The 55556-nt window shown below is 62.9% G+C and carries 58 protein-coding genes, 1 tRNA gene and 1 riboswitch (2 of these 60 running past the window's edge); of the genes, 23 read left to right on the top strand and 36 right to left on the bottom strand.

The annotated features are described in order from the left end of the window. The 4 genes from hypF to NLX68_RS18655 form a co-directional block, all read right to left on the bottom strand. Positions 1-386: the 5' end (the start) of a carbamoyltransferase HypF gene (gene hypF / locus NLX68_RS18640; protein ID WP_254285174.1), read on the bottom strand. 1915 nt of this gene lie to the left of the window's left edge; 386 of the gene's 2301 nt are visible here — the first part of the coding sequence; the start codon lies at positions 384-386; its stop codon lies beyond the left edge, outside the window. 54 nt (positions 387-440) lie between these two features. Beyond that, complete coding sequence (gene hypE / locus NLX68_RS18645; protein WP_254285175.1) at positions 441-1493, bottom strand: hydrogenase expression/formation protein HypE; 1053 nt, start codon at positions 1491-1493, stop codon at positions 441-443. A gap of 34 nt (positions 1494-1527) precedes the next feature. Beyond that, on the bottom strand, positions 1528-2118 hold the full coding sequence (locus NLX68_RS18650; protein ID WP_254285176.1) for a cysteine hydrolase family protein: 591 nt from the start codon (positions 2116-2118) through the stop codon (positions 1528-1530). A gap of 272 nt (positions 2119-2390) precedes the next feature. After that, the gene (locus tag NLX68_RS18655; protein ID WP_254285177.1) at positions 2391-3122 is read right to left on the bottom strand and encodes an autoinducer binding domain-containing protein; all 732 of its coding nucleotides are present in this window, start codon (positions 3120-3122) and stop codon (positions 2391-2393) included. Positions 3123-3583: 461 nt separating this feature from the next. On the opposite strand from NLX68_RS18655, the gene NLX68_RS18660 reads away from it, so the two are divergent. Then, on the top strand, positions 3584-4198 hold the full coding sequence (locus tag NLX68_RS18660; RefSeq protein ID WP_254285178.1) for a glutathione S-transferase family protein: 615 nt from the start codon (positions 3584-3586) through the stop codon (positions 4196-4198). On the opposite strand, the gene NLX68_RS18665 is transcribed toward NLX68_RS18660, so the two are convergent. After that, entirely contained in the window at positions 4179-5066 is an 888-nt protein-coding gene (locus tag NLX68_RS18665) for a LysR family transcriptional regulator (protein ID WP_254285179.1), read from the bottom strand. The two genes, NLX68_RS18660 and NLX68_RS18665, sit on opposite strands and share 20 nt — an antisense overlap. A gap of 97 nt (positions 5067-5163) precedes the next feature. Between NLX68_RS18665 and NLX68_RS18670 the strand changes: the two genes are divergently transcribed. After that, positions 5164-6066: a DMT family transporter gene (locus NLX68_RS18670; RefSeq protein ID WP_254285180.1), complete on the top strand. Its 903-nt coding sequence runs from the start codon at positions 5164-5166 to the stop codon at positions 6064-6066. Here the strand turns inward: NLX68_RS18670 and NLX68_RS18675 are convergent. The 5 genes from NLX68_RS18675 to NLX68_RS18695 are packed head-to-tail and all read right to left on the bottom strand — an operon-like array spanning position 6025 to position 10715. Next, positions 6025-6333 (bottom strand): hypothetical protein, encoded by a 309-nt coding sequence (locus NLX68_RS18675; RefSeq protein ID WP_254285181.1) that lies wholly within the window; start codon positions 6331-6333, stop codon positions 6025-6027. The two genes, NLX68_RS18670 and NLX68_RS18675, sit on opposite strands and share 42 nt — an antisense overlap. 58 nt (positions 6334-6391) lie before the next feature. Then, positions 6392-7423 carry a DUF6708 domain-containing protein gene (locus NLX68_RS18680; protein ID WP_254285182.1) on the bottom strand — a complete coding sequence of 344 codons (1032 nt, stop codon included), beginning with the start codon at positions 7421-7423 and terminating at the stop codon, positions 6392-6394. A gap of 49 nt (positions 7424-7472) precedes the next feature. Continuing rightward, positions 7473-8270, bottom strand: a complete 798-nt coding sequence (locus tag NLX68_RS18685; RefSeq protein ID WP_254285183.1) for a nucleotidyltransferase domain-containing protein — start codon at positions 8268-8270, stop codon at positions 7473-7475. Between the two features lie 39 nt (positions 8271-8309). Next, positions 8310-9515, bottom strand: a complete 1206-nt coding sequence (locus tag NLX68_RS18690) for an RtcB family protein (protein WP_254285184.1) — start codon at positions 9513-9515, stop codon at positions 8310-8312. A 54-nt stretch (positions 9516-9569) separates the two neighbouring features. Next, on the bottom strand, positions 9570-10715 hold the full coding sequence (locus NLX68_RS18695) for a slipin family protein (protein WP_254285185.1): 1146 nt from the start codon (positions 10713-10715) through the stop codon (positions 9570-9572). 336 nt (positions 10716-11051) lie between these two features. Between NLX68_RS18695 and NLX68_RS18700 the strand changes: the two genes are divergently transcribed. The 4 genes from NLX68_RS18700 (at position 11052) to ribB (ending at position 15006) form a co-directional block, all read left to right on the top strand. Further along, entirely contained in the window at positions 11052-11282 is a 231-nt protein-coding gene (locus NLX68_RS18700; protein ID WP_254285186.1) for a hypothetical protein, read from the top strand. A gap of 31 nt (positions 11283-11313) precedes the next feature. Beyond that, positions 11314-12906 carry an RNA repair transcriptional activator RtcR gene (gene rtcR, locus NLX68_RS18705; RefSeq protein WP_254285187.1) on the top strand — a complete coding sequence of 531 codons (1593 nt, stop codon included), beginning with the start codon at positions 11314-11316 and terminating at the stop codon, positions 12904-12906. A gap of 70 nt (positions 12907-12976) precedes the next feature. After that, positions 12977-14065 carry an alpha/beta hydrolase gene (locus NLX68_RS18710; RefSeq protein ID WP_254285188.1) on the top strand — a complete coding sequence of 363 codons (1089 nt, stop codon included), beginning with the start codon at positions 12977-12979 and terminating at the stop codon, positions 14063-14065. Positions 14066-14132: 67 nt separating this feature from the next. Next, a riboswitch (FMN riboswitch) is annotated at positions 14133-14276 on the top strand. Positions 14277-14355: 79 nt separating this feature from the next. Further along, positions 14356-15006, top strand: a complete 651-nt coding sequence (ribB, locus tag NLX68_RS18715; RefSeq protein WP_026001301.1) for a 3,4-dihydroxy-2-butanone-4-phosphate synthase — start codon at positions 14356-14358, stop codon at positions 15004-15006. 211 nt (positions 15007-15217) lie between these two features. Here ribB and NLX68_RS18720 read toward each other — a convergent pair whose 3' ends face one another. The 3 genes from NLX68_RS18720 to NLX68_RS18730 are packed head-to-tail and all read right to left on the bottom strand — an operon-like array spanning position 15218 to position 18946. Then, a complete protein-coding gene (locus NLX68_RS18720) occupies positions 15218-16423 on the bottom strand; it encodes an SGNH/GDSL hydrolase family protein (RefSeq protein ID WP_254285189.1) in 1206 nt (401 codons plus the stop codon). Beyond that, positions 16423-17556 carry an SGNH family hydrolase gene (locus NLX68_RS18725; protein WP_254285190.1) on the bottom strand — a complete coding sequence of 378 codons (1134 nt, stop codon included), beginning with the start codon at positions 17554-17556 and terminating at the stop codon, positions 16423-16425. Before NLX68_RS18725 ends, NLX68_RS18720 begins: the two co-directional genes overlap by 1 nt. After that, positions 17543-18946, bottom strand: coding sequence for an MBOAT family O-acyltransferase (locus tag NLX68_RS18730; RefSeq protein ID WP_254285191.1), 1404 nt, complete (start codon positions 18944-18946; stop codon positions 17543-17545). The genes NLX68_RS18725 and NLX68_RS18730 overlap by 14 nt, the downstream gene beginning before the upstream one ends. A 243-nt stretch (positions 18947-19189) precedes the next feature. Between NLX68_RS18730 and NLX68_RS18735 the strand changes: the two genes are divergently transcribed. From NLX68_RS18735 to NLX68_RS18750, 4 genes are all read left to right on the top strand, one after another. Further along, the gene (locus tag NLX68_RS18735) at positions 19190-19432 is read left to right on the top strand and encodes an exodeoxyribonuclease VII small subunit (protein WP_254285192.1); all 243 of its coding nucleotides are present in this window, start codon (positions 19190-19192) and stop codon (positions 19430-19432) included. Continuing rightward, complete coding sequence (gene ispA / locus NLX68_RS18740) at positions 19429-20316, top strand: (2E,6E)-farnesyl diphosphate synthase (protein ID WP_254285193.1); 888 nt, start codon at positions 19429-19431, stop codon at positions 20314-20316. The genes NLX68_RS18735 and ispA overlap by 4 nt, the downstream gene beginning before the upstream one ends. 140 nt (positions 20317-20456) lie before the next feature. Beyond that, a complete protein-coding gene (gene dxs / locus NLX68_RS18745; protein ID WP_254285194.1) occupies positions 20457-22355 on the top strand; it encodes a 1-deoxy-D-xylulose-5-phosphate synthase in 1899 nt (632 codons plus the stop codon). A gap of 77 nt (positions 22356-22432) precedes the next feature. Continuing rightward, positions 22433-24283, top strand: a complete 1851-nt coding sequence (locus NLX68_RS18750; RefSeq protein WP_254285195.1) for a TonB-dependent receptor — start codon at positions 22433-22435, stop codon at positions 24281-24283. Here NLX68_RS18750 and NLX68_RS18755 read toward each other — a convergent pair. The 12 genes from NLX68_RS18755 to nrdR form a co-directional block, all read right to left on the bottom strand. Then, complete coding sequence (locus NLX68_RS18755) at positions 24261-25070, bottom strand: cobalamin-binding protein (protein ID WP_254285196.1); 810 nt, start codon at positions 25068-25070, stop codon at positions 24261-24263. The two genes, NLX68_RS18750 and NLX68_RS18755, sit on opposite strands and share 23 nt — an antisense overlap. Beyond that, positions 25070-25489, bottom strand: a complete 420-nt coding sequence (locus NLX68_RS18760) for an MFS transporter (protein WP_254285197.1) — start codon at positions 25487-25489, stop codon at positions 25070-25072. The genes NLX68_RS18755 and NLX68_RS18760 overlap by 1 nt, the downstream gene beginning before the upstream one ends. Then, the gene (ribA, locus tag NLX68_RS18765; RefSeq protein ID WP_010222848.1) at positions 25486-26103 is read right to left on the bottom strand and encodes a GTP cyclohydrolase II; all 618 of its coding nucleotides are present in this window, start codon (positions 26101-26103) and stop codon (positions 25486-25488) included. The genes NLX68_RS18760 and ribA overlap by 4 nt, the downstream gene beginning before the upstream one ends. A 113-nt stretch (positions 26104-26216) precedes the next feature. Next, the gene (locus NLX68_RS18770) at positions 26217-26969 is read right to left on the bottom strand and encodes an ABC transporter substrate-binding protein (RefSeq protein ID WP_254285198.1); all 753 of its coding nucleotides are present in this window, start codon (positions 26967-26969) and stop codon (positions 26217-26219) included. Between the two features lie 13 nt (positions 26970-26982). Further along, on the bottom strand, positions 26983-27486 hold the full coding sequence (locus NLX68_RS18775) for a phosphatidylglycerophosphatase A (protein WP_036996998.1): 504 nt from the start codon (positions 27484-27486) through the stop codon (positions 26983-26985). Further along, positions 27483-28448, bottom strand: a complete 966-nt coding sequence (gene thiL, locus NLX68_RS18780; protein ID WP_254285199.1) for a thiamine-phosphate kinase — start codon at positions 28446-28448, stop codon at positions 27483-27485. Before thiL ends, NLX68_RS18775 begins: the two co-directional genes overlap by 4 nt. An 18-nt stretch (positions 28449-28466) precedes the next feature. Then, complete coding sequence (nusB, locus tag NLX68_RS18785) at positions 28467-28967, bottom strand: transcription antitermination factor NusB (protein WP_010222843.1); 501 nt, start codon at positions 28965-28967, stop codon at positions 28467-28469. Then, positions 28964-29440, bottom strand: coding sequence for a 6,7-dimethyl-8-ribityllumazine synthase (gene ribE, locus NLX68_RS18790; protein ID WP_010222842.1), 477 nt, complete (start codon positions 29438-29440; stop codon positions 28964-28966). Before ribE ends, nusB begins: the two co-directional genes overlap by 4 nt. Positions 29441-29529: 89 nt before the next feature. After that, positions 29530-30624, bottom strand: coding sequence for a bifunctional 3,4-dihydroxy-2-butanone-4-phosphate synthase/GTP cyclohydrolase II (ribBA, locus tag NLX68_RS18795; protein ID WP_254285200.1), 1095 nt, complete (start codon positions 30622-30624; stop codon positions 29530-29532). 18 nt (positions 30625-30642) lie between these two features. Then, positions 30643-31308, bottom strand: coding sequence for a riboflavin synthase (locus NLX68_RS18800; RefSeq protein WP_010222840.1), 666 nt, complete (start codon positions 31306-31308; stop codon positions 30643-30645). Positions 31309-31353: 45 nt separating this feature from the next. Further along, positions 31354-32484, bottom strand: a complete 1131-nt coding sequence (ribD, locus tag NLX68_RS18805) for a bifunctional diaminohydroxyphosphoribosylaminopyrimidine deaminase/5-amino-6-(5-phosphoribosylamino)uracil reductase RibD (RefSeq protein WP_254285201.1) — start codon at positions 32482-32484, stop codon at positions 31354-31356. A 2-nt stretch (positions 32485-32486) separates the two neighbouring features. Beyond that, a complete protein-coding gene (gene nrdR / locus NLX68_RS18810) occupies positions 32487-32951 on the bottom strand; it encodes a transcriptional regulator NrdR (protein WP_010222838.1) in 465 nt (154 codons plus the stop codon). A gap of 107 nt (positions 32952-33058) precedes the next feature. Between nrdR and NLX68_RS18815 the strand changes: the two genes are divergently transcribed. Genes NLX68_RS18815 through trxA form a run of 3 tightly spaced genes read left to right on the top strand, consistent with a single transcriptional unit; the run spans position 33059 to position 35068 of the window. Next, a complete protein-coding gene (locus tag NLX68_RS18815; RefSeq protein ID WP_254285202.1) occupies positions 33059-33505 on the top strand; it encodes a hypothetical protein in 447 nt (148 codons plus the stop codon). Continuing rightward, entirely contained in the window at positions 33505-34164 is a 660-nt protein-coding gene (locus NLX68_RS18820; protein ID WP_254285203.1) for a methyltransferase, read from the top strand. Before NLX68_RS18815 ends, NLX68_RS18820 begins: the two co-directional genes overlap by 1 nt. Before the next feature lie 31 nt (positions 34165-34195). Continuing rightward, positions 34196-35068, top strand: a complete 873-nt coding sequence (gene trxA, locus NLX68_RS18825; RefSeq protein WP_254285204.1) for a thioredoxin — start codon at positions 34196-34198, stop codon at positions 35066-35068. Between the two features lie 66 nt (positions 35069-35134). On the opposite strand, the gene NLX68_RS18830 is transcribed toward trxA, so the two are convergent. Next, positions 35135-35479 (bottom strand): hypothetical protein, encoded by a 345-nt coding sequence (locus NLX68_RS18830; RefSeq protein WP_010222834.1) that lies wholly within the window; start codon positions 35477-35479, stop codon positions 35135-35137. Positions 35480-35611: 132 nt separating this feature from the next. Between NLX68_RS18830 and NLX68_RS18835 the strand changes: the two genes are divergently transcribed. The 5 genes from NLX68_RS18835 to NLX68_RS18855 all read left to right on the top strand — a co-directional run bounded on the left by NLX68_RS18835 (position 35612) and on the right by NLX68_RS18855 (position 39539). Continuing rightward, positions 35612-36190 carry a DUF2796 domain-containing protein gene (locus NLX68_RS18835; protein WP_100782792.1) on the top strand — a complete coding sequence of 193 codons (579 nt, stop codon included), beginning with the start codon at positions 35612-35614 and terminating at the stop codon, positions 36188-36190. A 46-nt stretch (positions 36191-36236) separates the two neighbouring features. Next, complete coding sequence (locus tag NLX68_RS18840; RefSeq protein WP_254285205.1) at positions 36237-36956, top strand: ABC transporter ATP-binding protein; 720 nt, start codon at positions 36237-36239, stop codon at positions 36954-36956. Then, a complete protein-coding gene (locus NLX68_RS18845; protein ID WP_254285206.1) occupies positions 36956-38221 on the top strand; it encodes an ABC transporter permease in 1266 nt (421 codons plus the stop codon). The genes NLX68_RS18840 and NLX68_RS18845 overlap by 1 nt, the downstream gene beginning before the upstream one ends. Positions 38222-38229: 8 nt before the next feature. Further along, positions 38230-38745 carry a DUF3299 domain-containing protein gene (locus NLX68_RS18850; protein ID WP_036997008.1) on the top strand — a complete coding sequence of 172 codons (516 nt, stop codon included), beginning with the start codon at positions 38230-38232 and terminating at the stop codon, positions 38743-38745. A 110-nt stretch (positions 38746-38855) separates the two neighbouring features. Continuing rightward, on the top strand, positions 38856-39539 hold the full coding sequence (locus NLX68_RS18855) for an OmpW family protein (RefSeq protein ID WP_038998518.1): 684 nt from the start codon (positions 38856-38858) through the stop codon (positions 39537-39539). 78 nt (positions 39540-39617) lie between these two features. Here NLX68_RS18855 and NLX68_RS18860 read toward each other — a convergent pair whose 3' ends face one another. Both NLX68_RS18860 and NLX68_RS18865 read right to left on the bottom strand, forming a co-directional pair. Next, on the bottom strand, positions 39618-40547 hold the full coding sequence (locus tag NLX68_RS18860; RefSeq protein ID WP_254285207.1) for an NAD-dependent epimerase/dehydratase family protein: 930 nt from the start codon (positions 40545-40547) through the stop codon (positions 39618-39620). Further along, positions 40540-41424 carry a sugar nucleotide-binding protein gene (locus tag NLX68_RS18865; protein ID WP_010222827.1) on the bottom strand — a complete coding sequence of 295 codons (885 nt, stop codon included), beginning with the start codon at positions 41422-41424 and terminating at the stop codon, positions 40540-40542. The genes NLX68_RS18860 and NLX68_RS18865 overlap by 8 nt, the downstream gene beginning before the upstream one ends. A gap of 295 nt (positions 41425-41719) precedes the next feature. On the opposite strand from NLX68_RS18865, the gene NLX68_RS18870 reads away from it, so the two are divergent. The 3 genes from NLX68_RS18870 to NLX68_RS18880 are packed head-to-tail and all read left to right on the top strand — an operon-like array spanning position 41720 to position 44424. Then, the gene (locus NLX68_RS18870) at positions 41720-42763 is read left to right on the top strand and encodes a TauD/TfdA family dioxygenase (RefSeq protein WP_254285208.1); all 1044 of its coding nucleotides are present in this window, start codon (positions 41720-41722) and stop codon (positions 42761-42763) included. Positions 42764-42780: 17 nt separating this feature from the next. Beyond that, positions 42781-43575, top strand: a complete 795-nt coding sequence (locus tag NLX68_RS18875; RefSeq protein ID WP_254285210.1) for a TSUP family transporter — start codon at positions 42781-42783, stop codon at positions 43573-43575. Positions 43576-43584: 9 nt separating this feature from the next. Next, the gene (locus NLX68_RS18880; RefSeq protein WP_254285212.1) at positions 43585-44424 is read left to right on the top strand and encodes an alpha/beta hydrolase; all 840 of its coding nucleotides are present in this window, start codon (positions 43585-43587) and stop codon (positions 44422-44424) included. A 6-nt stretch (positions 44425-44430) separates the two neighbouring features. Here the strand turns inward: NLX68_RS18880 and NLX68_RS18885 are convergent, their stop codons facing one another. Beyond that, the gene (locus tag NLX68_RS18885; RefSeq protein WP_254285214.1) at positions 44431-45249 is read right to left on the bottom strand and encodes a helix-turn-helix transcriptional regulator; all 819 of its coding nucleotides are present in this window, start codon (positions 45247-45249) and stop codon (positions 44431-44433) included. 175 nt (positions 45250-45424) lie between these two features. On the opposite strand from NLX68_RS18885, the gene NLX68_RS18890 reads away from it, so the two are divergent. Both NLX68_RS18890 and NLX68_RS18895 read left to right on the top strand, forming a co-directional pair. Further along, positions 45425-46867, top strand: a complete 1443-nt coding sequence (locus tag NLX68_RS18890; protein ID WP_254285215.1) for a sodium:alanine symporter family protein — start codon at positions 45425-45427, stop codon at positions 46865-46867. Positions 46868-46948: 81 nt separating this feature from the next. Next, positions 46949-47941 carry an asparaginase gene (locus NLX68_RS18895; RefSeq protein ID WP_254285217.1) on the top strand — a complete coding sequence of 331 codons (993 nt, stop codon included), beginning with the start codon at positions 46949-46951 and terminating at the stop codon, positions 47939-47941. Positions 47942-47945: 4 nt separating this feature from the next. Here NLX68_RS18895 and NLX68_RS18900 read toward each other — a convergent pair. The 7 genes from NLX68_RS18900 to fdnG all read right to left on the bottom strand — a co-directional run. Further along, a tRNA-Sec gene (locus tag NLX68_RS18900) sits at positions 47946-48041 on the bottom strand. 9 nt (positions 48042-48050) lie between these two features. Continuing rightward, a complete protein-coding gene (gene selB / locus NLX68_RS18905) occupies positions 48051-49970 on the bottom strand; it encodes a selenocysteine-specific translation elongation factor (protein WP_254285219.1) in 1920 nt (639 codons plus the stop codon). Beyond that, positions 49967-51397 (bottom strand): L-seryl-tRNA(Sec) selenium transferase, encoded by a 1431-nt coding sequence (gene selA / locus NLX68_RS18910; protein WP_254285220.1) that lies wholly within the window; start codon positions 51395-51397, stop codon positions 49967-49969. The genes selB and selA overlap by 4 nt, the downstream gene beginning before the upstream one ends. 159 nt (positions 51398-51556) lie before the next feature. Further along, positions 51557-52480 carry a formate dehydrogenase accessory protein FdhE gene (gene fdhE, locus NLX68_RS18915; RefSeq protein ID WP_254285222.1) on the bottom strand — a complete coding sequence of 308 codons (924 nt, stop codon included), beginning with the start codon at positions 52478-52480 and terminating at the stop codon, positions 51557-51559. A gap of 4 nt (positions 52481-52484) precedes the next feature. After that, positions 52485-53138, bottom strand: coding sequence for a formate dehydrogenase subunit gamma (locus NLX68_RS18920; RefSeq protein ID WP_254285224.1), 654 nt, complete (start codon positions 53136-53138; stop codon positions 52485-52487). Continuing rightward, positions 53135-54085 carry a formate dehydrogenase subunit beta gene (gene fdxH / locus NLX68_RS18925; RefSeq protein WP_254285226.1) on the bottom strand — a complete coding sequence of 317 codons (951 nt, stop codon included), beginning with the start codon at positions 54083-54085 and terminating at the stop codon, positions 53135-53137. Before fdxH ends, NLX68_RS18920 begins: the two co-directional genes overlap by 4 nt. Further along, positions 54085-55556: the 3' end of a formate dehydrogenase-N subunit alpha gene (fdnG, locus tag NLX68_RS18930; RefSeq protein WP_254285227.1), read on the bottom strand. It continues 1594 nt past the right edge of the window; only the last 1472 of its 3066 coding nucleotides appear in the window; the start codon falls outside the window, past its right edge; the stop codon is at positions 54085-54087. Before fdnG ends, fdxH begins: the two co-directional genes overlap by 1 nt.

A 55556-nucleotide genomic window follows, 5' to 3' on the forward strand; every position in this document is an offset into this window, starting at 1 on the left:
AACGGATAGCGATAACGACGATCACTTGGATCACGCATTTCCTGCAAGCATTCCTCACACACATCATAGTCTGGAGCAACCCAGGAACTGACCTCCGTAGACTTGACGGATGCGGCGATCGTGAAACCTTCGGGTAGCTCTTCAAACGTAGACTCAACGTATGAAACCGAATCAATGACCGCCAAAGGTGGAGCGTTCAACTTCAAGCACACTTTGAAGGCCTGCAACGTAGCCGCAGGACCTACGGCATCGATCACTACACCGGCCTGATCGTTCCAAACAGATCCAAGCACACCTGAACGACTAGCCAGTTTATAAACAAATGGCCGATACCCCACCCCTTGAACAACACCTGTTACCCGGATGAGCCAACGCTGTAGATTCATATTATTATCCCTATCGAATCAAGCACATCCAAATCCATCTGTTGCTTACAGCACTTAGCAAAGCCTTGGCAACTCGGCGCCTATCAACTCTTCTATTTCAACCTGATTACCACTGCTGGTGAGCATCTGGACTTTGCTACCCTTCACATCAGTGACCCGACCAATTACCGACGCATGGCAAGTTTCATTAATACCTTTTAGGACCTCCATCACGGCAGCCGTTTCTTCCGGGCTCACAAAAATGCACAAGCAGCCTTCATTGGCCAGGTTCAGCGGGTTCACACCCAGCATATCAGTGGCCATCAACGTCTCATGCTGTATAGGCAATAAACGCTCTTCAAACACTATTGTCCTGTTCAACACTGCCGCATATTCATGCAGAACGGCTGACAGCCCACCACGGGTAACATCTCGCATGGATCTGACGGCCCCGACCTTCGTTGCCGACATCAAAGAGGCAATAGCATTGTTCAATACGGCACAATCACTGAGCACTCGCGTCTCAAATCCCAAGCCTTCGCGAATTGACAACAGGTGTACTGTATGGTTACCCAAAAAGCCGCTGACAATAATATTATCCCCCGGTTTCACTGCACTCATCTGCAGCGCCCGGCTTTTTACAACCCCGACGCCGGTCGTATTTATAAATATTCCGTCAGCTTCCCCTTTACCCACAACCTTTGTATCACCGGCGACAATCTTGACGCCCGCTTCTAATGCGCAGCGTCGAATGGAACGGAGTATTTTCTTGAGATCGACGATAGGGAATCCGACTTCAAGAATCAGCGCGAGTGTCAAATAGACGGGGGTCGCCCCGACAACAGCAAGATCATTAACTGTTCCGCACACTGCGATTTTACCTATATCTCCATTGCCGAAAATATAAGGGGCCACAACGAAAGAATCTGTCGTGACGGCAATCCGCGTGCAATCCAAATCCAATACCGCACTGTCCTCCATTTTTCCAATATAGACATCACCCAACTCATCCACGATCAGGCCTACTAATTCGCGGCTAAGCTTGGCACCTGTCCCATGGTCCAACTGGATTTCAGTAACGTCTGACACGACGGCAGTATTGATCGAATCGTTAATGATCTTGCTCACAGAGGGCTCCTTGCGCAGTTGTGTTAAAAGCGACTTATGGCGTCACGCTGGACATGCGAGGGAGCGCCTCACCTTTACTCAGCCTCGCGACAATCTCTGGACCGGTAGCAACAGTGGCGCAGTAGCCCGCCATCCAGTCGAGGGAGCGGATCTTGTCTTCCGACCGAGCCGACACCACACAATCCTCAGGCACCCAGACGTTGTAACCCCTGAAGAAGGCGTCTGCGGCAGTGGTCTGAACACAGATCTGCGTCTGCATGCCGGTAATCACCACTGTCTCGATACCGTGCTCTTTCAACAGCCCTTCAAGTGCCGTTTCATAAAAACCGCTGTCTTTGTTTTTCTCGACAATGACGTCACCTTCGGCAACAAACTCTGCCATTACTTCCGCACCTTTCGACCCCTTGGCCGCGAGCATCCGGCCTTGGTGCAACTCGATGTTCGGATCGTCAGGCATATTGATCAACTGCAGATGGAAGATAGGGCAACCCAACTCTCGCATGTCGCCAAGAAACGATTGAAACTTTCCAGTAGCTTCTTTGACCGCAGCAACCCGCTCATTGGTTTTTTCCACCAAATCGTACTGAAGATCATTGGTCAACACTGCAACAGTTTGCTTTTTCATTCGACATTCCTTGGCAAGGATAGAAATTTACTTATACATACCGACCGTGCAGGCAACAGCCGCGCGTAACGCGACACAAGCGACCGCAGCCCTGCATTGTGATCTATACAATTAAATTAATACCTGAGATTTTTTTGTTATGCCGCCTATGCCCTGACCGGGCAGCGGCTATTCACAACAACCTGCTGAGCGCAAGCAGTGCAACAACACTATGGCCAAGAGTAAGTTGTCGCACAACCTACCAAAGCTGGTAGGGGCTGCTGTAAAAATCTCTAGATAAGCCTCAACGCTGCCGCCTGTGCAGCGGCTGAAAGCTTGTTACGGGCGCTAAATTTCTTCTGAATATTTTTTATATGGAAATTCACTGTATTGATAGAAATTTCCAATATTGCGGCAACCTCATCGGTACTTTTCCCATCGGCCGTCCACTTCAAAATCTCTGTTTCCCTGGAGCTCAAGCTTATCGGTGCCCGCCCCCCAGCACTTTCCAGCGCATTGAGCCGGCGAGTCAGTGCATCCAGCACACAACTCATTCGTAGCTCCAGCTCAGCAATTTGTGCATCCTGGATATCTTCTTCTCTACGGGCGAACGATAAAATGCGAAGCGCATTCCCTGCGCCCACGGCAGTCAGCGTTACACCGAATTTCAGTCCCCACTCCGCCGCTTCGCTAAAGAGCGTCGGGTTCTTCTCTTTTACATCCCTGCTCCACACTACAAATTTCGACGCGCTGGACCCCAAGGCAATAGTTGGGTCATCGGCACTGTAGTTTTTGGCATGGTATCGATCTAGCCAGGCAGCAGGAAAGTTTCCTCTAACTTCAGTTTTCGGCTGTGTAAACGGGGTCCCCTGTTTAACAGCAAACGTGTAGAAATCGAAATCCAAGTCTCTGGCTTCACGTGCTACCACGCTCAATACGCATTGCGTGCTAGACGTGGTACTAATCTCTGCGAGTAAATCCCTCCACCACTTCATGAAGCTATACGTTTCCTGCATCTCGCTCATCCTTGCTCACCCTATTAGTTCCTTTGCGAAGGGTCACGCACTCTCACGGTGCCACTCCCTGTTGGCTGACAGGAAGTTATGCTTGCGAACCCGATCATTCCTTATTCTTGGTTCGCGTACACCTGAAACGCCCCCTCTGAAATATTTTATCGCGACCATACTCCAACGCCCCAAAGCAAAGCAAATGAAATTCACGGCGCCTTTTTTGGTTCGTCACCGACTCAATATCGCGCGGGTTTCGACAATCAATATACTTCAACAAGATATGTACATGCTTTATATAAATGTACACCCACTAAGAGTGCTGTAGACACACCAACTAACCTAGCGGCTTCTTGCCTGGCTCCCAGACGATGACCAAGACCGGACGGCTGCGAGCGGCGAAACCTGGTGCCGTGAGTTGCAGGGCCAATCCTCAGCTACTGTCTACCCAGTCTGGAATTTTCTGAAATGGAGACCTCATGAAACTGATCGGCATGCTCGATTCCCCCTACGTCCGCCGCGTCGCGGTATCACTGGAGCTGTACGGCATCACTTTCGAACACCAGCCGTTGTCGGTATTCCGCAATTTCGCCGAGTTCGCCGCGATCAACCCGGTGGTCAAGGCGCCCAGCCTGGTCCTCGACGATGGCACGGTGTTGATGGATTCGACGCTGATTCTGGATTACTTCGAAGCCCTGGCCTCGCCGGCGAAAAAGCTCCTGGCGCAGGAACCTCAGGCCCGCGCCAGCGATTTGCAGGTGATCGGCCTGGCGCTGGCGGCCAGTGAGAAGTCGGTGCAGATCTATTACGAGCACAACCTGCGCCCGCAGGAGAAACTGCATACGCCCTGGCTGGAGCGGGTGACCGGGCAGTTGCTGGCCGCGTATGCGCAGCTCGACGGGCTGCTCGCCGAACAGCCGACCAAGTGCCCCACCCTGCCCTTGAGCCAGGCGGAAATCACCACCGCAGTGGCCTGGTCATTCACCCAGTACGTATGCGCTGAGGTGGTTGCGGCCAGCGACTATCCCCACGTGCAGCGCCTGGCGCAGAAGATTGAAGGGCATCCGGCAATGCTCAAGTACCCGATCGAATAGCGCCTGGCGCCAACCCCTCGCGCAGCATCTGTACGAAGGCATCCCTCGCCGGATGCCGTCCCGCCTGGGCATGCCAGTAAAAAGCGTTGCTGATGGCCTTGAGTTCGGCGAACTCATGGCCGCTCCAGCCGGCGCCTTTGCGGTATTGCTCGAAGATGCCCCTGGGCACCAGCGACACCCCGGCGCCCGCACTCACGCAACTGACGATGGCGCCATAGCTGGCAATGCCGACAATCGGCAGCTTTTGCCCCTGCTCGAGCAGCCAGCGCTCCAGCGCGGCCCGATAAGGGCAACCTTCCGGCCACATGAAAATGGCCTTGCCCTGCAGGTCTTCGGCGCTGCGGATCGGCCCCAGGGATTCGGGGGCGATCAGCACCAGGTCTTCCTGATACATCGGCGTGCGCTTGAGCAATGGCCGCTCGACCTCGACCGCGACAATTGCCCCATCGAGCCGATGGTTGAGCACGTCATCGAGCAGCTGCGACCAGGTGCCCGTGCTCAGCTCCAGTGATACCTGCGGGAAACGCGCATGGTATTCGGCCAGCAATCGCGGGAGCCGGCCACTGGCCGAGGACTCGATGGCGCCGATGCGCAAGCGTCCGCTGGGCACGGCTTGCGGGCTCAAGGCGGCCTTGGAGGCTTCGGCCAGGGCGAGCATCTGGGTGGCGTATTCGAGGAAGGTTTCGCCGGCCGGGCTGATCTTCAAGCCGCGCCCATGACGAAAGAACAGCGCCACGCCCAGCTCCTCTTCCAGTGCCTTGATCCGCGCGGTGATGTTCGACGGTACGTAGTGCAACACCTCGGCGGCACGGGCGATGCTGCCGGTGTCGTAGACCGTCTTGAACATGCGAATCTGCATCAACTCCATACATCACCAAAAGTGAACGATCAGTTCAGTATAAGTCGATTGTGGTGAGTAGAGGCCTTTTTGATACTAAAGCTCCCTGCCTCTGGAGCGACTTTCAATGCCACGCACCCAATCCCTGAAAATCGTCCTGGCGACACTGTTCGTGGTGTTGTGCTGGGCGTACTCACCCGCCGGTATTCATATCGCCCTGCAAGGTTACGACCCAGGTCATCTGGCCCTGGCGCGGTTTATCGTGGCATCGGTATTCATGGCGATTGTCGCAGTGTGGCGCGGGATCAGCCTGCCACGGCTCAAGGACCTGCCGCTGTTAATGCTGCTTGGGCTGTTCGCAGTGTTTTTGCACCATGTGGCGCTCAACTTTGGCCAGCGCGGAATCACTGCCGGGGCGTCCAGTGTGCTGGCGCAGTCCACGCCCTTGTTCAGCCTACTGATTACCTGTTTTGTCCTGCGCCAGAAGGTCAGCGCCTGGCACTGGGGATGCCTGGTGCTGGGTATGCTCGGAGCAGCGATGGTCGTTGCAGGTGATCACGGAGTAGGAGCGCTCGACGCCCATGGCCTGCTGGTGCTGTTGGCCGCGCTGTCGTGGAGTATCTACTTCACCCTGCAGAAGCTTCACGGTCATCGTTACGACGGCCTGACCATGGTGTGTTACACCGTGTGGACCGGCACGGCGTTGTTGCTGGTGTACCTGCCAGGCCTTGGCGCTGCAGTGACTGCGGCGGCGCCCCAGGCAAACCTGGCGGTACTGCTGCTCGGCGTGTTTCCCAGTGCCCTGGCGTACCTCGGTTGGGCTTATGTACTGAGCCATTCGGACGTCAGTCGGGCGTCCATGGCGCTGTACCTGATACCACCCTGCGCCATGCTGATCGCGGCCTTTCTGCTCGGTGAGCAGCCTTCGCTGCTGGTGATAGCCGGAGCTGTGGTGGTGTTGACCAGTGTGCTGGCATTGAACATTCCATCAAGGCTGCGAATTCAACGGCCTGAACAATTGCACCAGTAGCAGGCCGAGCATATAGAGCAGCGGGGCAGCGAACAGCAGACCGAACAGCACGATGTTCATCGCCTCACCAGCAATGACCTGCGGGTCGCAACTGATCGGCCCGCTGTTACCGCGGCCCAGACGAATGCAGCCGGACTTGGGCTTGGCTGTCCACAGTGCCGCCGCGATGCACAAACCGACCATCACTGAAAGCAGCAGCATCACCACCTGATCGCTGCCGCTTATCTGCAACCGTTGCCAACGTTCTCTCAGCCGCAGCTTCAGCATGCTGCCCTCTCAACCACGTCCTTGTTCATGCTCAGCCCCTTTACATAACGCCGCCCAGCTAGGCCGGTTCGGCAAATTTCACCTTGAAGTAGTCCAGCAGGGTTTGCCCACGGCGAAAGGCCTTGCGCACCTCGTCACTTTCTTTGACCAGCGCCTCGCTGGGCACCGCCTGCTGATCCACCGACAATGGCCGGGACCACTCCCGCACCACTTTGGGAAACGTTGCTCTGGGGCGATTGTTGACCCAGTTGGAGAGATGGCACGGCAAGGTCCAGCCACCGAACGCCTGGACGAACAGAAAGCCAAACACATACTGCAGCCACGGAAAGTTGTCGCGATAGCCAATGCGGGCCATATGGAAAAACGCCACCGTGCCCTCTTCAAATTCTTCTGACGGCGGTTCAGGCAAGGCTGCCGGGCCCTCTTCCATGTAAGCGCGAATCGCCTCCCATTCGGCAATTGCACCGCGCAGGCTGCCACAGGCCACGGTCAGCCACAGGACGTTACCGCTTTGGGCGTCACGCAGGCCGATCATCAGTTTGAACTCGGGCATCACCGCGTATTCGGTGACCAATTGCCCGGCCGAGACACAGGCGATGACCTCTTCCCAGGGTACATACTGGGGTGCGGCGCCCTTCTTCGGCACCATCGCCACTTCACGTCGCTGGCGATTGAAGCGGATCGGTGGCTGGACGCTGAGCTGGCGCACGGCCAGGCAAAATATGACGACGTACATCAACGCCAGCAGCCCGATAAAACCCCAGATGGGCGGTGATGCGAGAAAGTCGTAGACCCCCTCCCAGAACGGCTCAAGCCTACGCCGCACCCAGGCTCCGAGAAACGCCGTCATCACCACGCAGCTCACCACCCCCATGACGGCGGCAATACCGCAGCGGGCCATGAACTCGAAGTTGCCCCGACCGATACCAAAGTCCAGGTAGACCTCATTGGCATCACGATGCAAATGCCGGTAGCTATAGGCCTCTACCCCCGTGGGCAAGGGTTTGGGCGACAGGTAGACGATCTGAGTGCCGGAGACTTGCTCGAAGTCTCCGGCATGGGGCAGGCGCTGGTATTTGCTGTCAGGCATGAAAACGTTTCGAGTCCTTTCGACAGGGAAGACACGCCAGGCGCGCTTCCTATGAATAACGCCGCACAGTATCGCGCAAATAGTCATCCAGCAGTTGCGTATCACCGCGCAGCCTCGGCAAGGTCGGCGAGGTTTCGGCACGCCGCAACTCGCTGTCGATGAACGAGTGCAACAGCATCCGCCGCGGCCCATAGTCGGCTTCGACGGCCTGGCGCTTGATGCGCAACAACTCATCGATCTCGGCGAGCATTTGCGGCTCGCTCAGGGTGCCTGCCAGCAGATCGGCAAAAGCTGTCGGCGGCATGCCCAGGCCCAGGTCGATCCAGCGCACTGCCAACAGCGAACGCAGTACGTAGAGGTACTTCTTGAAGCGCACCTGCGCGCCCTGGAGGAAGTCGCGGTGGTTCTTTTTCGCCATCGACAGGTAGTGGTGCCGCGCCGCCCGAGCGCTGTAGAAGTTCAGCGCCAGCGCGCGCAGCGATTCCACCGCACCGGGCTCGGCGCGGTACACCAGCGGCGAGCCGAGCCATTCGAGCAGGGTCGGGTTGGAGTTGCGCAGCAGCTTCAGGGTCTTGCGCAGCTCCCAACCGCAGATGTCCAGCTCGTCGGTCAGCGGCCGCTCGATCACGTCGCGCGGCTCGTCGACGCGCAGGTACCAGTCCTGGTGCGGGACGTAGATGAAGCGCACGTCGAAATCACTGTCGGTTGAAGCAAAACCCCAGGCGCGGCTGCCGGACTCGCAGGCATAGAGCACAGTAACGTCGTGCTCGCGCTCGACCCGGCGCAACTCTTCAAGCACCCACTCGCGCATGGCCCCGGGCAATGGGTGACGGTCTTCCTTGTTCATGTTCGTGTCCTTGCAGTCGGGCGCCTCAAGGCACCCTCTCTAACCTTTGACGCACACCACCTGACGCAGGGTATGCACCACTTCCACCAGCTCGCGCTGGGCTTGCATCACCGCGTCGATGTCCTTGTAGGCCATGGGGATCTCGTCGATCACGTCCTTGTCCTTGCGGCATTCGACATGGGCAGTGGCGCGTTGCTGATCCTCGACAGTGAACGCCTGCTTGGCCCGGGTGCGGCTCATCACCCGCCCGGCGCCGTGGCTGCAGGAGCAGAACGACTCCTCGTTGCCCAGGCCGCGGACGATGAAACTCTTCGCCCCCATGGACCCGGGAATGATCCCCAGCTCGCCCTTCTGCGCCGACACCGCACCCTTGCGGGTGATCAGCACGTCGTGGCCAAAATGCCGCTCGCGCTGCACATAGTTGTGGTGGCAGTTGACCGCTTCGAGGTTGGCCTCGAAGGGCTTGCCGATCACCTTGCGCGTGGCGGCGATCACCGCGTGCATCATCAACGCGCGGTTCTGCCGGGCGAAATCCTGGGCCCACTCCACCGCTTCGACGTAGTCGGCAAAGTGCCGGCTGCCCTCTTCGAAATAGGCCAGGTTGCGGTCCGGCAGGTTGGCGATGTGCTGGCGCATGTCGGCCTGGGCCAGTTCGATGAACAGGTTGCCGATGGCGTTGCCGACCCCGCGCGAACCGCTGTGCAACATCAACCAGACGCAGTTGGCCTCATCCAGGCAGACCTCGATGAAATGGTTGCCGCCGCCGAGGGTGCCCAGGTGCTGGCGGTTGTTGGTCTTCTCCAGCTTCGGGTACTTGTCGGTGATCGCCTTGAAACGCGCCGCCAGGTCGTGCCAGGCGTGGTCGGCGAGCGCCGGCACGCTGTCCCAGGCACCCTGGTCGCGACGGCCAAAGGTCTTGCCATGGGGCACGGCCTTTTCGATCGCCGAACGCAGGCCGTGCAGGTTGTCCGGCAGGTCGCTGGCGGTCAGCGAGGTCCGCGCGGCGATCATGCCGCAGCCGATATCGACGCCGACCGCCGCCGGGATGATCGCGCCCAGGGTCGGGATCACGCTGCCGATGGTCGAGCCCTTGCCCAGGTGCACATCGGGCATCACCGCCAGGTGCTTGAAGATGAACGGCATCTTCGCGGTGTTCAGCAGTTGCTCACGGGCGCCCTCGTCCACCGGGACGCCGTCGGTCCAGAGCTTGATCGGCTTGCCGCCGGCCACTTCGAGAATGTTCATTGTCGTACTTCCACTTTTATCTGTTGCTGCCGGGCCGCTGGGGCCCGGCAAATTTCATCCGGCCTTGATGCTGACCAGTCCATTCAACACCTGATCCAGGCCGCCGAACACCGAAATCCGGTCGATGCGCTCCGCCACCCGCTCCAGGGTTTCCAGCTCCTTCAGGCGCAGGGCCGTCGGGTTGTCTTCCATGACCTTGGCGGTATTGAGCAGCGAACGGGTCGCCGAGGTCTCTTCACGGCGGCGGATGACGTTGGCTTGCGCCGCTTTCTCCGCCTCCACCACCTGCGCCAGCAAGGTTTTCATCTCGCCCGGGAGGATGATGTCGCGTACCCCCAGGCCGCTGACTTCGATGCCGCTGCCAATGAGCTTGTCCTGCAGGTACTGGCTGACCGAATCGTCGATCAACTGCTTGTTTTCCAGCAGTTCGTCGAGGGTACGAGTACCCACCGCCGCCCGCAGGCCGAACTGCACCTCGCGGTACAGATGCTCCAGCGGCTTGCTCAACTGCGCGAACGCACCGAGCACATCGCTGTAGCGCCAGTTGGCCGCAAGATTCAGGCGCAGGCTGACCTTGTCGCGAGTAAGAATCTCCTGCCCGCTGATTTCCATGGCCTGGATACGCATGTCGACCAGCTCGACACTGACCTGGCGGTTGAAGCGCCAGAAGCCGTACTGCCCGGCTCCCAGCAACTCTTCCACCACGCCATCGACCTTGAGCACACCGACGTGGAACGCCGGCACCGCCGACAGCAACACCGCCTCCAGCCCGGCCAGGCTGCGGCCGCGCAATTTGGGCTGGTTAAGCTGGGCCACCAGGCTGGTACCCAGGCGATAGGTCTGGCTCAGGTCGATGCGCTGCAGGGTCTGCGCGCTCTGGCCTTTCCAGTACAGCTGGCGGCTGCCCGGGGCCAGTAACTCGACCAGGGCGCCGTCTTCAAAACGCAGGCCGGCTTCGTTTTCCGCCAGGTCCATGCGTTCGAAATACTGCTCGACCAGAGCCGGCTCGCTTTGACGCAGGTAGCCCGCCAGGCGATGTTCGAACAGCGAAGTATTGAGGCTGAAGGTTTCTACCGTCAGCCGGTTGTGCAGGTCGAAACGCTTGTGCACGCCAGGTTCGAGAATCGACACAAAGTCGCCTTCGCAGAACAGCAGGCCGCGTTCGTTCTTTTTCACGATAAAGCGTTTCAACAGTTTCATCTTGGTCATCCTGTGCAATTAAGTCCTTGGTGCCGGTGTTGCCAAAGAGCCGAGCGTTGCGGGCGTGGCCCGGAGGAGCCAGTTGCCGGGACATCCTGTCCACTGACCGCGTCCTGCGGTCCGGCAACTGCCTTGCTCCGGGCCCGGCCGGCAAGCCGGGCAAATCGGCGGTGGGCGCTGTGCACTCCTTGCGCACCTTGCAGCCTTCCCTGGCTACGCCCCACCGGCGGGTACAACATTCGAGATACCTTGGAGGGTATGAGAGGTTCGAGTCAGGCCTCGAGACCAGCGTCTCCGTGAGGAGCCACGCTATCGACTGCTCGTTGCGGCGGCGGCATGCACGACACCAACACCTGGGGTGGGCTCGTGCACCGGCGGGGACATAAACCCCGTCCCGTTGGCCAGCTTGGCGATGCGGTCGAGGGAGATATTGCGAGGGGCGTGCCAGGTTTTGAATTCGCCACCGAATATATTTTTATCTTATTGATTTATAAGGATTTTATTTTATTTTACGTAAATTCAGATTTTCCCCAAGCTCACAGCAAGCTGAGTTTTTATATATCATGAGATACGTACTTATCTTTTGAGCTAAACAGACATGGGCAAACGCAGCGTCGCCATCGGCTTTCTCGGCACCACCCTTGATCGCAACGGCAAGGGCGCGGCACGCTGGCAGCGCTGGCGGCCGACCATCAGCCTGTGCCAGCAAGCGCACACGCCTATCGATCGCCTGGAACTGATCCACGGCACCAGCGCCCGCGATCTGGGCCTGGCCGAGCGCATACGTGACGACATCCAGAGCATCTCGCCCCACACCGAGGTGCGCCTGCAGCCCATGATCCTGCGCAATCCCTGGGACTTCGAGGAGGTCTATAGCGCGCTGCACGACTTTGCCAGCGCCTACCCTTTCGATACCGAGCACGAGGACTACCTGGTCCACATCACCACCGGCACCCACGTGGCGCAGATCTGCTGGTTCCTGCTTACCGAAGCGCGCTACCTGCCGGCACGGCTGATCCAGACCTCGCCAGCCCGCGGCAAGGAAGACACTGCCGACCCGGCCGGCACCAGCACGCTGATTGACCTCGACCTGTCGCGCTACGATCACATCGCCTCACGTTTTCAACGCGAGCAGGCCGACAGCCTGAACTTTCTCAAGGCCGGTATCGCCACCCGCAACGCCGCCTTCAACCGCTCCATCGAGCAGATCGAACGGGTGGCCCTGCGCTCGCGGGCGCCGATGCTGCTGGTCGGCCCGACCGGGGCCGGCAAATCCTTCCTGGCCCGGCGCATCTATGAACTCAAGCGTGGCCGCCACCAACTGGAGGGCCGCTTTGTTGAAGTAAACTGCGCCACCTTGCGCGGCGACGGCGCCATGTCGGCGTTGTTCGGCCACAGTAAAGGCGCCTTCACCGGCGCCCAGAATGCCCGCGAAGGTTTGCTGCGCGCCGCCGATGGCGGCATGTTGTTCCTCGATGAAATCGGCGAGTTGGGCGCCGACGAGCAGGCCATGCTGCTCAAGGCCATCGAAGAAAAGCGCTTCTTCCCGCTGGGTTCGGACCGCGAAGTGGAAAGCGACTTCCAACTGATCGCCGGGACCCACCGCGACCTGCGTAGCCGGGTGGCCGAAGGGCTGTTTCGTGAAGACCTGTACGCCCGCATCAACCTCTGGACCTTCGAGCTGCCGGGCCTGGCCGGGCGCCGCGAAGACATAGAGCCAAACATCGATTTCGAACTGCAGCGCCATGCCCGCGAGCAGAACCGCCAAGTGCGCTTCAACCTTGAAGCCAAGCGCCGCTACCTGGCCTTTGCCAACTCGCCACAAGCACGCTGGGCCGGCAACTTCCGCGAGCTGTCGGCCTCGATCACACGCATGGCGACCCTGGCCGACAGCGGGCGCATCGACGAAGCGCTGGTGCTGGAGGAGATCGAGCGCCTGCAACGCGCCTGGGGCCTGGAGCAGGGAGCAAACCCGCTCGATGCATTGCTCGGCGACAAGGCGCTGGACCAGTTCGACCGCCTGCAACTGCACGCCGTGCTTAATGTATGCCGCAACGCCCGCACCCTGTCCGAGGCTGGGCGCCAGCTGTTCGATGTGTCGCGCCTGGAGAAAGACAAACCCAACGACGCCGACCGTTTGCGCAAGTACCTGGCGCGCTTTGGCCTGGACTGGAATCAACTCAAGGACTGATCAGGGTGCTAGAATTCGCGCCCTCTTCGGCCGCACCTGGCCGAGCACTACCGAAAAAGGACTCTCGGCCATGTCATTGCTGACAGCTACCCGCCTGCACCTCTGCTCCTTCGGCCTGCTGGCCGGCCTCAGCCTCGCTGCCGCCACCGCCTACGCCGACGAAGCCAGCGACCAGGCCCTGCACAAGGGCCGCTGGCAAGGCATGGCCGCCATGGCCAACCTGTACCTCAACGACGCCACCCCGGCCGAGTTCATGGACGCCGGCGACAAGGAAAAGAGCGAGCACGACAACTATGCCGGCGCCCTGGCCTTCTACCTGACTGCCGCCCGCCTGGACCCGAAGAATGCCTTCGCCGCCTACCAGGCCGCTGCCGCGCTGTCGTCCATGGACAGCCCGGAACTGGCCGCGCAGTACCTCGACGAAGCCCGCGAGCGCGGTTTCTGGCAAGCCGTGATCCTCAAGGAAGACGACGAGCTGGAGCCAATGAAAAATGACCCGGCCTACCAGAAGCTGCTGCAGGCCGCCGAGAAAAACTACCCGACCCAGGCCAAGGACGCCGGCCTCGCTGCGTTCAGCATTCCTGAAGGCAAGGCGCCGGCCGGCGGCTGGCCGGTGGTGGTGTGGCTGGCAGGCTTCGGCACCGAAGGCGTCAATGGCACCAACATGCGTGCTGACCTGGTCGGCGACAAGGCTGTGCTGGTGGCATTGAATGGCACCCTCAAGCGTGATGCGCACCAGTTCATGTGGCAGCAGCATTCGGTTGAGCCGACCGAACAGGCAGTAGCCGCAGCCCTGAAGAAACTGGAAAAAGACACCCGCATCGACCGCTCGAAAGTCGCCCTGATCGGCTTCTCCCAAGGTGCCGAACACGCGGCGCACCTGATCGCCCAGTACCCGCAGAACTACAGCGGCGCAGTACTGTTGTCGCCAGGCGGCTTCAAGATCCCGTTCACCGTGCAGAAGGCCAAGGACAAGCACCTGGTCGTGGTCCACGGTGCCCAGGAGCATGAAAGCAACCTGCAACTGACCGCTACCACCGAGAAAGCCTTCGCCAGCAACAACAAGGTACAGAGCCATGAACACCCTGAAGGCCACACCTTCCAGGATGACTGGCGCAAGGTCTACCCAGGCTACCTGGATTACGCCCTGGGCCTGTGAGGCCCGAATTAGACCTAGGTCGTAAGGCTGGGACTTGCAAACCTGATGGCACTCTGATGTATGCTTGGCCGGTCTTCAGGGCGGGGTGCAAGTCCCCACCGGCGGTAAATCGAAAGATGAGCCCGCGAGCGCCTCGGCCTTTGGCCGAGGGTCAGCAGATCTGGTGAGACTCCAGAGCCGACGGTCATAGTCCGGATGAAAGAAGGCGTCAGGTCAGGGCCAAAATGCGCCCTGGCGCACGCATTTTGTTCGCCCTGAAACGTTCATCGATCACTTACGAGGAGCGTTTCATGTCCCCTTTGCACCGCAAGCAATTCCCTAACGTCGCTGCTGCTGTCGCCGCCTACCAGGCCGGTAAACCCGTGCTGTTGCTGGATGACGACGACCGTGAGGACGAGGCGGATATCATTGCCGCCGCCGAAAACATCAGCCTGGAAACCATGGCCATGATGATCCGCGATTGCAGCGGTATCGTCTGCCTGTGCCTGGATGAGACCACCGTTGACGAGCTCTCGCTGGCACCGATGGTGCCGAACAACCGCGCGCGCCATGGCACCGGTTTCACCGTGACCATCGAAGCGGCTGAAGGTGTGTCCACCGGCGTCTCGGCCCAGGACCGCATCACCACCATCCAGGCCGCATTGGACTCGACCAGCGCAGACATGCGCATTGTCAGCCCTGGCCATGTGTTCCCCCTGCGCTCGCGCGATGGCGGCGTACTCACCCGCCGCGGCCACACCGAAGGCTCGGTAGACCTCGCACGCCTGGCGGGCTTGCGCCCGGCAGCGGTGCTCTGTGAACTGATGAACCCCGACGGCAGCATGGCCCGTGGTGAGCAGGTGGCGGTGTACGCCAAGCAATACTCACTGCCGGTTCTGACCATTGACGAGCTGGCGCGCTACCGCCAGGCAGCCCTGACCCCGGCACTGGAAAGCGCCTGAAAAATTTGTGTTCGAGAAAATTTACAGCCTTGCAGACAGCTACTAAGGTGAATGCAGAGGTGTGAATCGCGGCTGATTCAAGGCAGCCGTATCGTGCTGAGCGGGTGCAGTGACATGCACCCGGATCTGCCTCTATTGAAGAGGCGGGAAGACGACTTCATGGGGCCCCGCAAGCCAACCCGAGGTTGTCCCCGCCTCTATTTTTTCTGCCTTACTTCAAGCCCAGCTGCGTGCGCAAAAAGTCATGCAGGCCTGCAGCGCTTTTCTTGTAGCCGTCCGCAGTCAGGTGCACCAAGTCCCCCCGGGCCAGGCCCGAAGCCTGCCAGCCGGCAATTGAGCACTGCCCCCCCATGTACGCTTGCCAGTCCCAAAACAGGGCATTGGCCTGCTTGGCCGCCTGACGCTGGATACGGATCACCTGGGCCAGTTGCTGCGGTTGGCGCGCGGCGCAGCTGCGTGCCTTGCGCTGCTTGATCGAGTCCGGCGGACCAACCAGCAGCACCACTGCCCGCGGCAGGTCCTGGCGCAGGCGCTTGAGGGTATTGCGCAGTTGCGTCTGGTACAGGGCGAGGTCAAGGGTGTCATCGAAGGCTTCGTTGGTGCCGTAGGCAAGAATCACCAGGTCCGGGCGCAGGGTCTTGAGGTTGTCCTGCCAACCAGCCTGCCACTTGTCCTGCACCTCAAGGCGCGCGCCATTGATGCCCAGCGCCGAATAGATCACCCCAGCATTCTTCTGGCCCTGGATATACCAGCCACCCAGCAGCGTGCCGGGGCGGCTGTTGAGGGTCAGGTCCAGCGGCAGGCCAAGGTTGCCGACCTGCGGGCCGAAACGCCATTGCCCAGCGGTTGCCGCCAGCATGCGCTGGTTGCGCCCGCGGCCGTCGCGCAGCACCAGGGTACTGCTCTCCCGTGCCTGGTACAGGGCCTGGACACGATAGCGCTGCGCAGTGGGTTCACGAGCCTCGATACGCACGCTGGGGTTGGCCGCCATCGGCACCGACAAGTACCCCCCGAGCGGGAACTGGGTGCTCTGCTGATTACGTGCCGACACCAGCTCCCACTGACGCTTGGCGGTTTTCAGAATGACCTGCTCATAGCGGGTGCCCGACACGGGCGTGGCGGCGATCAGGCCGATACCACCGTCGCCATAGCGCGCTTGCAACAAGCGACGCATCTCGCCGCTGAACAGGTCGGCGGCGGTGTGCGAGTCGCCAAACTGGATGATGTTGATCGGCGCGCGATTGGCGTTCTTGAACTTGCCCGCCAGCACCGCCAGGTTGCCATCGACGCGGTGGGTCGGGGCCTTGGCCGCCGAGTTGGCTGGCCTGGCCGTGGTATTGACCGCCGCCACCGGGCTACAGCCCGGCAGCGCGCAGATCAGCAGGGCCAACCCCAGAATGTTGTGCAGTCGACGCATCAGTGTCCCGTTACAGTGAGGCCGGGAAAGGCGATCATCGAGAGAATTCGTTCCGAGATCAGCTTCTGTCCGGTGGTGGTGAAATGAATGCCGTCATCGACCCGGGTCTTGATCCGCTTGCCCTGGCTGTTCTGCAAGGTATAGGAGAAGCTGTCGTCGTTGTAACCGAGCACCGGGTTGGCCGAAACGTAATGCTGTTGATACAAGCCGGTCTGCTGCTCATAGAGCCCGCTCAGGTAAGCCATGGCCGTAGACAGCTTGGGCTTTTGCATGTTCGGCGGACCGACCCAGATCACCTGCACATTGTGCGCGCGGGCCTGGTCGAGGATCGAATCGATACGCTGGCGGTAGGTGACTTCCCACTCCGGCGATTTGAAACGCAAAAACGGCTTGCCCTTGCCCTGGGGCATGTCCCAGGGGTCGTTGGGGCCGAGGAAGATTACCATCAGGCGAATGTTCGGCTCGCTTTCCAGGGTCTTGGCCACGGTCTGCGGCCAGTTGAAGAACCCAGGATAGGCCAGGCCAGTGCTCTGCCGGCTGAGATTGACGCTTTTGATCTGGTAGCGCTTGCGCAGGCTGTTGGCCAGGTGCGGGGCAACGCCCTGCATCAGCGAATCGCCAACCAGGAACACTTCATCACCGGCCGCCAGGGACACCACGGTGCCCGCTTGCAAGGGCGCCTGAGCGACCTGCGCTGCGGGCGCGGGCGCAGGTGCAACAGCAGGTGCCGCGACCTTGACTGCAGCCGGCTTGCTGACGGGGGCGAGGGCGTGGGCGGCAACCGGCAGCTTGTCCAGGTGCACCGCAACCACCTGAACCGGCGCTGGCAGTTCGACTGTGTCGCTGGCCTCAACCTTGGCCACCAGCACCGGCTCGCTACGTTTCTCCAGGCTGTCGATGAAGCTGTCGCGGGCATCGCCCAAGGCGTGGGTGAGGTTGCCACCCAGGCGCCAGGCCGGGCTCTGCCCGAGCACCGGCAATTCGCAGCTCTGGTGGTACTTCTGCTGGCAATACAGGCTGATCGAATCCTGATTCAGCCAAAACAACAACAGGGTGGTGATGACGATGGCGTACAGGGCCTTGGCCGCGCCAGTTTGCGCGGCCAGCAAACGACCGGCATTAGAAGCTTGCATAAATGAACCCCGGTACGCCCGATTGCGAAGCAAAAATGACCAAGGAAATGAACAACCCCAGCGGTATCGGATACAGCTGCCAGGGCAAGCGCGTGGTGGTTGCGAAAAACTGGCGCAGCAGCGCCAGCAACTGCGGGTAGACGGCGACATACAGCACGCTCACCAGCAACAGCAGGCCGGTGCTGGAGAACAGCCCCTGAAGGCTCAGTCCGCCGATACCGGCAAGCATCTCCATGGCTTCATCGAGGCTCGCGCTGCGAAAGAAGATCCAGGCGAAGGCCACATAGTGGAAGGTCAGCAAGCGTGCCGCCAAACCCGCGCCCGGCCAGCGCATCGGCTGCGGCAAGATGTAGGTCGAGGCCTTGTACAGCGCCAGGCCGATACCGTGCAGCGCGCCCCAGATGATGAAATTGATGCTCGCCCCGTGCCACAGGCCGGAAATCAGCATCGCCAGCAACATGTTCAGGTTGCCGCGCCACACGCCCTGGCGGTTACCACCCAGGGGGATGTAGACATAGTCGCGAATGAACAGCGACAGGCTGATGTGCCAGCGGCCCCAGAATTCCTTGAGGTTGTGCGCGGCATAAGGGGCATTGAAGTTGTCAGGCAGGCGAAAGCCCAGCAGCAAGGCGATGCCGGTGACCAGGTTGGTGTAGCCGCTGAAGTTGAAATAGATCAGGAAACTGTAGCCATACACGCTCAGCAGGATCTGCTCGGGCGAATAGCTGCCCGGGGTCTCGAACACCGGGTCGACCCACTCGCTGGCCAGCCAGGCACTGCAAAAGAACAGCTTGACCACCGCCAGGGCGATCAGGCCCAGCGCCCGTTGCGGCTCCAGCACTTCGCGGATACGGCTCGAGCGAATCTGCGCCAGCATGTGGCTGGCGCGGTTGACCGGGCCGGCAATCAGGCTGGGGAAGAACGCCAGGTACAGGGCCAGGTCAAACGCTGAGGCCGAGGGCATCTCGCGGCGGTTGATCGACACCAGGTAGCTGACCGAGTGAAAGGCATAGAACGACAGACCGATCGGCACCAGCACTTCCAGCACCGGCAGCGACACCTCCAGCCCGGCACTGGCCAGGGCGCCCTGCACGCCGCCGACAAAGAATTCCTGGTACTTGAACAGGTAGAAGCAACCCAGCACCAGCAGCAACACCAGCAAATAGCTGAAGCGCCGGCCGGGATAACGCTCACCGAGCAGGCCGAGCAGGTACACCAGGGCACTGTAGCCAAGCAGGATATACAAGGAGGTGAAGCTGAAACTGGCCACCAGGCCATAACTGGCCGCCAGCAGCAGGACGTTCTGCAGGCGAACGCTCCAGCACAGGCTCCAGTAGACGATGAAAAACAGTGTGAAGCAGAGGCCGAACTCGATCGAAAGGAAGCTCACAACGTAGTCCATTACGTGACAACAGAAATAGGAGGCTTCACCGCGAGAAACCCGCGGGGTAAAGCGGGCGCGATTATGGCAGAGAGCCACAACCCCTCACAATGCGAGCCCTGCAGAAAAATCAAGACTTCGCCGGCGGTCTTTGTGCAACAGAATGCGACGAAAGATCGCCCCTATCGATTTGCTCCCCCCGCCCCGCTCTGCTAGTGTCGCGCCGTTTACACTGCCACCGAGACAGCCGCCATGGCCCGAAAAAAAGCCTCCATTGATTTCGAGCAATCCCTCGCCGACCTGCAGGCCCTGGTCGAGCGCCTGGAGAACGGCGAGCTGTCGCTGGAAGACTCGCTGACCGCCTTCGAACAAGGCATCAGCCTGACCCGCGACTGCCAGAGCGCCCTGGCCCAGGCCGAACAGAAGGTTCAGGTATTGCTCGAGCGCGACGGAGCACTGGCCGCCGAGACGTTCGATGCGGACCAGCCAGAATGATCGGCGCATACCAGGCCAGCTGCCAGGCACGGGTCGACGCCGCCCTCGAGCAACTGTTTAGCGCCCCCTCGGTGGAGCTCAGCCGCCTGTATGAGGCCATGCGCTACAGCGTCATGAACGGCGGCAAACGGGTTCGCCCGCTGCTCGCCTATGCCGCGTGCGAAGCCCTCGGGGCCGCCCCGGAACAGGCCAACGGCGCAGCCTGCGCGGTCGAGCTGATTCACGCCTATTCGCTGGTGCACGACGATTTGCCGGCCATGGACGACGACGACCTGCGCCGCGGCCAGCCAACCACCCACAAGGCTTTTGACGAAGCTTGCGCGATTCTCGCCGGTGACGGTCTGCAGAGCCTGGCCTTCAGCGCCCTGCTTGACCCGCAACTGAGCCCGCAGCAGGACAGCATCCGCCTGGCCATGGTCCAGGCCCTGGCGCTGGCGGCCGGCCCTGCCGGCATGGTCGGCGGCCAGGCCATCGACCTGGGTTCGGTGGGCCTCAAGCTCGACCAGACGGCGCTGGAGTTCATGCACCGGCACAAGACCGGCGCGCTGATCGAGGCCAGCGTCAAGCTCGGCGCCCTGGCCAGTGCCCGCGCCGACCAGACCCAGCTCAAGGCCCTGCAAACTTATGCACAGGCCATCGGCCTGGCCTTCCAGGTCCAGGACGATATCCTCGACGTCGAAAGCGACACCCAGACCCTGGGCAAGCGCCAGGGCGCCGACATCGCCCGCGACAAGCCGACCTACCCGGCCCTGCTCGGGCTCGACGCGGCCAAGGCCTACGCCCTGGAACTGCGCGATCAGGCCCTGCATGCCCTGCGTCCGTTTGACGCGGCGGCCGAGCCGCTGCGGGAACTGGCGCGGTACATCGTCGAACGCCGTAACTAAGCAGCGCGGGTATCGCGGGGCAAGCCCGCTCCCACAGCGATCACTGTAGGAGCGGGCTTGCCCCGCGATTAGCTCAAATGGGCAGCCAACACCGCAATAAGGTAAACTGCCGCCACTTCATATCTATAACGATTCGCCTGATGCCCACGACGTTTCAAGAGATCCCCCGCGAACGCCCGGTCACGCCGCTGCTTGACCGTGCCGATACGCCTGCCGGCCTGCGCCGCCTGGCTGAAGCCGACCTGGAGAGCCTGGCCGACGAGTTGCGCCAGGAATTGCTCTACACCGTTGGTCAGACCGGCGGGCATTTCGGTGCCGGCCTGGGCGTCATCGAGCTGACGATCGCCCTGCACTACGTCTTCGATACCCCGGACGATCGTCTGGTGTGGGACGTCGGTCATCAGGCCTATCCGCACAAGATCCTCACCGGTCGCCGCCAGCGCATGCACAGCCTGCGCCAGAAGGACGGCCTGGCCGCCTTCCCACGCCGCGCCGAAAGCGAGTACGACACCTTTGGTGTCGGTCACTCCAGCACCTCGATCAGTGCTGCCCTGGGCATGGCCATCGCCGCCCGCCTGCAGAACGATCCGCGTAAATCCATTGCCGTGATCGGCGACGGCGCACTGACCGCCGGCATGGCCTTCGAGGCGTTGAACCACGCCCAGGAAGTCGACGCCGACATGCTGGTGATCCTCAACGATAACGACATGTCGATTTCGCGCAATGTCGGTGGCCTGTCCAACTACCTGGCCAAGATCCTCTCCAGCCGCACCTACTCGAGCATGCGCGAGGGCAGCAAGAAGGTTCTCTCGCGCCTGCCGGGCGCCTGGGAAATCGCCCGCCGCACCGAAGAATACGCCAAGGGCATGCTGGTACCCGGCACCCTGTTCGAAGAGCTGGGCTGGAACTACATCGGCCCGATCGATGGCCACGACCTGCCGACCCTGATCACCACCCTGCGCAACATGCGCGACCTCAAGGGGCCGCAGTTCCTGCACGTGGTGACCAAGAAGGGCAAGGGTTTCGCCCCGGCCGAAGTCGACCCGATCGGCTACCACGCGATCACCAAGCTCGAGCCTGTGGACAAACCCGCCGCCGCGCCGAAAAAAGCCGGCGGGCCAAAGTACTCCGCCGTATTCGGCCAATGGCTGTGCGACATGGCTGCGGCTGACCAGCGCCTGGTCGGCATCACCCCGGCCATGAAGGAAGGCTCCGACCTGGTGGCCTTCAGCGAGCGCTACCCGGATCGTTACTTCGACGTTGCCATTGCCGAACAGCACGCGGTAACCCTGGCGGCGGGCATGGCGTGCGAAGGTGCCAAGCCGGTGGTGGCGATCTATTCGACCTTCCTGCAGCGTGCCTACGACCAGTTGATCCACGACGTCGCGGTACAGAACCTCGACGTGCTGTTCGCCATCGACCGCGCCGGCCTGGTTGGCGAAGACGGTCCGACCCATGCGGGCAGCTTCGACCTGTCGTTCCTGCGTTGCATCCCCGGCATGCTGGTGATGACCCCGAGCGACGAGAACGAGCTGCGCAAGATGCTCAGCACCGGCCACCTGTACAACGGCCCGGCCGCCGTGCGCTACCCACGCGGCAGCGGCCCGAACGCGCCGATCGAGAACAGCCTCGAGCCGCTGGAAATCGGCAAGGGCATCGTTCGCCGCCAGGGCAGCAAGGTCGCCCTGCTGGTATTCGGTGTGCAGTTGAGCGAAGCCCTGAAGGTTGCCGAGCAGATCGACGCCACCGTGGTCGACATGCGTTTCGTCAAACCGCTGGATGAGGCGCTGGTACGTGAAATCGCCGGCAGCCACGACCTGCTGGTGACCATCGAAGAGAACGCCATCATGGGCGGCGCCGGTGCTGCGGTGAGCGAGTTCCTCGCCCGCGAAGCCGTGCTCAAGCCGGTGCTGCACCTGGGCCTGCCGGATGTGTATGTCGAACATGCCAAGCCTGCACAGATGCTCGCCGAATGCGGCCTGGATGCTGCCGGGATCGAAGCTTCGGTGCGTCAGCGGATGCAGCTGCTCGGTCTTTGAGACCTGATCGCGGGGCAAGCCCGCTCCTACAGATCATTGTAGGAGCGGGCTTGCCCCGCGATCGCAATGGAACTGCCATGAAACCCCTGCGCCTGGCCCCACTCCTGCTATTGCCGACCACCCTGCTGGCCGAGCCCATCGACCGCGAAAGCGCCCTAAAGCTGCCCAACACGCTCATCAGCGCCAACCGCCAGGTCGAAGACCGCAGCCAAACCAGCGCCGCCAACACCGTGTTCACCCGTGACGACATCGATCGCCTGCAGCCTTCCAGCGTCACTGACCTGCTGACCCGGGTACCCGGCGTTCAGGTCTCGCGCACCGGCGGGCGCGGCAGCTTGCCCGGCATTTTCATTCGCGGTACCAAGTCGGCCCAGAGCCTGGTGCTGGTCGATGGTGTGCGCATCGCCAACACCTCGTCCGGCGACAGTGGCCTGCAGTTTCTCAATATCGATCAGATCGAGCGGGTCGAAGTGTTGCGTGGTTCGCGCTCGGCGATCTACGGCAGCGATGCGATTGGCGGGGTGATCCAGATCTTTACCCGCCGAGCCAGCAAACCCGGCCTGCAACCCCGCCTGCACCTGGCCGGTGGCAGCAACAAGACCTGGCAACGTGACGTCGGCCTCTCGGGCGGCGATGAACGCACCCGCTTCAACCTCGCCGCTGGCCTGGACGAAACCGCCGGCATCAACGCCACCCGCGAATCCTTCGCCGCCAACGGCGATCACGATGCCTACCGCAACAAGAGCCTGAGCCTGAACCTCAGCCATGTCGCCAGCGACTCGCTGGAACTGGGCCTGAACTGGCTCGACAGCCGCGGCCGCAGCGAATACGACAACCTGTTCGGCGACCACAGCCAGCCCTATACCGATTTCAACCTCAGCAGCATCGGCACCTATGCCGACGCTCAGCTCAGCGATATCTGGCATTCACGCCTGGAGCTGGGCCACAGCGAGAACCGCGACACCAAGCGCGACGCATTGCAACCAGGCGGTAGCGAGTTCAACACCTACCGTGACTCGGTCAACTGGCAGAACGACCTGAGCCTCGACGAGCACAACAACCTGCTGCTCGGTGGCGATTGGTACCAGGATCGCCTGCACGCCAGCACGCCCCTGGAACAAGACAGCCGCTGGAACCGCGCCGCTTTCGTGCAACATCGCTACAAGGGCGACAGCTTCAGCAGCGAAGTGGGCGTGCGCCGCGACCAGAACCAGCAGTTCGGTAGCCAGAACAGCTGGAGCGCCAGCCTCGGCCTGCCCCTCAACGCCGACAACGACCTGCTGCTGTCCTACAGCGAAGGCTTGCGCGCACCGACCTTCAACGACCTCTACTACCCGGACTTCGGCAACCCCGACCTCAAGCCCGAACGCTCGAAAAGCTACGAGTTGCAATGGCGCAGCCAACTGAGTGAGACCACCCGGCTGGAGACCTCGCTGTACCGCACGGACCTGCGCAATGCGATCTCCCTGGGCCCCAACTTCATTCCGCACAACGTGGGCTCGGCACGCATCAACGGTTTCGAAGCCAGTCTGCATCAGGAGTGGTTCGGCTGGCAGAGCAACCTTGGCGTGGCGCTGATCGACCCGCGTGACCGCGATTCCGGGCACACTCTGGAACGCCGCGCCCGCCGCACCCTGAGCCTGGACCTGGATCGCCAGTTCGATCGCCTGGGCCTCGGCGCCAGCTGGCAGGCGGTCAGCAGCAGTTACGCCGACGCGGACAACACCAGGACGCTGGCTGGCTACGGTTTGCTTGGGTTACGCAGCAGTTGGAGCCTCAGCCGCGAGATCCGCCTGGAGCTCAAGGCCGATAACCTGCTGGATAAAACCTACAGCCGTGCGCAGTACAGCTATGGTGCAGGCTACCGCGACTACCGCGAAGAGGGCCGCACCTGGCTGCTGGGCGTCACCTGGACGCCGGCACTTTAGCCTGCAGCAGCGCACACAGCTTCGCCGTCGCTTCGATCATCTGCCCGCTGGGGCGCTCCAGGCCTTTATCCGGCACCTGCAGCAACAGACCGTCACGCACTGCCGCGACCTGCGGCCAGGCCTTCCAGGCATCGAGCTGGGGCTGATCGGCGGCGAGAATAACCTGGGGATTGCGCGCCAGTACGGTCTCAAGGTTGACCTGTGGTGCCGGCTGGGTGAGATCGGCAAACAGGTTGCGCGCGCCGCAGACGCTCAAGGCATCGGAGATGATCTGGTAACCACCGACGGTATACAGCGGCTTGTCCCAGACCTGATAGAACACCGTCAGTGGCCGCTCGCGACGGTACTGCTGGCGCAGCGCGGCAAGGCGCTGGCGCAGGGCAGCGGACAACTGCGCGCCCTGCGCCTTGCGCCCGATCCGCACGCCAATCTCGCCGACCTGGGAAACCAGGTCATCCAGCTCGTGGACCTCGACGCTGTAGAACGGGATACCAAGACGCTCAAGCTGGTCACGCTGAGCCGCCGGCACGCTGCCCGGCCAGTACAGCACCAGGTCCGGGCGCACGCTGAGCAGGCGCTCCATGTCCAGCTGGCCGTAGCGGCCAACCAACGGCACATCGCTCAATTGCGCAGGACGCTCCCTCCACTCGGCCATACCCACCAGCAGATCGCCGGCCTGCAGGTCGAGGAGGATTTCGCTGATCGAAGGCGCCAGGCTGACCACCCGCGGCGCCGCCGCCAGCGGCATGCCGAGGGCTAGCAGCAACAGCCACAGGTAGCGGCGCATCAGCCGAGCTGGCGAGGGATACGATAGAGGTAGAGCAGGACCACGCTGGAGATCGCCAGGAGAATCTGTGGCACCGCCTCAAGGCCGACGAACACCGACAGCGCGGCGACCCAGGCCGGCAGACAACCGAACAGCATGCCCAGGCGCCGGATGCGCGCCAGCTCGATCCAGGCGCCAGGCTCGTCATCACTGTTCAAGCTTTTCTGGGTGGCAATCAGCGCATGCTTGTAGGCGCCAAAGCGCGGCAGGCTGAGGAACATCGACGCCACGCCGGCGATGAACATCGGCATGGCCAGGATCGGGATCAGCGCCTGCAGGTCAGCAAAGGCCCAGGCAAACACCAGCAATGGCGCCAGCGCCACCGCCAGGTACTGCCACCAGGCCAGTTGCAGACGGCGACGCACCTCGGCGCGGGTCACGCCCGACCGGCCTCGCCCTGGTGCTCGTTGCCCATCATGTGGCCGAGCTTGCCGGCTTTGGTCGCCAGGTAGTGTTTGTTATGCGGGTTGTGGCCGGTGTGCAGCGGCACGCGCTCGGCAACCGGGATACCCATGCCGGTGAGGGCCTTGACCTTGCGCGGGTTGTTGGTCATCAGCCGCAGCGACTTGACCCCCAGGTGCTCGAGCATCGGCTGGCACATGCCATAGTCACGCTGGTCGGCGGCAAAGCCCAGGCGCTCGTTGGCTTCGACGGTATCGGCGCCGCCATCTTGCAGCTCGTAGGCGCGGATCTTGTTCAGAAGGCCAATACCACGGCCCTCCTGGCGCAGGTACAGCAGCACGCCGCGGCCTTCGCGGGCGATTGCCTGCAGGGCCGCCTCGAGTTGCGAACCGCAGTCACAGCGCTGGCTGAACAAGGCATCGCCGGTCAGGCATTCGGAATGCAGGCGCCCCAGCACCGGCTGCCCGTCGGCCACATCACCCAGGCTGAGCACGACGTGCTCGCGGCCGGTGGCTTCATCGAGAAAACCATGCATGGTGAAGGTCGCAAACGGGGTAGGCAGCTTGGAAGCGGCAACAAAAACGACGGGCACGTTGTGCTCCTGATCAGTAACTTGAAAATTGACGTGGGCCGATTGTATCAGCAGCGTGGCGCGGCTGCTTAGGCTGAATTACTGGGCAAACAGATCGAGAAGTTCGATAACGCCTAGTGGCGCTTGCCCGCCTCGTCGAATGGATATGGCTGTTGCCAGTGCGCGAAAATCGCTCGTAATTCACCACTGGCCACCAGTTTGTCCATACGCTGATCGAACAAGGCGCGCAATGCCTTGCCCTCGGCGGTGCGGCCAAAGGCCAGGTACAGCGGCAGCTCGGCCAGGTGGCTGCGGCGGAACAATTCAGGCTTGGCAGCCTGACCGAGTACATTGTCGACTTCGGTCAGGGCATCGATATAGAAGTCGACACGATCATGCTCAAGCATCGGCAGGATCCCTTCCCGGCGCTGGATCTCACGGAAATGGTCGACATTGGGCAGATAGTTCTTGTAGTCATAGCCGCGCACCCAGGCCAGGCGGTATTGGCCGAGGTTCTGCTGGCTGGGGACAGGACGGCTGGCCAGGCCCAGGGCATAGATATGATCCATATCGAAATGCCAGCGCGGGTAGAGGTTGTCGGCGTTTTCTTCGTGATAGGAGCCGACCCAGGCATCCGCTTCACCGCGTTTGACCAGGCCTACCGCGCGGCTATACGGCGCACCTTGGGTGCGGACCTTGACCCCGGCGGGTTCGAACACCTTGCGCAGCACGTCCCAGGCCAGGCCACTGCCATCGGCGTTGGTGTAGTCGAGCCACTCCTCACTGACCAGACGGACCTGGCCAGGCATCGCCAAGGGTGCCTCTGCCGCCTTGACCACACCCGCCGTCACAACCAGCAGCAACAGCAACAGCCGCCATCCCGTCATCGCCCCCGCTCCCTCAGGTGAAACTCCATACCAGGACCTGCATGCCCAGCCAGGCAAACACGCCTGCCAGCACATCGTCGAGCATGATCCCGACCCCGCCATGGACATGACGGTCAACCCAGCGAATCGGCCAGGGCTTGAGGATGTCGAAGAAACGGAACATCAAAAAGCCCGCCAGCAGCCAGAGCCAACCTTCTGGCACCAACCACAGGGTAATCCACATGCCGACCATTTCGTCCCAGACGATCCCTTCATGGTCGTGCACTTTCAGGTCATCGGCGACCTTGCCACACAACCAGACGCCGAACAGCATGGTCAGGCCGAGCATCAGCCAGTAGCCCCAGTCGGGCAGCATCTGCCACAACGGGATAAAAGGCAGAGCCACCAGCGAGCCCCAGGTTCCCGGCGCCTTGGGCAAGGTCCCGGAACCGAAGCCGAAGGCCAGGAAATGCCAGGGGTTGCGCCAGACCGACGGCGGAACGAACTCCGCAGGCACCTGTTTGGGGTGATCGGTCACGGTGTCTCCTTAAAATGTTGATAGCCCCGGATCTGCGGGGTGATGTCTTGGCCGTTATCGTCGAGCAGGCGCACGCCGCTGCCGGCACTGGCGCGCCCGACCACATGGATTGGCCAGCCGGCCGCCAGCAGGGGCGCCAGTTCGGCTTCGGGCAGGGTGAAGGCCAGGACGTAATCATCGCCCCCGGCCAGTGCCGCCTGTTGCGCGCCTTCGCGGCCGAGCAAAGCCTGCAGGGCAGCCGACAACGGCAGCCGCTCCCGCTCGACCTGCAATGCCAGGTGCGATGCCTTGGCGATATGCCCGCAATCGGCGAGCAGGCCGTCAGAAATATCCAGTGCCGCCGTAGCCTTGCCGCGCAACGCCTGGCCCAACGCCAGTTGCGGTTGCGGTGACCAGTAATGGCCAAGCAAGGGCTCGGCCTGGGCAGCATCGGCCAAGCGCTCACCCAGCACCAGCGTCAAGGCGCCAGCGGCATTGCCCAGATCGCCGCCGACGCAAAGCAGATCACCTGCCCGCGCACCGCTGCGGGTCAAGGCCTGGCCGGCCGGCACACGGCCAAACACGGTCATGGTCAGGCTCAACGGGCCACGGGTGGTGTCGCCGCCAATCAGGCTCAGCTGGCAGTTTTCAGCCATCTGGTTCAAACCACGGGCAAAGGCTTGCAGCCAGTCGGCACGAACCTCTGGCAGGGTCAGGGCAAGGGTAAAACCGATGGGCGTGGCGCCCATGGCCGCCAGGTCACTGGCCGCGACGGCCAGCGAACGCTGACCGAGCAGAAAAGGATCGCAGACAGCCGGGAAATGCACCCCGGCCACCAGCGTGTCGGTGGAGATCGCCAGCTGTTCGCCCGGCGGCACGCTGAGCAAGGCGCAATCATCGCCAATGCCCAGCGCCACGCCTTCACCGCCTTGCGCACAGGACGCGGCGGCGAAGTAATGACGGATCAGCTCGAACTCACCCATTGGCACAGAGCGCCGGAATCAGCGCTTGAACGCCTTGACTTCGGCTTCACGCAGGCGTGGTGCCAGCTTGTCGAGCACGCCGTTGACGAACTTGTGGCCGTCGGTGGCGCCAAACACTTTGGCCAGCTCCACACCTTCGTTGATCACGACGCGGTACGGGACATCAACGCGCATCATGAACTCCCAGGTGGACAGGCGCAGCACCGCCAGTTCAACCGGATCGAGCTCTTCAAGGGCCAGGTCCAGGCACGGCTTCAGTGCTTCGTCGATTTCGACTTTCTTCGCAGGAACCCCGTGGAGGATTTCGCGGAAGTAAGCGCCGTCGACATCGGTGAAATCGTTATCGACCCGGAACTGCGCTTCGATCTCATTCAGCGACTGCTTGGCCATGTGCCATTGGTACAGGGCCTGAGTCGCGAGCTGACGGGCTTCGCGACGCTTGGCGCTTTTCGATGGCTTGCCGGCATCCGCAGGTTTTGGATCGCGCGGGTTGAAACGATCGCTTTCGTCGCTAATCACTTGGCCTCCAACTGCGCCAGCAGGCTGACCATTTCCAGAGCGGACAGGGCAGCTTCGGCGCCCTTGTTGCCGGCCTTGGTGCCGGAACGCTCAATGGCCTGTTCGATCGAGTCGACGGTCAGGACACCGAAGGAGACCGGCACGCCGAACTCCATGGACACCTGGGCCAAGCCCTTGGTGCATTCGCCCGCAACATATTCAAAGTGCGGGGTACCGCCACGGATCACTGCGCCCAGGGCGATGATCGCGGCATATTCGCTTTGCTGGGCGACTTTCTGTGCCACCAGCGGGATTTCGAAGGCACCCGGGGCACGGATGATGGTGATGTCGCTTTCGTTCACACCGTGGCGAACCAGGGCGTCAACGGCACCGCTCACCAGGCTTTCGACGACGAAGCTGTTGAAGCGGCCAACCACCAAAGCATAGCGACCTTTGGGGGCGATGAAGGTACCTTCGATGGTCTTCAGGGTCATTCCGGAGTTCTCATCTTAAAGAGCCAGGCCGCAAACGGGCGGCCTGTGGGGGTTTGGGACACGAATGGCAGCGCGACAAACCGCATGCTTTATTCGGAGGGCACGTATTCTACAACTTCCAGATCGAATCCGGATATCGCATTGAACTTCATTGGCGAACTCATCAGGCGCATTTTGCGCACGCCGAGGTCACGCAGGATCTGCGAACCGGCACCAACGGTGCTGTAGGTGGTCGGGGTTTTCGCCTGCGACGCAGCATCGGCGCTCTCACGAATGTGCGCCAGCAGCACGTCGCCATCGAGCGGGTGACCGAGCAGCAGCACCACACCGCTGCCAGCGTCTGCAACGGCGCTCATGGCCGCGCGCAGGCTCCAGCGACCCGGTTGCTTGACCATCAGCAGGTCGCGCAGCGGGTCCATGTTGTGCACCCGTACCAGGGTCGGTTCTTCGGCGCAGATATTGCCCAGGGTCAGCGCCATGTGCACGTCGCCTTCGACCGAATCACGGTAGGTGACCAGGTTGAAATGCCCCAGTTCGCTGTCCAGCGGCTGCTCGGAAACCCGCTGAACGGTACGTTCGTGGATCATCCGGTAGTGGATCAGGTCGGCGATGGTGCCGATCTTGATGTTGTGTTCGGCGGCGAAGGTTTCCAGTTCGGCGCGACGGGACATGGTGCCGTCGTCGTTCATCACCTCGCAGATCACCCCGCTCGGCTCGAAACCGGCCATGCGCGCCAGGTCGCAGGCAGCTTCGGTGTGGCCGGCACGGGCCAGGGTACCGCCCGGCTGGGCCATCAGCGGAAAGATGTGGCCAGGGCTGACGATGTCTTCGGCCTTGGCATCACGGGCGGCGGCCGCCTGCACGGTGCGTGCGCGGTCGGCAGCGGAGATGCCGGTGGTAACCCCGGTGGCGGCCTCGATCGACACGGTGAACTTGGTGCCGAAGCCCGAGCCATTGCGCGGCGCCATCAGCGGCAGCTTGAGCGATTCGCAGCGCTCGCGCGACATCGGCATGCAGATCAGGCCGCGGGCGTGCTTGGCCATGAAGTTGATGTGTTCGGCCTTGCAGCACTCGGCGGCCATGATCAGGTCGCCTTCGTTCTCGCGGTCTTCGTCATCCATGAGGATGACCATTTTGCCCTGGCGGATGTCTTCGACCAGTTCTTCGATACTGTTGAGCGCCACTGGGCACCCCCTTTCAAATCAGGATTTCAGGTAGCCGTTGGCGGCCAGGAAACTTTCGGTGATACCGCTGCCTTTGCTCGGCTCGGCGGCCTTGTCACCCAGCAGCAGACGCTCCAGGTAACGTGCCAGCAGGTCGACCTCAAGGTTCACCCGACGACCTGGACGGTAGTCGGCCATGATGGTTTCGGCCAGGGTGTGCGGGACGATGGTCAGCTCGAACTCGGCGCCATCGACGACGTTCACCGTCAGGCTGGTACCGTCGACGGTGATCGAGCCCTTGTGGGCAATGTACTTGGCCAGCTCTTTGGGGGCACGAATGCGGAACTGGATGGCGCGGGCGTTATCGCTGCGCGACACCACTTCGCCAACGCCGTCGACATGGCCGCTGACCAGGTGACCGCCCAGGCGGGTGGTCGGCGTCAGGGCCTTTTCCAGGTTGACCCGGCTGCCGCTTTTGAGCTCGTTGAAGGCGGTGCAGTCGAGGGTTTCGCGGCTGACGTCGGCCCAGAAGCCATCGCCAGGCAGCTCGACCGCGGTCAGGCACACGCCGTTGACGGCGATGCTGTCGCCCAGCTTGACGTCGCCCAGGTCGAGCTTGCCGGTTTCGACATACACCCGCACGTCACCGCCTTTGGGGGTCAGGGAACGGATGCTGCCAATCGATTCGATGATGCCGGTGAACATGGAGTCCTCCTCGAGAACAGGGCTGCGCGGGGCGCTAGCCGCAAATTATACGCCGGGCGCGGGCTTCGGCACGGCCGTGACTCGCCAGTCATCGCCTACCGCGCGCATTTCGGTGATCTGCAAATAGGGCGCCTGGCTCATGGTTTCCAGTGGCCAGTCGAGTAACGGCCGGGCACTGGAGCCGAGAATGCGCCCGGCGACAAAAATCTGGTACTCGTCGATCAGGCCTTGGCGGGCAAAGGCACCGACCAGGCCGGCACCGGCCTCGACCAGCACTTCATTGACCCCACGGGCTGCCAGCTCGAGCATCAATGCCGGCAAGTCGACGCGACCCTCGCTGCCGGGCAGGCGCAGCAGCTCATGGCCGGCCTGGGCATAATGCAAGTCGGCTTCGGCGGCGGTTACCACCAGGGCCGGCCCGGCTTGAAAAAATGGCGCATCGAGCGGCACACGCAAACGGCCGTCGATCAACACCCGCAGCGGCGCACGGGCCAGGGCCAGCGCGGTGGTTTGCGGGTCCAGCCCGAGCTCGTCACCGCGCACGGTCATCCGCGCGTTGTCGGCCAGTACGCTTTCGGCGCTGGTCAGCACCACGCTTGAGCGCGCACGCAAGCGCTGCACCGCCGAGCGCGCCGCCGGGCCGGTAATCCACTGGCTCTCGCCACTGGCCATGGCCGTGCGCCCGTCCAGGCTCATCGCAAGCTTGGCCCGCACGAACGGCAGGCCGTGCTCCATGCGCTTGAGAAAGCCCGGGTTCAAAGTGCGGGCCTCGGCTTCGAGCACACCGCTGGCAACCTCGATACCCGCATCAGCCAGGCGCTTGAGGCCTTGGCCGGCAACCTGCGGATTAGGATCCTGCATGGCCGCCACCACCCGCGCCACGCCGGCCTTGACCAGCGCCTCGGCACAGGGCGGCGTGCGCCCGTGGTGGCTGCACGGTTCAAGGGTGACGTACGCACAAGCGCCGCGGGCCAGCTCGCCGGCCTGGCGCAACGCGTGTACTTCGGCATGGGGTTCGCCGGCACGCACGTGCCAGCCTTCGCCGACGACCTGGCCATCACGGACGATCACACAACCGACGCGCGGGTTCGGGTGGGTGGAGTACAGGCCCTTGCGGGCCAACTCGATGGCCCGGGCCATGTAGTGCGCATCAAGCACCGCGCGTTCGCTGGACATGCTCACTCTTTAGCCGGCACACGGGCCAGGCGGTCGATTTCTTCACGGAACTCGTTGAGGTCCTGGAAACGCCGGTACACCGAGGCGAAACGGATATAGGCGACTTCATCGAGCTTCTGCAGCTCGGCCATGACCAGCTCGCCGACGACCAGCGACTTGATCTCGCGCTCGCCGGTGGCCCGCAACTTGTGCTTGATATGCGCCAGCGCCGCTTCCAGGCGCTCGACACTGACCGGGCGTTTTTCCAGGGCGCGCTGCATACCCGCGCGCAGTTTTTCCTCGTCGAAAGGCTGGCGGCTGCCGTCCTGCTTGATCAGCCGGGGCAGAACCAGTTCGGCGGTTTCGAAGGTGGTGAAGCGCTCACCGCAGGCAACGCATTCGCGCCGACGGCGCACTTGCTCGCCCTCGGCAACCAGTCGCGAGTCGATGACCTTGGTGTCGTTGGCACCGCAGAAGGGACAGTGCATGGTGGCAGGCAACAAAAAAAGGGAGGGCCATGGTAGCGCATCCCACTGGCAAGACAAGCCAAAGGGGTTACCATCCAGTGAGGAAATATGCCGCGAAGGAATTCCCCATGCCATTAAGAGCGCTTGTCGTGCTCAGTTTTGCTGCCGTGCTGGCCGCGTGCAGCAGCGATAAACCCAAGCCTGCAGCGGCGCCCAAAGCCCCTGTAGCAAGCAAACCGGCCAAAGAATTCGGGCCTTTGCCGGCCTATCAGCGCGAGCTGAGCGGGACCTTGCTCAATATTCCGGTGGGCGCCGAAGTCGAATTGGCCCTGCTGGTGATCGATGAACGGGGGCGCCCGCAAGGCCTGCTGGCCAGCAGCACGCTCAGCGGCAATGGCCTGGACCTGCCGTTTCGCCTGCGCTTCAACCCCGAGGCCTTCCCGGCCGGTGCGCGGGTCGAACTGCGTGGCCGCGCGAGCAAATCCGGGCAACTGATTTTGCACCTGCCGCCGCTGCGTATCGCCCAGGCCCAAACCCAGGCCACTGGCCCGTTACGCTTCGAAAAGGCGCCATGATGGCGCCGGCGCCGCTGCAACTGGCCTTGAGTGAACTGCTGGGTGACGCGCAACTGGTGGTCAGTGAACTGCCCGAGTGCGCGCTCAAGTTGTGGTTGATCGATGCCCAGAACATGGACCGCGCCTTCAGCTCCGAAGAAACCCGGCGCATCCTCCACGAGCCGCCGTACTGGAGCTTCTGCTGGGCCAGCGGCCTGGCCATGGCGCGCTACCTGGACCAGCATCGGCACTGGGTCGAGGGTAAGCGGGTACTGGACTTTGGCGCAGGCTCCGGCATTGCTGGCATTGCCGCAGCCAAGGCCGGCGCGCGTGAAGTGGTCGCCTGCGATCTCGATCCACTGGCGCTGCAGGCCTGCCGGGCCAATGCCGCGCTCAACGAAGTGGAACTGAACTATTCCAGCGACTTCTTCCAGGAAGCCGACCGTTTTGACCTGATCCTGGTCGCCGACGTGCTCTACGACCGCGCCAACCTGCCGCTGCTGGATGAATTCCTCAGCCGTGGCCAGCAGGCCCTGGTGGCCGACTCACGGGTACGGGACTTCAGCCATCCGCTGTACCAGTCGCTGGGGGTGCTCGATGCCCTGACCTTGCCGGACCTGGCCGAGCCCCACGAATTCCGCCGGGTCAGCCTGTACCACGCCAGCCGCCAGCCTTTATAGTGATGCCATTCACGGATTTTCGAGAGTCGCGATGAACCCTGCCACCCCGTACATTTTCGACGCCACTGCCGCCGATTTCGATCAGTCGGTGATCCAGAACTCTTTCCACAAACCGGTGCTGGTCGACTTCTGGGCCGAGTGGTGCGCGCCGTGCAAGGCGCTGATGCCGCTGCTGGCGCAGATCACCGAGAGCTACCAGGGCGAACTGCTGCTGGCCAAGGTCAACTGCGATATCGAGCAGGACATCGTCGCCCGCTTCGGCATCCGCAGCCTGCCGACCGTAGTGCTGTTCAAGGATGGCCAGCCGGTGGACGGCTTTGCCGGCGCCCAACCGGAGTCGGCGATTCGCGCCCTGCTCGAACCCCACGTAAAACTGCCGCCACCCGCTGCCGCCGACCCGCTGGAACAGGCCCAGGCACTGTTTGCCGAAGGGCGCTTCAGCGAAGCCGAGAGCACCCTCAAGGCACTGCTCACTGAAGACAACAGCAATGCCGGCGCGCTGATCCTCTACGCCCGTTGCCTGGCTGAGCGGGGCGAGCTGGGTGAAGCGCAGATCGTGCTCGACGCAGTCAAGAGCGATGAGCACAAGGCCGCCCTCGCCGGCGCCAAGGCGCAACTGACCTTCCTGGGCCTGGCCGCCAATTTGCCGGAAGTCGCCGACCTGAAAGCGCGCCTGGCGCAGAATGGCGAAGATGATGAAGCCGCGTACCAGTTGTGCATCCAGCAGTTGTCGCGCCAGCAATACGAGGCGGCGCTGGAAGGCTTGCTCAAGCTGTTCAAGCGCAACCGTGGCTATGACAGCGGGCTGCCGCACAAGACCTTGCTGCAGGTGTTCGACCTGCTGGGTAATGACCATCCGCTGGTCGGCACCTACCGCCGCAAGTTGTTTGCGGCCTTGTATTGAGCTGATCGCGGGGCAAGCCCGCTCCTACTGATCTTGTAGGAGCGGGCTTGCCCCGCGATACCCCTGTCACCCCAGCCAGTGATAAACCGGCGCATCCGCCCCGCTTTCCACCTTCACCTCGGCACTGTGGCGCAGACGCACCAGCAGCCGCTTGCCCGCCGCAGTATTGCCCGCCAACCCTTCCAGATGCTCAAGCAACTCCGGCCCGTTGAGCTGCCCGGCCTTGCGCAGCACCTCGCGCGCCGCCTGCCATAGCGCATCATCCGGCCGCGCCGCTGCCACGGGAGCGGTAGCCAGCGCTGGCGCTGGCGCCACAGCAGCCAACTGACCGCCCAGTTGCGCCCATTCCGCCGGGTCCAGCTCCAGGGTCAGGTCTACCGGCCAGTCGCCGATGTGTCCGCGAATTCGCATGGGGTTGTCCTTGTGCGCAATCAATGGGCCCATGCTCCCACGCCAACGCCTCATCGCCAAGCACACTGGCGCGCGCCGAACAAGTTGTTATAACATTACCAAATCCATCCAGTGCCTCCGCGGAGTCCATCCATGCGTCGTCTGTTGCTTGCCTTGCCGTTTGCCTTGTTGCCCCTGGCCGTCGCTCATGCCCACGACGATCACGACCATGATCATGACCACGCCCATGGCAGCCTCGCCGCCCATGAGCACGGCGTCGCCCGCCTGAATGTGGTACTGGACGACAGGACCCTGGAGCTGGAGCTGGACAGCCCGGCGATGAACCTGGTGGGCTTTGAGCACCCGGCCACCAGCGTCGCCGACAAGGCCAAGGTCGCGAGCGTGCGCACACAATTGGAAAAACCATTGGCCCTGTTCGGCCTGGCCAAGGCGGCCAACTGCAGCGAAAGTGATCAGGCGCTGGAAAGCCCGCTGTTCGGCGACAAACCGGCAGCCGATGACGATGGTGACGAGCACGAAGGCCATGACCACAGTGAAATCCATGCCCATTACCGGCTGGCCTGCGACAATCCTGGCGAGCTCAAGAGCCTCGACCTGAGCCCGTTGTTCAAGGCCTTCCCTGCCACCCAGAAAATTGCGCTACAACTGATCGGACCGAACGGCCAGCAAGGAGTCGAAGCGACCCCGGCCAAGGCCACGATCAACTTCTGATAGCCCTTTTGCAGCGAAACGCCCGGGGTAACCCGGGCGTTCATTTATGAGCCAGGCACTGATTGAACTGACCGACCTGGGCTTTGCCTGGCCGGGCCAAGCCCCCTTGCTGGATATTCCCGCCCTGCGCCTGGACGCTGGCGAATCGCTGTTTCTCAAAGGCCCCAGCGGCAGCGGCAAGACCACCCTGCTCGGCCTGCTCGGTGGCGTGCAAAAACCCGATCGCGGCAGCATCCGCCTGCTCGGCCAGGACTTGAGCGAATTGACGCTGGCCGCCCGCGACCGCTTCCGGGTCGATCACACCGGCTACATTTTCCAACAGTTCAACCTGCTGCCGTTTCTCTCGGTACGGGAGAACGTCGAACTGCCCTGTCGCTTCTCGCGCAGCCGCGCGCAACGCGCCGCCGAGCGCCACGGCAGCATCGACCAGGCCGCCGCCAGCCTGCTCGCTCATCTGGGCTTGAAGGACCCGGCGCTGCTCGCGCGCCGTGCCGACAGCCTGTCGATCGGCCAACAGCAGCGTGTCGCCGCCGCCCGGGCGTTGATCGGCCAGCCGGAACTGGTGATCGCCGACGAGCCGACGTCCGCCCTCGATGCCGACACCCGTGAAGCCTTCATCCGCCTGCTGTTCGCCGAGTGCCGTGCGGCCGGCTCCAGCCTGCTGTTCGTCAGCCACGACCAGAGCCTGGCGCCATTGTTCGACCGTCAGTTGTCCCTTGCCGAACTCAACCGCGCGGCCCAGCCGGGCAACGACCTGGAGGCCTGATGTACCTGCTCCGCCTTGCCCTGGCCAGCCTGGCCAACCGCCGCTTCACCGCGTTTTTGACCGCCTTCGCCATTGCCCTGTCAGTCTGCCTGCTGCTGGCGGTCGAGCGGGTGCGCACCGAAGCCCGCGCCAGCTTTGCCAGCACCATCAGCGGCACCGACCTGATCGTCGGCGCCCGTTCAGGTTCGGTGAACCTGCTGCTGTACTCGGTGTTTCGCATCGGCAACGCCACCAACAACATCCGCTGGGAGAGCTTCGAGCACTACGCCAGCGACAAACGGGTGAAGTGGGCCATCCCCATCTCCCTGGGCGATTCGCACCGCGGCTACCGGGTAATGGGGACCGACGCGCGCTACTTCGAGCACTACCAGTACGGCCGCAAGCAGAACCTGCAACTGGCCGAAGGCCGAGCCTTTGCCAGTGATCCGTTCGAGGTGGTGCTGGGTGCTGAAGTGGCCGACGCCCTGCACTACAAACTTGGCGACAAGCTGGTGCTGGCCCATGGGGTGGCGGCCATCAGCCTGGTCAAGCACGACGACAAGCCCTTCACCGTGGTCGGTGTGCTGCAACGCACCGGCACCCCGGTCGACCGTACCCTGCACATCAGCCTGGGCGGCATGCAAGCCATCCACATCGACTGGCACAACGGCATGCCGGCCCGTGGTGCCGGACGTATCAGCGCCGAGCAGGCACGCAACATGGACCTCAAGCCCGCAGCCATCACCGCCTTCATGCTGGGCCTGAACAACAAGGTGGCCACCTTCAGCCTGCAACGGGAAATCAACGACTACCGCGGCGAACCGCTGCTGGCGATCCTCCCGGGCGTAGCCCTGCAAGAGCTCTGGAGCCTGATGGGGACTGCCGAGCAGGCGCTGTTCGTGGTCTCGCTGTTTGTGGTGCTGACCGGCCTGATCGGCATGCTCACGGCGATCCTCACCAGCCTCAATGAGCGGCGCCGGGAAATGGCCATCCTGCGCTCGGTGGGCGCCCGCCCCTGGCACATTGCCGGGCTGCTGGTGCTCGAAGCGCTGGCCCTGGCGCTGGCGGGTATCGTCGCCGGGCTGGGCTTGCTGTACGCCGGCATCGCCCTGGCTCAGGGCTACGTGCAAGCCAACTACGGCCTGTTGCTGCCGCTGGCCTGGCCCAGCGCCCACGAGTGGACCCTGCTGGGCATCATTCTTGGCGCCGCCCTGCTGATGGGCAGCGTGCCGGCCTGGCGCGCCTATCGCCAGTCACTGGCCGACGGCCTGTCCATTCACCTGTGAGCACTTCGATGACCCGCGCCCTGCTGCTGTCACTGCTGTTGATCGCCGCCCCTTCATGGGCGGCCGAACCCCGTACCCTGGAATGGCAGCAACTGATCCCGGCCGGGGCGCCGGTGATCCAGCCGCAGTTGGCGCCGCTGCACGACCTCTCGCAATTGAGCGATGCCCTGGCCGCGGAAGCGGCGCCAGCAGCGCGGCAAACCGCGCCGAATGCCCCGGTGGTCAAGGCCCTGGATGGCCAACAGGTAAAACTGCCGGGCTATATCGTGCCGCTGGAAGTCAGCGAAGCAGGCCGCACCACCGAGTTCCTGCTGGTGCCCTACTACGGCGCCTGCATCCATGTGCCGCCACCGCCATCGAACCAGATCGTTCACATCTTCAGCGAGATCGGGGTGAAGGTCGAAGACCTCTACCAGCCTTACTGGATCGAAGGCCAGATGCAGGTCAAGGCCACGAGCAGTGAGCTGGCCGATGCCGGGTATCAGATGGAAGCCGAGAAAATTTACGCATACGAGCTAGAATAAATGGCCGCTTGCAGGGCTTTAGCGATTTCATTGAGCTGAATCAAAAATCGCCGTCCGTCAGCTCCTTACCATTGGACTCATTAAATTCTAAACGTCCTTTGGGAGCTTCCATGAACAAGTCCTTGCTTGGCGCCTCGCTCGTTGCTCTGGCGCTTGCAGCCCCTGTTGCCCACGCCCACCAGGCTGGCGACTTCATCCTGCGTGCCGGCGCGATCACCACCGCTCCCAACGAGAACAGCGGCGACATCAAGCTAGACGGCACCAAGATGTCCGGCACCAAGGCAACCCTGGACAGCGACACCCAGCTGGGCCTGGCCTTCGCCTACATGCTGACCGACCACATCGGCCTCGAGCTGCTGGCCGCCACCCCGTTCCAGCACACCGTTGGCGTCAAGGGCCTGGGCGCTGGCCTGGACGGCAAGCTGGGCGACATCAAGCAACTGCCACCGACCCTGTCGCTGCAGTACTACCCGATGGAAGCTTCGTCGAAGTTCCAGCCTTATGCCGGTATCGGTCTGAACTACACCATGTTCTTTGACGAAGACCTGAGCAGCAACCGCAAGGCTCAAGGCTTCAGCAACATGAAGTTGAAAGATTCGGTCGGCCTGGCGGGTCAGTTGGGCATGGACTACATGATCAACGACAACTTCCTGATCAACGCCGCGGTCTGGTACGTCGACATCGACACCAAGGCCACCATCGACGGCCCAAGCGCCCTGGGCGTCGGCAAGACCAAGGTCGACGTGGATGTCGATCCATGGGTCTACATGGTGGGTGTGGGCTACAAGTTCTAAGCGTCGTCTAAACGCACATCGCGGGGCAAGCCCGCTCCTACACAGACATGTAGGAGCGGGCTTGCCCCGCGATGCTTTTCAGCGTCCTAGCAGACGCGCCAGCCCGACCACCAATGGCGTCGGCTCAGGAACGTCAAAACGCGTCAGCAAGCGCTGATTGTTCGCCCGCGAATGGCGAATGTCACCCGAACGCGCCGGTCCGTAGCTGATCGCTGGCAGGTCACCGACCACCGACTTCAGCGCCGCCAGCAACTGGTTCAATGAAGTTGCCTGATTCAGGCCAATGTTCACCGCCCCCTCTGCGACTGCTGCCATCTCCAGTGCCTGGACCATTACCGTGACCAGATCGCCGACATAAAGAAAGTCGCGGGTCTGCTCGCCATCGCCAAACAAGGTTATCGGCGTACCGTTCAGGGCACGCTCGCAGAAAATGCTGATGACCCCGGAATACGGCGAGGAAGGATCCTGGCGTGGGCCGAAGATATTGAAGAAACGGAACACCACCGGTTCCAGACCATGCTGGCGACGGTAGAAGTCCAGGTACTGCTCACTGGCCAGCTTGTCCACGGCGTAAGGCGTCAACGGCGCCTTGACGGTGTCTTCATCGATTGACTGACCTTCGCCGTTGTTGCCGTAGACCGCGGCGCTGGAGGCAAACAGCACGCGCTTGATGCCGTTCAGGCGCATGGCCTCGCAAACATTGAGGGTGCCAATGAAGTTGCTCTGGTGGGTTTTCACCGGGTCATCCACCGAGGCTTGCACCGAGGCGACAGCGGCCAGGTGCACGACAGCCTGGCAACCGGCCGCAGCGCGTTTGACCAGTTCGGCATCGGCGACATCGCCTTCGACCAGTTGCAGACGCGGGTTGTCCATCTGCAGGTTGCTGCGCTTGCCGGACGACAGGTCGTCGAGGATGCGCACCGCATAGCCTTTTTCCAGCAGCGCATCGCTAAGGTGGGAACCAATGAAGCCGGCACCGCCGGTGATCAGAATAGGGGCATCAGCCATGACGATAGAAGCGATCCAGTAAGGGCGGCAAACCGGCGCGCCAGGCGCGAGGCTTGATGCCAAAGGTATGGAGAATTTTCTTGCAGGCCAGCACGGCATGCTGCGGCTCTTCACTGGCGTCCGGGCGCGCGGCGTGAGCCTGCGCAGTCGGTGCCTGGACCGCCAGCGTATGCAACTGGGCAGCTTCAGTGAGGATAGCCTGTCCCAGCGCCAGCGGCGTGGTCGCCTCGTTGCCGGCGTAGTGATAGGTACCCCACAAGGGTGCGGCACAATCGAGCTGCTTGAGCACCGAAAGGATGACCCGCGCGGCGTCATCCACCGGTGTCGGGTTGCCACGCCGGTCATCGGCCAGCAACAACTCCTGCGGTTGCTCGGCGCGGGTCAGAAAGCGCCCGAGCACGCCATCAATGCTCTCATCAAGGACCCAGCCAAAGCGCAACAGCACATGTTGCGGGCAGGTGGCGCGCACGCTCTGCTCGATGCGCCACAGGGCCTGGCCCCGCAGGCCCAACGGCACCGGTTCGTCCTTCTCGCTGTAGGCGGTGGCCCGCGAGCCATCGAAGACCCGGTAGCTGGACGGCTGGACAAGAATGATGTTGTGGTGCTGACACAGTTCGGACAGGCGCTCGACGGCACGCTCCTGCTGGGCCAGGCGCTGCTCGCTGACCGCTTCGGCCTGGAACCAGTCGAAATAGTAGGCCAGGTTGATCAGCGCATCGGGGCGGGTATCGTCGAGCAGCTGGGTCAGGCTGGCCGGATCCCAGCCGCTGTCCGGCGGGCGTGGCGCCAGAAAGCCGATATCTTCCTCGGCCCCGAGTCGAATCAGCGCTTGCCCGAGGGCACTTCCACCACCCAACAGCATCAGGCGCATTCGCATAGAGTCAGCAGGTCCGATCAGATTATTGGAAGAAAGCCTTCATTTTGCGGTTTCCGGCAGGGGAAGTCCAACACAGGGGTGCGCAGCTCACGCGGCATTGCGTCAAGGCTGAAGAATATTCTGCACTTACACAAATCCGGAAACTGCCTATACTGCGCCCGGAATTAGCTGACTGTCCTGAATGGATTAACCAGGAGGATAGTTAGCTTATTCGTTCGCTGGAGGCCAGACGCTCAGCCTGACACCCGGTCGGCACGGATTGCCAGATAAAACCAATAACAAAGGAATGTTTCCCATGCAGGATTCGGAAGTCGCGTACCTAAAATTCGATCAGGACCAGGCCCGTACGCTGGCTGCTGCCAGCCAGTATCTCGCAGACCTTGGCGGCCCTCAGGCACCCGGCGTCGCCAGCCAGGCCCGCCAGTGGGCGCAGCGCCTGCAGCCTATCCTCGATGCCAGCCAGAAAGCCGTTCTGCAACGCTTTGCCGATGGCCAGCTGTCAGCCCTGATGTGTTCGCAGATGACCTGTCCGGGGAGCGACCCTCTTCCCGAACACCTGCCGCAGCTGGCCCCCCTGGCCCAGAGCGAACGCTGCCTGTACCTGGCCTCGCGTAACCAGTTGCTGCTGGAGCTGGTGAGCTACCGTGCTTTTGCCTTCGATATCGATAACGAGGGCCAGATCGTGCGCCTGGTCGGTAACTTCAAGGGTGGCGGCAGCGTGCCCCGGCCCGGCGAGGAGCACAACACCCGGATCGAACTCAGCTCTCACGCCGGACTGCGCCTGGGGCCGCACACCGAAGCCCCCTACAACTGCTCGGTTGTCGCCCGTGAAGGCCGCTCGCCAGCCCCCTCGGCGCTGATCCTCTCCGCCCGCTGGAACCCGGCCAACGAACCGACCCGGATCATCCCGCTGCGCGGCATCCTCGAACAATTGGGCAGCCTGCATGCACTGGCGCTGACTTCGGCGTCCTTCGACTTCACCCGCAGCGACTGCTTCGTTGCCGGCCAAGGCGAAGCCGGCAAGGCCACTACGATGCTGCAATTCGATCCCAATGGCGGCTTCAGCCTGCGCTACAACTCGTATCGTTTCTCGCTCAATGATCACGCCAGCGACGCTGCCGCCCGCGCACTCGACGCCTTCCAGGCCCTGGTCAAGGACGCCCAGCCCTTGCCGTTCGTGCTCCAGCCCGACACCGCGTTGCTGGTCAACAACAACCGCGCCCTGCACGGGCGCGACATTCTCCAGGACAACCGGCGGCTGCTGGTGCGCCTGTTCGGGTACTCGCGCTTCGCGAGCCCGATAGTGCTCAATGACGACCCGCTGCTGGTGCGTGGCTGAACAAGGAAAACACCCAGATGATGGAAATTGATATCACCCTGTTACTGACCCTGGCGTCGGTGGCGCTGATGGCCGGCTTTTTCGACGCCATCGCCGGCGGTGGCGGCCTGATCACCTTGCCGGTGCTGTTCGTTGCCGGCATCGACCCGCTGGCGGCGATCGCCACCAACAAGTTCCAGGCCGCGTCGGCCACGGTCTCGGCCACGGTTGCCTTCACCCGCAAGGGCATGATCGACTGGAAGCGCGGCCTGCCGATGGCCGCCATGTCGTTTGCCGGCGGCGCCCTGGGGGCGTTGTCGGTCAGCCTGGTGCCCAAGAGTTTTCTACAGGCCTGCGTACCGGTGTTGCTGATCCTGGTGGCTGCCTACTTTGCCTTCAGCCCCAAGCCGGACGAACAGCAGCGCAAGGCGAGGATTTCGATCAGCCTGTTCTGCTTGGCGGTGGCGCCTGTGATCGGCTTCTACGACGGGGTGTTCGGCCCGGGGGTGGGTTCGTTTTTCATGGTTGCCTGCGTGATCCTGCTTGGCCAGCCGATGCTGCGTGCGGTATGCAACAGCAAGCTGCTCAATGCCGCCTGCAACCTCGGCGCGCTGTCGGTGTTTTCGCTCAGCGGGGCCATCGTCTGGCCCCTGGCCCTGGCGATGGCCTGCGCGGCCTTCGTCGGCGCGCAACTGGGGGCTCGCTGCGCGGTGCATTTCGGTCCTAAACTGATCAAGCCGCTGCTGGTCTGCGTATGCTGCATCATGGCTCTCAAGCTATTGCTCAGCGCCGGCAACCCACTTGGCGAATGGCTGCATCATCAGTTCCTCTAGGCGGTGTCCATGCACCTTGAAACGATTTCGACGCAACGCTCCACCTGGCAATACGATGAACCCGCGCCGGCTGCCGAGCGCTTCATCAGTGAAACCTTCGACGGCTTCCAGCAACAGGCGCGGCTGCTGATACCCGATCAGGAGCGCGCCGCGCCACTGTTCGTGATCGGTGGTGCGCGCTCTGATTTCACCCGCCTCAACCCGCTGCTGTATCGCTTGCAACAGCAGGGTATCGGCTCGCTGACCGGCAACCTCTCAGGCCACAGCCTGGCGGCCGAGCCCGGCGCACCACAACCGTCGCTGACCACCAACCTGGAGGAGGCGCAGCGCTTTCACCGGCATATCGCCGAGCGCTGCCAGACCCTGCTCGGCCACAGCCTCGGCGGCGCCATCGCGCTGAAACTGGCCGCGCAAACACCGGCCATCGACAAGCTGGTGCTGACCTGCCCGGCGGTTTACCCGGATGCCGCCCACCAGGCGCCCTTCGGCCCGGCCTTCACCGAGGCGATCCGCCAGCCCTACGGGTTTCTCGACTGCGACAGCTACGAATTCCTGCGCAAGTTCCAAGGCCGGGTGCTGCTGGTGATCGGCGAGTTCGACGGGCTCAACTCCAGGGCTTACGGGCAAGGCGAAGGCACCTCGGCCGGCACCTTGTGGCTGGCCGGTGCCCAGCGTTACAGCCCGATCCCCGAAGAAGTCACCCAGGCCCTGCTGCGCGCAGTGCCGGCGCCGCACCTTGAGTGCCTGCTACTGACCGACTGCGATCACGGCATCGCCGCGCACCTGCGTGACAAGCCGGCCGTGGCCGATCAGGTGGCGCAGGTGGTGGCGGAGTTCATTCTCGGCTGAGCGTGGTTACTCGATCTCGAACAGGCCGTTGCGGATCGGCCCGGCGCTCAGGCGTTCGCGTACGTCGTCGTCGATCCGCGGGTCGTCCGGGCGGTACAGCTTGACCTGGCGGTAAGCGCTGATGCGGTTGATCTCGGGGCCCAGGTATTCCCACACCACCCGAGTGCAGGCCGGGGTGCGTCGGTCACCGCTGGAAACCCCGGTCTTGAGGCCGTTGAGGCGGGTGATGCGGCTCTTGAAGCTGGGGATCAGGATGGTCTGGCTCATCTCGTTGACGGTCAGCGATTCGTAGTCGAGCAAAAACAAGCGGTCCTGCAGCTGGAACGCCGCACCCAGGTAGCGACAACGCACCCAGTCTTCGGCCTGCACGTCGGTGCTGCTGGAGCGCTCCTGACGCTCCTGGCGCTCGAACAAAAAGCTGCCGCGCTCCTCACGCAGGTGCACCAGCGACAGCAGGATCGAGCCCGGTACTGACATGCAATTGGAATATTCGAAGTAGTAACCGCAGTAGCGCGACAGGTTGCCGGCATGTTCGCGCAACGGCCGCAGCAGTTCGACCAGTGGGTCGTCCTGGCTTTGCGCAAGGTTGATGGCGCTGCGGGCACCGATCAGGCGGGCGAACTGTTCCGACGGCAAACCCAGCTCGTAATCCTCGACACCGAAGAAATCGCCGATGCGCTTGAGGTTGTACGCCGTCGGCTGGCTCTGCCCGCTCAGGTACTTGTTGAACTGTGCGCGGTTGATCGATAACTGCCGGCAAACTTCCGAGATAGAGCGGTAGTGGCTGCAGGCAAGCTTGAGATTGGTGCCGAGATGTTCGCTCATATGAGCCGTTCCAGGTGATGCGATAGGCGCCAGTTTAGCATCAAGTCGCATCAATTGAGAGCAACCCGCGAAATTGTAACCAACCTTGTCATGACCAACCATGCGCCCCCATGGATACGGCGCATCGACGCCGGCCTGTCGTCTTTCATGCGAAGAATAAGAATCGAGGTATTACATGCTCGAAGCGCTCAACGATTTCCTCTCGGGGAAACTCCTCATCGTGCTTATCGTCGGACTCGGCAGCTATTTCACCCTGCGCTCCCGTTTCGTCCAGTTCCGCCATTTCGGCCACATGTTCAGCGTCTTCAAGGAATCCCTTCGCGGCCAGGCAGGCCAACTGAGCTCGTTCCAGGCGCTGATGCTGAGCCTGGCCGGCCGTGTCGGTGCCGGTAACATCGCTGGTGTCGGCATTGCGGTTACCCTGGGCGGCCCGGGCGCGGTGTTCTGGATGTGGGTCACCGCACTGGTGGGCATGTCCAGCAGCTTTTTCGAGTGCACCCTGGCCCAGGTCTACAAGCGTAGCGACGGTGATGGCCTGTACCGTGGCGGCCCGGCCTACTACATCCAACACGGCCTGAAGCTGCGCTGGATGGCGGTGGTGTTCGCAATCCTGCTGCTGGTGACCTATGGCTTCACCTTCAACGGCCTGCAGTCCTACACCGTGACCCACTCGCTGCAGAACGCCTTCGGCTTCGAGCCGCAGTACACCGGTATCGCCCTGGCCGCCCTGCTCGGCCTGGTGTTCATCGGTGGCATCAAGCGTATTGCCTCGGTGTCCGATCTGCTGGTACCGGTCAAGACCCTGGCTTACATCGGCGTCACCCTGTACGTGATCTTCACCCAGATCGAACACGTGCCGGCCATGCTCGAGACCATCATCAAGAGCGCGTTCGGCCTTGATCCGGCCTTTGCCGGCCTGCTCGGCAGCGCCATCGTCATGGGCGTGAAGCGTGGCGTGTTCGCCAACGAAGCCGGCCTTGGCAGTGCGCCCAACGTCGCCGCCGTCGCGGCGGTACGCCACCCGGCGGCCCAGGGTGTAGTTCAGGCCTTCTCGGTGTTCCTCGATACCTTCGTGATCTGCACCTGCACCGCGCTGCTGATCCTGCTCTCGGGCTTCTACACCCCAGGCTTCGAAGGTGACGGCATCGCCCTGACCCAGAACTCCCTGGCCGCTGTGGTCGGTGACTGGGGGCGGATCTTCGTCAGCGTGGCCCTGTCGTTGTTCGTCTTCACCTGCATCCTCTACAACTACTACCTGGGTGAAACCAGCCTGCAGTTCTTCACCCGCAATCGCCTGGTGCTGCTGGCCTACCGCGGCCTGGTACTGCTGCTGATCCTCTGGGGCTCGGTGCAGAACCTGTCGACCGTGTTCGCCTTTGCCGACATCACCATGACCTGCCTGGCGTTCGTCAACCTGATCGCCCTGGCCCTGCTGTTCAAGGTCGGCCTGCGCGTGATGCGCGACTACGACGAACAGCGCCGCGCCGGTATCGCCCAGCCGGTGTTCGATGCGTCGAAGTTTTCCGACCTCGACCTGGACCCGCAAGCCTGGCCGGTCAAGCCGGCTGCTGAGGCCGAGGCTGAAGTGGCTGTCGGTCAGGCTCAGACCCAGCGCTGATCCATACTGCAGAAAAAGCCGCCCCGTTCGTGGGCGGCTTCCCCCTCCCCCGCTTTTCTCTCACCTGCCCGGAAATTTCTCATGCGTGCAGTCAAGAACCTTCTAGTCCTGTACACCGGCGGCACCATCGGCATGCTGCAAACCCCGCAAGGCCTGGCGCCAGCCGGTGGCTTCGAGGCGCGCATGCGAGAACACTTGCAGCAACTGGCCGACGCGCCAATGCTGAACTGGCGCCTGCGCGAACTACGGCCGTTGATCGACAGCGCCAACATGCAACAAGGCAACTGGCTGGCGATGCGTGAGGCGATTGTCGACGCGGTCGAGCGCGATGGCCATGACGGCATCCTGTTGCTGCACGGCACCGACACCCTGGCCTACACCGCCGCGGCACTGTCGTTCTTGCTGCTCGGCCTGCCGGTACCGGTGCTGTTGACCGGTTCGATGTTGCCGGCCGGCGCCCCCGACAGCGATGCCTGGGACAACCTCTGCGGCGCCCTGCGGTTGATGGCGACCGGTATCGAGGACGGCGTGCAGCTGTATTTCCACGGCCAGCTACTGCATGGCGCGCGGACCTCGAAGCTGCGCAGCGAAGCGTTCGATGCCTTTGCCGCGCTGGCGCGTGAGCGCAATGGGCAACGTGCCGAGTCGATCCCGTCCTGCCTGGACTACCGCCAGGCGCGCCAACCGGTAAACCTGATGGTGTTGCCGGTGTTCCCGGGGCTGCAGGTCGGTCATCTGCGCAGCCTGCTGGCCAGCGGCGTCCAGGGCCTGCTGCTGGAGTGCTATGGCAGCGGCACTGGGCCGTCGGACGATCAGGACCTGCTTGATGCGTTGCACGACGCTCGCCAAGCTGGAGTGTTGATTGCTGCGATCAGCCAGTGCCCGGAAGGCGCGGTGCACTTCGATACCTATGCGGCCGGCAGCCGCTTGCGCGATACCGGCCTGGTCAGTGCCGGCGGCATGACCCGCGAAGCTGCGCTGGGCAAGATGTTCGCCTTGCTCGGTGCCGGGTTGGATGTGCAGGCGGCGGAGCACTGGTTCGCCCTGGACCTGTGCGGCGAACGCGCGCAGTAGAAAATGGCGGAAGGCAGCGGGAGTCGAACCTGCCCGGGAACGGCTGCCGTCCCCAACCGGGTTTGAAGCCCGGCCGCGCCACCGGGCGCGATTGCCTTCCTTGAACGGATTACTGCCCGGGCGATTGCGCCAGGGCATTGTCGGCGCGGATCTGCCGCCGATCACCGACACGCCGGGTCAGGCCGATGCGGTCGAAGTACTCGAGTATCTGCACGCTGCGTTTGCGGCCGATCCCCAAGACATCGCGAAACGCTGCGACCTGCACCACCGGGTCATCGCTGGCCAGCTGCAAGAGCATAGCCGCCATTTGCCGGATCGTGGCCTCAGGATAGAACAGATCGCGCACCACCTGGTGCACCTGCCCCAATCGGCCGAGCTTGCGCAGCAACACCCGCACCTCGGCTTCATCGACGGGTAACGCCTTGGCCAGGTCACGTACCCAGGGGGGATCGAAGGCGCCGTCCACCAGCAACGGCTGCAACTGGCTCCACAGCAACGCATCCGCATCGCTAAGACGTATCCGATGTTCCGGCAAATGCAGCCACGGCCCGCTGCTACTCATCCTGTTGGCGGCGAGCAACTCATCCACCAGGCTGATGAATGCCGGACGCTCCAGCGCCAGGGCGACAAAGCGGCGCAAGCGGTCACGATCAGGGCCAAGCTGATCCGGTTCCTGCGCGTGGAAGCGCGCCAGCCCCTCCAACACTGTGTTTTGCAGCGCCTGCCAATGCTCACGGGTGAACAGCAGCGGGCCTTGCCGCGTGGCGATCACCTGGGCATTGGCGGGCAACTGCCAACTGCTGCGCAGGCGGTTGAACTGACGCTCCAGGCGCTGTGGATCAAGCCCGCCATCATCACAGGCGAGCAGCGCTGGCAAGGCCTGTTCCAGGCTGTCGGCGCTCGCCAATGCCTGCAACTGGGCCAGGCGCGCCTCGCTGCGGCGCTGGCGAGCTGGCGCAAACGGATCGAGCACGCGACCACCGCCAAGGGTGCGCTGCGCACGCTGATCCCGCAGCACCAAACGATCACCGTGCACCGCTTGCAGCGGCGCGTTAGTGAGCAACTGGGCGAACATGCGCGCGCCCGGCAGCAACTGCTCGCCTTGCAACAAGGCCACCCGAGCCGTGACATCCTGGGTGCCCAGGTGCACGTGCACCGGGCTGAAATGCTCGAAGGCGCGCAGTTCGCTGGCCAGCAGCTGCAGCTCGATATCCAGGCGCTGGGTCGGCGCATGCAGCCACTCGGCGAGCAGCCAGTCACCGCGGTGAACCTGCTCAAGCTGCAGGCGCTCGGCGCTGATGTTCAAGGCGACCCGCTGCCCGGCATGAGCCTCGGTGGCCGGCTGGTTCTGCGCATGCAGGCCGCGCACCCGCACCGGCTTGCCGGCTTTGCCCAACAGCAAGGTGTCGCCCAGTTGCACACGCCCATCCAGGGCGGTACCGGTGACCACGATGCCCGCACCGGCCACCGCAAAGGCGCGGTCGATGGCCAGGCGAAACCCGCCCTCGCGGCTGCGCTGGCTGACTTCACTCTGGGCCGCCAGCAAGGCCCGGCGCAGCGGTTCGATACCTTCGCCGGTCACGCTGGAAACCATGAACGGCGCCGCGCCCGCATAAGGCCCGGCAGCCAGCAACACGCTGACCTGGGTCTGTACCTCCTGCACGCGCTGCGGTTCGACCCGATCGCACTTGCTGATCACCACCAGAGCACGCGCAATACCCAGCAATTCGACAATCGCCAGGTGCTCGCGAGTCTGCGGCATGACGCCGTCATCGGCGGCCACTACCAGCAGCACCAGGTCGATACCCTGGGCGCCAGCGAGCATGTTGTGGATAAAGCGCTCGTGGCCAGGCACGTCAATGAAACCGGTTAGCGGTGCGCCAGGGGTCAAGGCGGCATAGCGATAACCGAGGTCGATGGTCATGCCACGCTCTCGCTCTTCCCGACGCTGGTCGCCGGCCTGGCCGGTCAAGGCTTCGAGCAGGGCGGTCTTGCCGTGATCGATATGCCCGGCGGTACCGACGATCACACCTGCACCTGCGGCAACTGCAACTGTGGCAACTGCGCCAGCCAACCGGCTTCGTCATCCAGTTGGCGCAGGTCCAGCCACAGGGCATCGTCATCGATGCGCCCGAGCACCGGAAGCGGCAGGGCCCGCAACGCGGCTTCCAATCCATGCAAGGTGCGCCCACGCAGGCGCTTGGACACCTGCGGGCGTACACACAAGGCTGCGCTCGGCAAGCGCGCCACCGGCTGGCTGCCACTGCCGATCATGCCCAACGCAGCTTCTGCGCTGACCGCCCACTGTTCGCCCAGCGTTTTTGCCAATGCCGGCGCCAAGCGTTCAGCCTGCTGGAGGATTTCGGCCTGTGGCCGGGTCAGCAGGCGCAGGCTGGGCAAGCGCGCGGCCAATTGGTCCGGGTTGCGGTACAGGCCCAGCACAGCTTCGAGGGCCGCAAGGGTCAGCTTGTCAACTCGCAAGGCGCGTTTGAGCGGGTTCTTCTTGATCCGCGCAATCAAGTCCTTGCGCCCGACGATGATCCCCGCCTGGGGCCCGCCCAGCAGTTTGTCGCCGCTGAAGGTGACGATATCGGCGCCATCGGCCAGAGCCTGGCGCACAGTGGGTTCGGCCGGCAGGCCCCAGCGGGTGAGGTCGAGCAAACTGCCGCTACCCAGGTCCTCCAGCAACGGCAAAGCGTGGCGATGGGCCAACTGCGCCAGTTCTGCCGTCAGTACCTGGCTGGTGAAGCCCTGGATGCTGTAATTGCTGCAGTGCACGCGCATCAACAGGCCGCTGCGGGGGCCGATCGCCGCTTCATAATCGCGGGCGTGCGTGCGGTTGGTAGTCCCCACCTCATGCAGCTTGACCCCGGCGCGGGCCATGATGTCGGGAATACGAAAAGCACCGCCGATCTCGATCAGTTCGCCGCGGGAGATGATCCCTTCCTTGCGCGCCCCCAGGCTGTTGAGCGCCAGCAGGACGGCAGCGGCATTGTTGTTGACCACGGTGACGGCCTCGGCACCGGTGAGTTCGCGGATCAGGCCTTCGATCAGGTCATCACGGTCGCCGCGCTTGCCACTGGCCAGGTCGAATTCGAGGTTGAGCGGGTAGCGGGCAGCCAGTTGCACGGCGTCGATGGCCTCCTCGGGCAGCAAGGCCCGCCCCAGGTTGGTGTGCAACACGGTGCCGGTGAGGTTGAACACCCGGCGGACCTGGCTGCGGTGCTGGGCAGCAAGGCGCTCAGCAGCCCGGCCCAGCAGCACGGGGGCGGCCAGCTCGGCGGCATCCAGTTGACCGAGCCTGACATCGTCGCGCAGATCGTCGAGCAGTTGGCGCAAGCTGGCCAGGACCGCATCGCGGCCGTAGCGGTCGACCAGCGCAAGGCTGGCGGGGTGGCGCAACAGGGTGTCGATGGAGGGTAGGCGGGTCGGGAGCTTGGCGAGGTTGGACGACATTCAGACGGTTCTCAACTTCAGCGTTGACCTAGTGGGAGCTGGCTCGCCAGCGATGGCATCACTACAGTCCTGGCGATGGACCGCAGCGCCTGCATCGCTGGCAAGCCAGCTCCCACAGGGTTCGGGTGGCATGGGCAAAACCTCAGTGTAGACCCTATCTCACTCCCCTCCCGGCGCCAGCAACAGGTTCGGCGCCAGGCGCTGAAACCCTTCCTGATCCAGGCGCATATCCAGCGCCAGGCTGGCCAGGTCGGCCGACAGGGCTTCGGCATCGGCGTCGTTTTCCAGGTAGATGTGCTTGAGGTAGGCGTTGCAGCCCGGACAGCACTCGGCCTGCAGCGGTGCCTTGGCGCTGGCATGGCGGTCGTCCTCGAAGCTGAAATACTTGAGGTCCTTGCTCTGCTCGCAGTACACGCACTTGACCCGCACCACATGCCACTCGCAGGCACACAGCGAACACACCAGGTAACGCAGGCCGTTGTACTTGCCGCGGTGGCGGATGACCCCGGCCATCGCCGGCGAGCCACAGGCCGGGCATTGGCACAGGCTGTCCGCCGCCTTCAACTCGACACCCTGCAGGCTCAGCAACCAATGGCTCCAGGCTGCCTGCAATGCTGCGCCGAGAAACGGCACCAACGCCGCCGGTACCAGGCTGTACTGGCCTGTGAGCAAGGCGATGGCCCACAGCTTGCGCTGTTCGTCGCCAGCACGCTGCAGTACTGCCACCGCATCCGCCACCGCGCCATGCGAAGCCGGATAGCGCTGCAACAACGCTTGCAGATAGGCCAGCCAACGGCCTTCGCGCACCAGGCTGTCGGCCGCCAGCGGCGGCAAACCGTGCTCCACACACAAGCGCTGGCGCTCAATGTCACTGGGGGCCGCGACAGGCGGTTGATCCAGCAGGCTTTGCTGCACCTGGCACAGGCCGGCCAGCAGCCGCAGGTAGTCCGCCAGCGGGTTGCCCGCAGCCAGTTGTTCCAGCCGCTGTGCGCGCAGAGCGAACAGATTGTTTGGCGGCAAGTGGAGAAACGGCGGCGTACTGGCCGCCGCTTCGATCTGCCCGGGTTCAAGAAGGGTGCTCAAGCGCTCATCCTTTTTTGTTGATCGGCGGCTCCGGTTGTTTATCGCCGGTCACCTCCCGATACCACAGCTCATGGTGTTTTTTCGCCCAGGCGCGGCTGACCCCGCCATGCAACATGGCGCTGGCCGAACCCTTGATCCAGATGCCCGCGTAAATGTGGACGATGATGCTCAGCACCAGCACGAACGCCGCCAGCGCATGCAGCAAGGTCGCCAGGCGAATCGAGCCGATGGCGAAGTAGCTGCTGAAGTAAGCGCGCCAGATCACCACGCCGCTGATCAACAGCACCAGCATGCACAGCAGCAAGGTCCAGAACAGCAGCTTCTGCCCGGGGTTGTACTTGCCGATCGGCGGTACGCCCTCCTCTTCGTTGCGCATTACCCGGTCGATGCGTTTGAGCCACAGGCGGTCGTTGGCGATAAAGTAGTTCGCCCGCCAGAAACGCAGCACCAGGCCAAGAAAGAACACGAACATCAACACGCCCATGAACGGATGCAATATGCGCGTCCAGGGACCGCCGCCGAACAGATGGCTGAGCCAGTACAGCGCCGGGTGAAACAGCGCCAGCCCCGACAACGCGGCCATGATGAACAGGATCGCCACCAGCCAGTGGTTGGTCCGCTCGTTGGCGTTGTAGCGCAGGATCGGTTTGTCGTTCATGGTCGTTCCTCCCCTTGCCCACCTGGCCGGTTCGGGTCATAGACATGCACCGCTGGGTCGACCACATGCACGCTGGTATCCGGCGGGCTGGGGTGCTCGTCTTCCTCGACCCGTTGCGGGCCGACGCGCACATAATGGAAGAACCCGGCCAGCACCGCCGCGCCCATGGCCAGCAGCGCCAGAGGCTTGGTCACGCCTTTCCACAAGCCCACCAGCGGGCTGATGATGGGCTGGTCTGGAAGGCCGGCATACACGTGTGGCGTATCGGCGTGATGCAGCACATACATCACGTGGGTACCGCCGACACCATCGGGGTCATACAAACCAGCGTTGTCGAAGCCACGCGACTTGAGGTCGACGATGCGCTCGGCGGCGTGCTCCTGCATGTCCTGCTTGCTGCCGAAGACAATGGCGCCGGTCGGGCAGGTTTTCACGCAGGCCGGCTCCAGCCCCACCGACACCCGGTCGGAACACAGGGTGCACTTGTAGGCCTTGTGGTCCTTCTGCGAGATCCGCGGGATATTGAACGGGCAGCCGGTGATGCAGTAACCGCAGCCGATGCAGTGGTCCTGGTTGAAGTCGACGATGCCGTTGGCATGCTTGATGATCGCCCCCGGGCTCGGGCAGGCCTTCAGGCACCCAGGGTCGGCGCAGTGCATGCAGCCGTCCTTGCGGATCAGCCACTCCAGGTTGCCCTCGCCGGTCTCGTGCTCGGTGAAGCGCATGAGGGTCCAGGTCTCGGCGCTCAGGTCCTGTGGGTTGTCGTAGGTGCCATGGTTGTGACCGACCTCGTCACGCAGCTCGTTCCATTCCGAACAGGCCACCTGGCAGGCTTTGCATCCGATGCACTTGGTGGTGTCGATCAGCTTGGCCACTTCCTCCTGCTGACGGATAGACGAAGGGGCGGTGGTGGTGGCCGAACGGGCGATGATGTCTTGGCTGGCCATCAGATTTTCTCCACATTGACCAGGAACGACTTCGATTCCGGGGTCTGGGTGTTGCCATCACCGAGGAACGGCACCAGGGTGTTGGTCAGGTAGCCGTGCCGGGTTACCCCGGTAAACCCCCAGTGCAACGGAATGCCGATCTGGTGCACGGTCTGGTTGTTGACCTGCAGCGGACGAATCCGCTTGGTCACCACCGCGACTGCCTCGATATGCCCACGCTTGCAGGAGACCCGTACCCGGTCACCGGCGGCGATGCCCTTCTCCTTGGCCAGGGCTTCGCCGATCTCGACAAACTGCTCGGGCTGGGTCACGGCGTTGATCGGACAGTGCTTGGTCCAGAAGTGGAAGTGCTCGGTCAGGCGGTAGCTGGTGGCCGCGTAAGGGAAGTCCTTGGCTTGCCCCAGGCTGTCCCACACCGAATCGAACACCCGCCCGGCCGGGTTGCTGGTCGCCTGCTTGTTGTTCGGGTGCAACGGGTTGATGCCGATTGGCGTCTCGAACGGCTCGTAATGCTCGGGGAATGGCCCTTCGGCCATCTTGTCCAGGGCAAAGAAGCGCGCGACCCCTTCGGGGTTCATGATGAACGGGTTCATCCCCGACTCCGGCGCCGCATCAACCTTGAAGTCCGGCACGTCGGTGCCACCCCACGCCTTGCCGTTCCACCACACCAGGCGCTTGTTCGGCGCCCACGGCTTGCCTTGAGGGTCGGCCGAGGCACGGTTGTAGAGAATCCGCCGGTTCATCGGCCAGGCCCAGGCCCAGCCCAGGTTTTGCTTCATCCCGTACGGATCGGCGTTGTCGCGCCGGGCCATCTGGTTACCCTGCTCGGTCCAGCTGCCAGAGAAAATCCAGCAACCGGAGGCGGTGCTGCCATCGTCCTTGAGCTGGGCGAAGCCGGCCAGTTGCTGCCCGGCCTTGACCAGCGCCCCCGAGGCGTCGGTGACATCGGCCACGGCGTAGCCACTGAACTCCTTGGCGATTTCTTCCGGCGTCGGTTCTTCGGGCACCTTGTAGGGCCAATTGAGCTTGAGGATCGACTCGGCCCAAGCGCCGCCGTCGCGCTGATAACGCTCGCGCAGGCGCAGGAACAGCTCGCTCATGATGCGCACGTCGGTACGCGCCTGTCCCGGCCCTTCGGCGCCCTTCCAGTGCCATTGCAACCAGCGGCTGCTGTTGACCAGCGAGCCATCCTCCTCGGCAAAGCAGGTGGTGGGCAGGCGAATGACTTCGGTCTGGATATTGGCCGTCTCGACATCGTTGAACGGCCCGGCATTGCGCCAGAACTCCGAGGTCTCGGTGGCCAGTGGGTCCATCACCACCAGCCACTTGAGCTTGCTCAGGGCGGCGGTGACGCGGTTCTTGTCGGGCAAGGCGGCAATCGGGTTGAAGCCCTGGCAGAAGTAACCGTTGACCTGCTCCTTGGCCATCATGTCGAACATCTTCAACACGTCGTAACCGGGGATATCCAGCT

It is taken from the genome of Pseudomonas sp. SBB6 (assembly GCF_024213215.1).
Classification (GTDB): Bacteria; Pseudomonadota; Gammaproteobacteria; order Pseudomonadales; family Pseudomonadaceae; genus Aquipseudomonas; species Aquipseudomonas donghuensis.

Bases quoted from the DNA above. Each gene is read 5' to 3' on its own strand.
- NLX68_RS18855 (WP_038998518.1), top strand. From the start codon at position 38,856: ATGAACAAGTCCTTGCTTGGCGCCTCGCTCGTTGCTCTGGCGCTTGCA.
- NLX68_RS18875 (WP_254285210.1), top strand. From the start codon at position 42,781: ATGATGGAAATTGATATCACCCTGTTACTGACCCTGGCGTCGGTGGCG.
- NLX68_RS18865 (WP_010222827.1), bottom strand. From the start codon at position 41,424: ATGCGAATGCGCCTGATGCTGTTGGGTGGTGGAAGTGCCCTCGGGCAA.
- NLX68_RS18735 (WP_254285192.1), top strand. From the start codon at position 19,190: ATGGCCCGAAAAAAAGCCTCCATTGATTTCGAGCAATCCCTCGCCGAC.
- NLX68_RS18725 (WP_254285190.1), bottom strand. From the start codon at position 17,556: ATGCAAGCTTCTAATGCCGGTCGTTTGCTGGCCGCGCAAACTGGCGCG.
- NLX68_RS18845 (WP_254285206.1), top strand. From the start codon at position 36,956: ATGTACCTGCTCCGCCTTGCCCTGGCCAGCCTGGCCAACCGCCGCTTC.
- NLX68_RS18720 (WP_254285189.1), bottom strand. From the start codon at position 16,423: ATGCGTCGACTGCACAACATTCTGGGGTTGGCCCTGCTGATCTGCGCG.
- thiL (WP_254285199.1), bottom strand. From the start codon at position 28,448: ATGGGTGAGTTCGAGCTGATCCGTCATTACTTCGCCGCCGCGTCCTGT.
- NLX68_RS18815 (WP_254285202.1), top strand. From the start codon at position 33,059: ATGCCATTAAGAGCGCTTGTCGTGCTCAGTTTTGCTGCCGTGCTGGCC.
- selA (WP_254285220.1), bottom strand. From the start codon at position 51,397: ATGTCGTCCAACCTCGCCAAGCTCCCGACCCGCCTACCCTCCATCGAC.
- NLX68_RS18650 (WP_254285176.1), bottom strand. From the start codon at position 2,118: ATGAAAAAGCAAACTGTTGCAGTGTTGACCAATGATCTTCAGTACGAT.
- ribB (WP_026001301.1), top strand. From the start codon at position 14,356: ATGTCCCCTTTGCACCGCAAGCAATTCCCTAACGTCGCTGCTGCTGTC.
- NLX68_RS18700 (WP_254285186.1), top strand. From the start codon at position 11,052: ATGCACGACACCAACACCTGGGGTGGGCTCGTGCACCGGCGGGGACAT.
- NLX68_RS18660 (WP_254285178.1), top strand. From the start codon at position 3,584: ATGAAACTGATCGGCATGCTCGATTCCCCCTACGTCCGCCGCGTCGCG.
- NLX68_RS18670 (WP_254285180.1), top strand. From the start codon at position 5,164: ATGCCACGCACCCAATCCCTGAAAATCGTCCTGGCGACACTGTTCGTG.
- NLX68_RS18800 (WP_010222840.1), bottom strand. From the start codon at position 31,308: ATGTTCACCGGCATCATCGAATCGATTGGCAGCATCCGTTCCCTGACC.
- NLX68_RS18840 (WP_254285205.1), top strand. From the start codon at position 36,237: ATGAGCCAGGCACTGATTGAACTGACCGACCTGGGCTTTGCCTGGCCG.
- NLX68_RS18830 (WP_010222834.1), bottom strand. From the start codon at position 35,479: ATGCGAATTCGCGGACACATCGGCGACTGGCCGGTAGACCTGACCCTG.
- NLX68_RS18885 (WP_254285214.1), bottom strand. From the start codon at position 45,249: ATGAGCGAACATCTCGGCACCAATCTCAAGCTTGCCTGCAGCCACTAC.
- NLX68_RS18890 (WP_254285215.1), top strand. From the start codon at position 45,425: ATGCTCGAAGCGCTCAACGATTTCCTCTCGGGGAAACTCCTCATCGTG.
- NLX68_RS18835 (WP_100782792.1), top strand. From the start codon at position 35,612: ATGCGTCGTCTGTTGCTTGCCTTGCCGTTTGCCTTGTTGCCCCTGGCC.
- fdxH (WP_254285226.1), bottom strand. From the start codon at position 54,085: ATGGCCAGCCAAGACATCATCGCCCGTTCGGCCACCACCACCGCCCCT.
- NLX68_RS18920 (WP_254285224.1), bottom strand. From the start codon at position 53,138: ATGAACGACAAACCGATCCTGCGCTACAACGCCAACGAGCGGACCAAC.
- nrdR (WP_010222838.1), bottom strand. From the start codon at position 32,951: ATGCACTGTCCCTTCTGCGGTGCCAACGACACCAAGGTCATCGACTCG.
- NLX68_RS18655 (WP_254285177.1), bottom strand. From the start codon at position 3,122: ATGAGCGAGATGCAGGAAACGTATAGCTTCATGAAGTGGTGGAGGGAT.
- trxA (WP_254285204.1), top strand. From the start codon at position 34,196: ATGAACCCTGCCACCCCGTACATTTTCGACGCCACTGCCGCCGATTTC.
- NLX68_RS18880 (WP_254285212.1), top strand. From the start codon at position 43,585: ATGCACCTTGAAACGATTTCGACGCAACGCTCCACCTGGCAATACGAT.
- NLX68_RS18770 (WP_254285198.1), bottom strand. From the start codon at position 26,969: ATGACGGGATGGCGGCTGTTGCTGTTGCTGCTGGTTGTGACGGCGGGT.
- NLX68_RS18755 (WP_254285196.1), bottom strand. From the start codon at position 25,070: ATGCGCCGCTACCTGTGGCTGTTGCTGCTAGCCCTCGGCATGCCGCTG.
- NLX68_RS18870 (WP_254285208.1), top strand. From the start codon at position 41,720: ATGCAGGATTCGGAAGTCGCGTACCTAAAATTCGATCAGGACCAGGCC.
- NLX68_RS18695 (WP_254285185.1), bottom strand. From the start codon at position 10,715: ATGAAACTGTTGAAACGCTTTATCGTGAAAAAGAACGAACGCGGCCTG.
- NLX68_RS18750 (WP_254285195.1), top strand. From the start codon at position 22,433: ATGAAACCCCTGCGCCTGGCCCCACTCCTGCTATTGCCGACCACCCTG.
- ribE (WP_010222842.1), bottom strand. From the start codon at position 29,440: ATGACCCTGAAGACCATCGAAGGTACCTTCATCGCCCCCAAAGGTCGC.
- NLX68_RS18895 (WP_254285217.1), top strand. From the start codon at position 46,949: ATGCGTGCAGTCAAGAACCTTCTAGTCCTGTACACCGGCGGCACCATC.
- NLX68_RS18675 (WP_254285181.1), bottom strand. From the start codon at position 6,333: ATGCTGAAGCTGCGGCTGAGAGAACGTTGGCAACGGTTGCAGATAAGC.
- ispA (WP_254285193.1), top strand. From the start codon at position 19,429: ATGATCGGCGCATACCAGGCCAGCTGCCAGGCACGGGTCGACGCCGCC.
- NLX68_RS18690 (WP_254285184.1), bottom strand. From the start codon at position 9,515: ATGAACATTCTCGAAGTGGCCGGCGGCAAGCCGATCAAGCTCTGGACC.
- NLX68_RS18665 (WP_254285179.1), bottom strand. From the start codon at position 5,066: ATGGAGTTGATGCAGATTCGCATGTTCAAGACGGTCTACGACACCGGC.
- NLX68_RS18710 (WP_254285188.1), top strand. From the start codon at position 12,977: ATGTCATTGCTGACAGCTACCCGCCTGCACCTCTGCTCCTTCGGCCTG.
- NLX68_RS18860 (WP_254285207.1), bottom strand. From the start codon at position 40,547: ATGGCTGATGCCCCTATTCTGATCACCGGCGGTGCCGGCTTCATTGGT.
- NLX68_RS18850 (WP_036997008.1), top strand. From the start codon at position 38,230: ATGACCCGCGCCCTGCTGCTGTCACTGCTGTTGATCGCCGCCCCTTCA.
- NLX68_RS18685 (WP_254285183.1), bottom strand. From the start codon at position 8,270: ATGAACAAGGAAGACCGTCACCCATTGCCCGGGGCCATGCGCGAGTGG.
- ribD (WP_254285201.1), bottom strand. From the start codon at position 32,484: ATGTCCAGCGAACGCGCGGTGCTTGATGCGCACTACATGGCCCGGGCC.
- NLX68_RS18820 (WP_254285203.1), top strand. From the start codon at position 33,505: ATGGCGCCGGCGCCGCTGCAACTGGCCTTGAGTGAACTGCTGGGTGAC.
- rtcR (WP_254285187.1), top strand. From the start codon at position 11,314: ATGGGCAAACGCAGCGTCGCCATCGGCTTTCTCGGCACCACCCTTGAT.
- dxs (WP_254285194.1), top strand. From the start codon at position 20,457: ATGCCCACGACGTTTCAAGAGATCCCCCGCGAACGCCCGGTCACGCCG.
- NLX68_RS18680 (WP_254285182.1), bottom strand. From the start codon at position 7,423: ATGCCTGACAGCAAATACCAGCGCCTGCCCCATGCCGGAGACTTCGAG.